At 37.9% G+C, this 57671-nt stretch carries 58 protein-coding genes, 4 tRNA genes, 1 other RNA gene, 1 pseudogene and 1 riboswitch (2 of these 65 running past the window's edge); of the genes and pseudogenes, 7 read left to right on the forward strand and 57 right to left on the reverse strand.

Annotated features, from left to right (window positions below; genetic code table 11):
* Positions 1 to 438, forward strand: partial view of a MarR family winged helix-turn-helix transcriptional regulator gene (locus UFO1_RS13210; protein ID WP_051788933.1) — the 3' portion only. 57 nt of this gene lie to the left of the window's left edge; the window shows 438 of its 495 coding nt (coding positions 58–495); its start codon lies off the left edge, out of view; the stop codon is at positions 436 to 438.
* 606 nt (positions 439 to 1044) lie between these two features.
* On the opposite strand, the gene UFO1_RS13215 is transcribed toward UFO1_RS13210, so the two are convergent.
* On the reverse strand, positions 1045 to 1338 hold the full coding sequence (locus UFO1_RS13215; protein WP_038671476.1) for a hypothetical protein: 294 nt from the start codon (positions 1336 to 1338) through the stop codon (positions 1045 to 1047).
* 859 nt (positions 1339 to 2197) lie between these two features.
* Here UFO1_RS13215 and UFO1_RS13220 point away from each other — a divergent pair.
* From UFO1_RS13220 to UFO1_RS13230, 3 genes are all read left to right on the forward strand, one after another.
* On the forward strand, positions 2198 to 2413 hold the full coding sequence (locus UFO1_RS13220; RefSeq protein ID WP_038671478.1) for a hypothetical protein: 216 nt from the start codon (positions 2198 to 2200) through the stop codon (positions 2411 to 2413).
* Between the two features lie 272 nt (positions 2414 to 2685).
* Positions 2686 to 3669 (forward strand): lipopolysaccharide assembly protein LapB, encoded by a 984-nt coding sequence (locus UFO1_RS13225; RefSeq protein ID WP_038671480.1) that lies wholly within the window; start codon positions 2686 to 2688, stop codon positions 3667 to 3669.
* Positions 3670 to 4095: 426 nt separating this feature from the next.
* Positions 4096 to 4452: a YmaF family protein gene (locus tag UFO1_RS13230; protein ID WP_038671483.1), complete on the forward strand. Its 357-nt coding sequence runs from the start codon at positions 4096 to 4098 to the stop codon at positions 4450 to 4452.
* A gap of 207 nt (positions 4453 to 4659) precedes the next feature.
* Here UFO1_RS13230 and UFO1_RS13235 read toward each other — a convergent pair whose 3' ends face one another.
* Entirely contained in the window at positions 4660 to 5631 is a 972-nt protein-coding gene (locus UFO1_RS13235; protein WP_201771021.1) for an AraC family transcriptional regulator, read from the reverse strand.
* A gap of 113 nt (positions 5632 to 5744) precedes the next feature.
* Here UFO1_RS13235 and UFO1_RS13240 point away from each other — a divergent pair, with 113 nt between their 5' ends.
* Positions 5745 to 7298, forward strand: a complete 1554-nt coding sequence (locus UFO1_RS13240; protein ID WP_038671485.1) for a recombinase family protein — start codon at positions 5745 to 5747, stop codon at positions 7296 to 7298.
* 50 nt (positions 7299 to 7348) lie between these two features.
* On the opposite strand, the pseudogene UFO1_RS13245 reads toward UFO1_RS13240, so the two are convergent.
* Positions 7349 to 7717, reverse strand: a pseudogene (locus tag UFO1_RS13245) (sigma-70 family RNA polymerase sigma factor); the annotation flags it as partial.
* A 415-nt stretch (positions 7718 to 8132) separates the two neighbouring features.
* A complete protein-coding gene (gene yyaC, locus UFO1_RS13250) occupies positions 8133 to 8702 on the reverse strand; it encodes a spore protease YyaC (RefSeq protein WP_038671487.1) in 570 nt (189 codons plus the stop codon).
* Between the two features lie 218 nt (positions 8703 to 8920).
* Here yyaC and UFO1_RS13255 point away from each other — a divergent pair, with 218 nt between their 5' ends.
* Positions 8921 to 9850, forward strand: coding sequence for a Na/Pi cotransporter family protein (locus UFO1_RS13255; protein ID WP_038671489.1), 930 nt, complete (start codon positions 8921 to 8923; stop codon positions 9848 to 9850).
* Here UFO1_RS13255 and UFO1_RS13260 read toward each other — a convergent pair.
* The 27 genes from UFO1_RS13260 to UFO1_RS13375 form a co-directional block, all read right to left on the reverse strand.
* Positions 9827 to 10678, reverse strand: a complete 852-nt coding sequence (locus tag UFO1_RS13260; protein WP_236639190.1) for a metal ABC transporter permease — start codon at positions 10676 to 10678, stop codon at positions 9827 to 9829. The genes UFO1_RS13255 and UFO1_RS13260 overlap by 24 nt on opposite strands.
* Before the next feature lie 9 nt (positions 10679 to 10687).
* A complete protein-coding gene (locus UFO1_RS13265) occupies positions 10688 to 11413 on the reverse strand; it encodes a metal ABC transporter ATP-binding protein (protein ID WP_038671493.1) in 726 nt (241 codons plus the stop codon).
* A 12-nt stretch (positions 11414 to 11425) separates the two neighbouring features.
* A complete protein-coding gene (locus tag UFO1_RS13270; protein WP_038671495.1) occupies positions 11426 to 11848 on the reverse strand; it encodes a Fur family transcriptional regulator in 423 nt (140 codons plus the stop codon).
* A 102-nt stretch (positions 11849 to 11950) separates the two neighbouring features.
* Positions 11951 to 13666, reverse strand: coding sequence for an ABC transporter ATP-binding protein (locus tag UFO1_RS13275; protein ID WP_038671497.1), 1716 nt, complete (start codon positions 13664 to 13666; stop codon positions 11951 to 11953).
* A gap of 249 nt (positions 13667 to 13915) precedes the next feature.
* Positions 13916 to 14584, reverse strand: coding sequence for an NlpC/P60 family protein (locus tag UFO1_RS13280; protein WP_038671499.1), 669 nt, complete (start codon positions 14582 to 14584; stop codon positions 13916 to 13918).
* A gap of 4 nt (positions 14585 to 14588) precedes the next feature.
* Positions 14589 to 14734, reverse strand: a riboswitch (cyclic di-AMP (ydaO/yuaA leader).
* Positions 14735 to 14864: 130 nt separating this feature from the next.
* Positions 14865 to 15803 (reverse strand): glycosyltransferase family 2 protein, encoded by a 939-nt coding sequence (locus tag UFO1_RS13285; protein WP_038671501.1) that lies wholly within the window; start codon positions 15801 to 15803, stop codon positions 14865 to 14867.
* Between the two features lie 146 nt (positions 15804 to 15949).
* The gene (gene aroH, locus UFO1_RS13290) at positions 15950 to 16312 is read right to left on the reverse strand and encodes a chorismate mutase (protein WP_201771022.1); all 363 of its coding nucleotides are present in this window, start codon (positions 16310 to 16312) and stop codon (positions 15950 to 15952) included.
* An 84-nt stretch (positions 16313 to 16396) separates the two neighbouring features.
* Complete coding sequence (locus UFO1_RS13295) at positions 16397 to 16699, reverse strand: hypothetical protein (protein WP_038671505.1); 303 nt, start codon at positions 16697 to 16699, stop codon at positions 16397 to 16399.
* 101 nt (positions 16700 to 16800) lie between these two features.
* Positions 16801 to 16956, reverse strand: coding sequence for a DUF1540 domain-containing protein (locus UFO1_RS24520; protein WP_071842018.1), 156 nt, complete (start codon positions 16954 to 16956; stop codon positions 16801 to 16803).
* A 126-nt stretch (positions 16957 to 17082) separates the two neighbouring features.
* Complete coding sequence (locus UFO1_RS13300; protein ID WP_038671507.1) at positions 17083 to 17454, reverse strand: hydrogenase expression/formation C-terminal domain-containing protein; 372 nt, start codon at positions 17452 to 17454, stop codon at positions 17083 to 17085.
* Positions 17447 to 17932, reverse strand: coding sequence for a HyaD/HybD family hydrogenase maturation endopeptidase (locus UFO1_RS13305; protein ID WP_038671509.1), 486 nt, complete (start codon positions 17930 to 17932; stop codon positions 17447 to 17449). Before UFO1_RS13305 ends, UFO1_RS13300 begins: the two co-directional genes overlap by 8 nt.
* Complete coding sequence (gene cybH / locus UFO1_RS13310) at positions 17929 to 18630, reverse strand: Ni/Fe-hydrogenase, b-type cytochrome subunit (protein WP_038671511.1); 702 nt, start codon at positions 18628 to 18630, stop codon at positions 17929 to 17931. The genes UFO1_RS13305 and cybH overlap by 4 nt, the downstream gene beginning before the upstream one ends.
* A gap of 24 nt (positions 18631 to 18654) precedes the next feature.
* A complete protein-coding gene (locus tag UFO1_RS13315) occupies positions 18655 to 20553 on the reverse strand; it encodes a nickel-dependent hydrogenase large subunit (protein WP_038671513.1) in 1899 nt (632 codons plus the stop codon).
* 21 nt (positions 20554 to 20574) lie between these two features.
* A complete protein-coding gene (locus tag UFO1_RS13320) occupies positions 20575 to 21675 on the reverse strand; it encodes a hydrogenase small subunit (RefSeq protein ID WP_038671515.1) in 1101 nt (366 codons plus the stop codon).
* A 70-nt stretch (positions 21676 to 21745) separates the two neighbouring features.
* Positions 21746 to 22744, reverse strand: a complete 999-nt coding sequence (gene nirJ2, locus UFO1_RS13325) for a putative heme d1 biosynthesis radical SAM protein NirJ2 (RefSeq protein ID WP_038671517.1) — start codon at positions 22742 to 22744, stop codon at positions 21746 to 21748.
* Between the two features lie 90 nt (positions 22745 to 22834).
* On the reverse strand, positions 22835 to 22993 hold the full coding sequence (locus tag UFO1_RS24525; RefSeq protein ID WP_071842019.1) for a twin-arginine translocase TatA/TatE family subunit: 159 nt from the start codon (positions 22991 to 22993) through the stop codon (positions 22835 to 22837).
* Positions 22994 to 23115: 122 nt separating this feature from the next.
* On the reverse strand, positions 23116 to 23439 hold the full coding sequence (gene trxA / locus UFO1_RS13330) for a thioredoxin (RefSeq protein ID WP_038671518.1): 324 nt from the start codon (positions 23437 to 23439) through the stop codon (positions 23116 to 23118).
* Between the two features lie 244 nt (positions 23440 to 23683).
* Positions 23684 to 24037, reverse strand: an RNA gene (gene rnpB / locus UFO1_RS24220) — RNase P RNA component class A.
* A gap of 83 nt (positions 24038 to 24120) precedes the next feature.
* The gene (locus UFO1_RS13335; RefSeq protein WP_038671520.1) at positions 24121 to 25239 is read right to left on the reverse strand and encodes a Nif3-like dinuclear metal center hexameric protein; all 1119 of its coding nucleotides are present in this window, start codon (positions 25237 to 25239) and stop codon (positions 24121 to 24123) included.
* On the reverse strand, positions 25230 to 25919 hold the full coding sequence (locus UFO1_RS13340) for a class I SAM-dependent methyltransferase (RefSeq protein WP_038671521.1): 690 nt from the start codon (positions 25917 to 25919) through the stop codon (positions 25230 to 25232). Before UFO1_RS13340 ends, UFO1_RS13335 begins: the two co-directional genes overlap by 10 nt.
* Positions 25920 to 26239: 320 nt before the next feature.
* Positions 26240 to 26315, reverse strand: a tRNA-Val gene (locus tag UFO1_RS13345).
* A gap of 4 nt (positions 26316 to 26319) precedes the next feature.
* Positions 26320 to 26394: transfer RNA gene (locus tag UFO1_RS13350), tRNA-Glu, on the reverse strand.
* A gap of 19 nt (positions 26395 to 26413) precedes the next feature.
* Positions 26414 to 26488: transfer RNA gene (locus tag UFO1_RS13355), tRNA-Ile, on the reverse strand.
* A 54-nt stretch (positions 26489 to 26542) separates the two neighbouring features.
* Positions 26543 to 26618: transfer RNA gene (locus UFO1_RS13360), tRNA-Asn, on the reverse strand.
* A gap of 91 nt (positions 26619 to 26709) precedes the next feature.
* Complete coding sequence (gene rpoD, locus UFO1_RS13365; RefSeq protein WP_038671523.1) at positions 26710 to 27843, reverse strand: RNA polymerase sigma factor RpoD; 1134 nt, start codon at positions 27841 to 27843, stop codon at positions 26710 to 26712.
* Between the two features lie 35 nt (positions 27844 to 27878).
* Complete coding sequence (gene dnaG / locus UFO1_RS13370) at positions 27879 to 29690, reverse strand: DNA primase (protein WP_038671525.1); 1812 nt, start codon at positions 29688 to 29690, stop codon at positions 27879 to 27881.
* Between the two features lie 521 nt (positions 29691 to 30211).
* Positions 30212 to 31207 carry a deoxyguanosinetriphosphate triphosphohydrolase gene (locus UFO1_RS13375; RefSeq protein ID WP_038671527.1) on the reverse strand — a complete coding sequence of 332 codons (996 nt, stop codon included), beginning with the start codon at positions 31205 to 31207 and terminating at the stop codon, positions 30212 to 30214.
* A gap of 206 nt (positions 31208 to 31413) precedes the next feature.
* Between UFO1_RS13375 and UFO1_RS13380 the strand changes: the two genes are divergently transcribed.
* The gene (locus UFO1_RS13380) at positions 31414 to 31890 is read left to right on the forward strand and encodes an LptA/OstA family protein (RefSeq protein WP_038671529.1); all 477 of its coding nucleotides are present in this window, start codon (positions 31414 to 31416) and stop codon (positions 31888 to 31890) included.
* Between the two features lie 44 nt (positions 31891 to 31934).
* Here UFO1_RS13380 and UFO1_RS13385 read toward each other — a convergent pair whose 3' ends face one another.
* From UFO1_RS13385 to dnaK, 26 genes are all read right to left on the reverse strand, one after another.
* A complete protein-coding gene (locus UFO1_RS13385) occupies positions 31935 to 32762 on the reverse strand; it encodes a pyruvate, water dikinase regulatory protein (RefSeq protein ID WP_071842075.1) in 828 nt (275 codons plus the stop codon).
* Positions 32763 to 33008: 246 nt separating this feature from the next.
* Positions 33009 to 35072 (reverse strand): glycine--tRNA ligase subunit beta, encoded by a 2064-nt coding sequence (glyS, locus tag UFO1_RS13390; RefSeq protein ID WP_038671533.1) that lies wholly within the window; start codon positions 35070 to 35072, stop codon positions 33009 to 33011.
* 2 nt (positions 35073 to 35074) lie between these two features.
* Positions 35075 to 35950, reverse strand: a complete 876-nt coding sequence (gene glyQ, locus UFO1_RS13395) for a glycine--tRNA ligase subunit alpha (protein WP_038671535.1) — start codon at positions 35948 to 35950, stop codon at positions 35075 to 35077.
* A 339-nt stretch (positions 35951 to 36289) separates the two neighbouring features.
* Entirely contained in the window at positions 36290 to 36748 is a 459-nt protein-coding gene (locus UFO1_RS13400) for a DUF4342 domain-containing protein (RefSeq protein WP_038671537.1), read from the reverse strand.
* A 113-nt stretch (positions 36749 to 36861) separates the two neighbouring features.
* A complete protein-coding gene (recO, locus tag UFO1_RS13405; protein WP_038671539.1) occupies positions 36862 to 37614 on the reverse strand; it encodes a DNA repair protein RecO in 753 nt (250 codons plus the stop codon).
* 106 nt (positions 37615 to 37720) lie between these two features.
* A complete protein-coding gene (locus UFO1_RS26215; protein WP_371256728.1) occupies positions 37721 to 37834 on the reverse strand; it encodes a YqzL family protein in 114 nt (37 codons plus the stop codon).
* A 107-nt stretch (positions 37835 to 37941) separates the two neighbouring features.
* Positions 37942 to 39330, reverse strand: a complete 1389-nt coding sequence (locus UFO1_RS13410; protein ID WP_236639191.1) for a hemolysin family protein — start codon at positions 39328 to 39330, stop codon at positions 37942 to 37944.
* Between the two features lie 264 nt (positions 39331 to 39594).
* Complete coding sequence (gene era, locus UFO1_RS13415) at positions 39595 to 40491, reverse strand: GTPase Era (protein ID WP_038671541.1); 897 nt, start codon at positions 40489 to 40491, stop codon at positions 39595 to 39597.
* A complete protein-coding gene (locus UFO1_RS13420; RefSeq protein WP_038671543.1) occupies positions 40491 to 40886 on the reverse strand; it encodes a cytidine deaminase in 396 nt (131 codons plus the stop codon). The genes era and UFO1_RS13420 overlap by 1 nt, the downstream gene beginning before the upstream one ends.
* Before the next feature lie 13 nt (positions 40887 to 40899).
* On the reverse strand, positions 40900 to 41256 hold the full coding sequence (locus UFO1_RS13425) for a diacylglycerol kinase family protein (protein ID WP_038671545.1): 357 nt from the start codon (positions 41254 to 41256) through the stop codon (positions 40900 to 40902).
* Positions 41257 to 41258: 2 nt separating this feature from the next.
* Complete coding sequence (ybeY, locus tag UFO1_RS13430; protein ID WP_071842078.1) at positions 41259 to 41693, reverse strand: rRNA maturation RNase YbeY; 435 nt, start codon at positions 41691 to 41693, stop codon at positions 41259 to 41261.
* Complete coding sequence (locus UFO1_RS13435) at positions 41644 to 43827, reverse strand: HD family phosphohydrolase (protein ID WP_038671550.1); 2184 nt, start codon at positions 43825 to 43827, stop codon at positions 41644 to 41646. Before UFO1_RS13435 ends, ybeY begins: the two co-directional genes overlap by 50 nt.
* A 290-nt stretch (positions 43828 to 44117) precedes the next feature.
* Entirely contained in the window at positions 44118 to 45344 is a 1227-nt protein-coding gene (gene yqfD / locus UFO1_RS13440) for a sporulation protein YqfD (RefSeq protein WP_038671551.1), read from the reverse strand.
* Entirely contained in the window at positions 45334 to 45612 is a 279-nt protein-coding gene (gene yqfC / locus UFO1_RS13445; protein WP_038671554.1) for a sporulation protein YqfC, read from the reverse strand. Before yqfC ends, yqfD begins: the two co-directional genes overlap by 11 nt.
* Before the next feature lie 198 nt (positions 45613 to 45810).
* Positions 45811 to 47334 carry an ATP-binding protein gene (locus UFO1_RS13450; RefSeq protein ID WP_038671556.1) on the reverse strand — a complete coding sequence of 508 codons (1524 nt, stop codon included), beginning with the start codon at positions 47332 to 47334 and terminating at the stop codon, positions 45811 to 45813.
* Between the two features lie 191 nt (positions 47335 to 47525).
* On the reverse strand, positions 47526 to 47870 hold the full coding sequence (locus UFO1_RS13455) for a hypothetical protein (protein ID WP_038671557.1): 345 nt from the start codon (positions 47868 to 47870) through the stop codon (positions 47526 to 47528).
* Between the two features lie 8 nt (positions 47871 to 47878).
* A complete protein-coding gene (gene floA / locus UFO1_RS13460) occupies positions 47879 to 48886 on the reverse strand; it encodes a flotillin-like protein FloA (protein ID WP_038675190.1) in 1008 nt (335 codons plus the stop codon).
* A gap of 27 nt (positions 48887 to 48913) precedes the next feature.
* Complete coding sequence (locus UFO1_RS13465) at positions 48914 to 50194, reverse strand: nodulation protein NfeD (protein ID WP_051789113.1); 1281 nt, start codon at positions 50192 to 50194, stop codon at positions 48914 to 48916.
* Positions 50195 to 50648: 454 nt separating this feature from the next.
* Positions 50649 to 51101, reverse strand: coding sequence for a GatB/YqeY domain-containing protein (locus UFO1_RS13470; RefSeq protein WP_038671561.1), 453 nt, complete (start codon positions 51099 to 51101; stop codon positions 50649 to 50651).
* A 31-nt stretch (positions 51102 to 51132) separates the two neighbouring features.
* Positions 51133 to 51306 carry a 30S ribosomal protein S21 gene (rpsU, locus tag UFO1_RS13475; RefSeq protein ID WP_007936555.1) on the reverse strand — a complete coding sequence of 58 codons (174 nt, stop codon included), beginning with the start codon at positions 51304 to 51306 and terminating at the stop codon, positions 51133 to 51135.
* Between the two features lie 94 nt (positions 51307 to 51400).
* On the reverse strand, positions 51401 to 51748 hold the full coding sequence (locus UFO1_RS13480) for a histidine triad nucleotide-binding protein (RefSeq protein WP_038671564.1): 348 nt from the start codon (positions 51746 to 51748) through the stop codon (positions 51401 to 51403).
* A gap of 152 nt (positions 51749 to 51900) precedes the next feature.
* On the reverse strand, positions 51901 to 53208 hold the full coding sequence (mtaB, locus tag UFO1_RS13485) for a tRNA (N(6)-L-threonylcarbamoyladenosine(37)-C(2))-methylthiotransferase MtaB (RefSeq protein ID WP_038671567.1): 1308 nt from the start codon (positions 53206 to 53208) through the stop codon (positions 51901 to 51903).
* 2 nt (positions 53209 to 53210) lie between these two features.
* Entirely contained in the window at positions 53211 to 53945 is a 735-nt protein-coding gene (locus tag UFO1_RS13490; protein ID WP_038671568.1) for a 16S rRNA (uracil(1498)-N(3))-methyltransferase, read from the reverse strand.
* A 1-nt stretch (position 53946) separates the two neighbouring features.
* On the reverse strand, positions 53947 to 54885 hold the full coding sequence (gene prmA / locus UFO1_RS13495; RefSeq protein WP_038671570.1) for a 50S ribosomal protein L11 methyltransferase: 939 nt from the start codon (positions 54883 to 54885) through the stop codon (positions 53947 to 53949).
* A gap of 141 nt (positions 54886 to 55026) precedes the next feature.
* Positions 55027 to 56163 carry a molecular chaperone DnaJ gene (dnaJ, locus tag UFO1_RS13500; RefSeq protein WP_038671572.1) on the reverse strand — a complete coding sequence of 379 codons (1137 nt, stop codon included), beginning with the start codon at positions 56161 to 56163 and terminating at the stop codon, positions 55027 to 55029.
* Positions 56164 to 56345: 182 nt separating this feature from the next.
* Positions 56346 to 57671, reverse strand: the 3' portion of a protein-coding gene (gene dnaK / locus UFO1_RS13505; RefSeq protein WP_038671574.1) for a molecular chaperone DnaK. It continues 501 nt past the right edge of the window; the window shows 1326 of its 1827 coding nt (coding positions 502–1827); the start codon falls outside the window, past its right edge; the stop codon is at positions 56346 to 56348.

Below are 57671 nucleotides of genomic sequence, written 5' to 3' on the forward strand. Positions count from 1 at the left end.
TTAAACGTACGTGCAGAAAAGTTATACGATTTTGTATACTACTTTAACAATTATATGCAGGAAGCTAAGGACTACGGAACCGGTAATCTCATCAGCATGCCAGAAGTTCATATCCTGACTTCAATTGAACACGAACCAGGAGTAACCATTTCTCAACTTGCAAAAAAACGTAACCGCACCCGCTCTGCCATATCCCAGACAGTAAAATCTCTAGAAAAAGCTGGATATATTTACAAAACGAAACAAGAAAACGACAATAAAAAATTGCTATTGTATCCTACTGAGCAAGGCAAGGCTTTATCAAGGGCTCATAAGCTTTATGATATTACTGATATCAGCAATACTACTGAGGCTCTGTTAAAAAAATGTACTATCGAAGATTTAGATACGTTTTATCGTGTTTTAGAGATCTACCTCGACCTTTTTCTGGAGAAATAGACGTTTTTGATACTAATTTCTGTTTCATGTTTACTAATAGACCGGTTATTTCTATCTGCCACACCTTCCGGCTTTAGGGATTACTTCTTCTATTAATAAACAGTATGCTTGCCTATCTTATTCATATACATCAAGCCCTGCAGGGATTTATATTAGAATCCTTGCAGGGCTTGTTTCGCGATTACCAATGATACGGTTCCCCCCCGATTAATCTTAAATGCCATACAATATTAAAATTCAGTAACTATTTACGGATAGATAGCTTAACCAACGACCCTTCCCCCTCCTTATAGAAAAAATATTTCTTCTAAAAAGAACAGTTTTTCCCTAAAATAAAACCGCGCCTATCCTCAAACTTTCCGAGGATAGGCGCGGTTATCATTTTTTACTACTCTACTGTTACTGACTTAGCCAAGTTTCTTGGTTTATCTACGTCACAACCACGAGTGATGGCAGCGTAGTATGCCGATAATTGAAGTGGGATGACTGCAAACATTGGAGCCAAGAATTTATCAGCTTGAGGGGATGAAGATAGTGGTACTGTATTGTTCAGGAAATTTACTACTCCTGGGACAATAAACCTGTTCCCTTTCTAGTTCCAACAGTTTACCGTCTTGATGGATCCCAGGACAATGCCTGCATAATAAATCGTATTGAGTCAGAAAACCCCTGTCGATAACTAAGAGCCATACTCGCTGCTTCCCTTTCATTATTTTTATCAGCTAACCTACTTAATGTGAGATGTAAATTCGAGGGCAGTGCTGCACGTAGTTCATCTTCATATTCTTTAGCCGCTATATTTGAATAATAATATTCGCTTGATATATTCTGCAACGGTATGTTAAGACTAACATCCTCCATAGAATCCATAGCACTTTCAAAAAGGTTTTCCCTTTTCACGATAATCCTCTCCTCACTATTAACTTATCCATGTATTCCCCTGTAATTGCATTTTGGATCAACATTACATCTCTCCCATTCGTATGGCGGGGAGGAATCTCCACCACACGCTAGTGTGCTGCTTTGGCAGCCACGGCTTCTTCTTCTCTTACCTTTTACTGATAACAATGTATCTCCCCCCATTTTCATACTGCATGAAGTTTCTTCTATCCGTATTTGCGGATAGAAGAAACCAGCAAACAGCTGTTTTGGGGGAAATTAAAAAGCGCATGCGAGGTCTATTCAACCTACACATGCGCTTTGCTTCATGATTGCATGCAGACGCAAAGCCTCTGCCAATAAACCACAATACTATTATCCCCGAACATACCTTCCCTTGTCTTCAAGGAAAGTTCACGGTATAATAAATTGTCGTCGTAGACAGCTAGCTGTTACGTGTAGGTGCTGGTTCACCTGCTCGTGCCTAGGAGTGCGTCAACACTCTCAGGACACGGCGACTTTTTAATTTCCACCTATTACTAATTATATTACAATTCTTGGGGATTGCAAGCAAAAGTAAATTGGAAAAATAATTGATATCTTAAAAAACGAATATACTAAACTGATCCGCTGTAATAGGCGGTTTTTCTTTTTAAATTAGCCGCTACTTACTCAATTGTCAACGTAAGACTCATGGGGACGGTTCCATTGAGTAGTTTTATTCAACACAAACTTCTTCCTATTCAAAAATTACCAGTTTTCCCATCTCGAAAAGCAGGGCTGTATTTAATAGGTCTGGAGAAACTAAAGAACGGAGGCAATATCTTGGTAGAATTTCTTTAGAAACTAGGGTAAGCTATACAAAAAAGGAGGAATCCTTATGTCCCAAAATCATATTAAATTCGGCGGTGTAGGGTTTAACGCAAAAGTACCAACAACAAAGATAAATCGTTTCGTAAACAACCTGCCTGAGACGAAAAAACAATCATTATTTCAAGTAGCGGAAGAACTAAAATCAGCAGGAATGATCGAAGAAACTAAAAATTTCACTCATAAGCATAATAAAGGCGTCGACTACTTTGTTGAAGAATTCTAATAGCTTCCCGTAGCCATGATATTCCTCTAAATTTCACCCCTTTAGATAGAAAAAAGCATCACTATCTAATAGGGGTGATTTCATATCACTCAGAAATAAGCCAAAAACTCCTGCCTAGCAGGAGTTTTTCTTTAGTATAAATAACAAAGATCCGCGTATCATTGCTAAAGGTGAACTATTTCAAAACTCCTAACTCTAATTTTCACTGCATTACAGTAGGACTTTTCTCCTTTTTATGGAATATTGCTATTAAATTAACTTGGAGGTGTTTTATGTTTAATTATAAATCTGCGACGTTCATCATAGCAATTGTCTTACTTCTTATATCACCAACTGCTTTCGCTACTAGTAGTCAAGACGTTACCTTATTATTAAACCTCGGTAATCAGCAACTAAATGACAAACAATACGATGATTCAATCGCCACCTTCTCCCAACTCCTAGAACTCGATTCCACTAATACAACAGCCTACAATCAACGCGGTTTTGCATATCTAAGAAAAAATAATTATTCCGTAGCCATTAACGATTTTACTAAAGCCATCGAGTACAACCCACAATCCTATCAAGCCTTTGCCCACCGCGGTACGGCTTATTCTCTCGTTGGTCAAAATGAATTGGCACTCACCGATTACGCAACCTCAATTCGGCTTAACCCTGGGTATCCTGTATCATATTTTTCACGCGGCAATTTTTATGTTTATTTAAAGAAATATGACTTAGCAATTGACGACTTTACCAAACTTATCGAAATCACACCAATTTCGATATCGTATTTATATCGGGCTAGGGTCTACTGTTTTGAAACTAAACAATATGAACTTGCTCTCGCCGATGTGAATAAAGCAATCGAACTCGACCCTCGAAACATTCGTGCCTATGAAATTCGTAGCTTAGTTAATGGCCGACTAAAGAATTATGATCAAGACATCACCGATTGTTCAACAATTCTCGAACTTGATCCCTCCAACTTTGGGGCTCTAATTAACCGTAGCAACGCTTACGGCCTATTGGGCCAATATGACAATTCCATTACCGACTCTCTAAAAGCCATTCAACTTAACGATAGGATATTAATGGCTCATTTCAATCTGGCCCAAGGATATGAACTTAGCGGACAAAAAGAGGCCGCCCTGAAAGAATACCAAATTTCTCTCAATATTCTCCAATACTATCCCTCTCTTTACACAAAAGAACGTCAAAAGGCTCAATCCCGACTAAACGGCAAGTGGGATACTTACAATGAATGGTTATAGTTATTGGGAGTTTAAACGGCAACTGGGATTAGCTATACTGAGTGGATTTAGTCTCAAATTTTCCTCACTCTCACCCCTACTCTGACATACTCCACTCTTTGTATTCCATGTCCCAATAAACACACAAAACTCCTGCCAACTTAGCAGGAGTTATTTTTCAATTATAAATGATACAGTTCTGCGTATCACCTAACTGCAAATTTTTTCATAGTAATTTAAGTCGAAGAACTGTCACCTGACACATACGGCGAAGTTTTTTAGAATATTATGATCCCCTTCTCTCTGTTATTGCTAACGATCTGTCCTGCATATGCTAAAGGCAACACGTTCTGAAAACATAGGGACACAATGATGTTTTCCTTAATGTAACAAGATGGTCTTAAATAACATAAAATGTAACATATAAAATAGTTAGGAGGCTTTTCCATGGACGAAGCTACAAGGAAATGTTGTCACTGCGAAGAAGAGCAGTTTCATGTGCATGAATTTTTAGGAAGCGTTAAAATTGCAACAGAGGATGATGAAGATCCCCATAACCACCGTTTTGCTGGGGTATCAGGTGAAGCTCTCTGTATAGGTAATAATCAGCATGTACACGAGATCCAAACAAGAACAGACTTTTTTGATGACCACTTTCACTTAATTTGTATTCGTACAGGTCCAGCAGTTCGTGTAAATGACAGACATGTGCATTTTGCAACTGGAATGACCACTGAGGTTGAGGATCATGTGCATCAATTTATGTTTGCTACTCTAATTGAAGACCCAATTGGTGATGACTAACCCTGGTTTTGGGTAAAAAGTGAATTGATATATATAGTACAGGGACACAGGTTATGTTTAGTGTTTTGAAACAACATCCTTGTCCCCATATTTTTGCATCAAGTGAAATATATTGTCGCCCTCGGAAGACTCACAGGGACGGCTCTGTTGATTCCATGTCCCATAAACACGCAAAACTCCTGCCAACTTAGCAGGAGTTTTGCGCTATTACTTCTTGATAGGAATCCAAATCTCACATCTGTAATCTGGAGAGTATATATCACCTTTAGGATAGACCTCAAGCTCTGGTGCACAATCATGTTGATATCCTGCAGCAGGCAACCACTCTGTAAATATCCTTCGAGTAAGATCCTGTATCGCTTCAGGCAGTGCTCCGACTAATTCAAATATAGCCCAGGTTGCTGCTGGTATCGTTGTCGAAATATATCCACTGGGAAGAGTTTCTTTGATGTTCTCAATTGCTATCATATAATTAAATTCATCTTTATACTTACCAAAATCCTTACATATACCTAACACGCCACGTTCACCGGCTCTTGAATTAATCCACTCGTATGATCCATCGTTCATGCAATCGTTCCAAAATTGGGGCACCTGTTTGAAATTTTCTCCGTCTACCATAGTTATCCTTCGTTGTTTACCCACTACTGTAAAGCTTTCTTTATCAACAATCTTATAATCCATATTTTTATCTCCTTTTATTGAAATGTGAAAGGAGAGCTTAGGATATGCCTTGAGATTTGCTCCCGGCTCGCGCGCAGCCGAAGGGCTTATTCCATGCATTTTCCCAAAAGCTTTTGTGAATGCTTCGGGCGTTTCATAGCCATACTTATAAGCCACATTAATGATTTTTTCGCCAGATACAATATCCTGAGCAGCAAGTGTGAGCCTTCTTCTTCGTATATATTCAGCTATTGTAATACCAGTAATCATATGATACATACGCTGAAAGTGAAACGTAGAGGATAAGGCGATTTTCGCCACCTTCTCAATATCAAGCTTTTCAGTAATGTTATCCTCCAGATATTCTACTGCCTTATTCATTGCATCGAGCCAATTCATCGAGCCACCCCTCTCTAGTTCTATATTAAATACTTTCTGCTTATCTGTCCTGTCTTTAAATGCTGTCCGATGACAGGTTTGAAAAAAACGCTTCTTACTTCTTTTCCCTAAAAACAAATAAACTCCTACCATAGATTAGAAGGATTTTTCCCGATTATGGTATAAAGTAAATACTAAATATGTTTGAAAGATATCATTTATAATGATATCGCAACAAGGAAGGTGCTAATGTGAGCAACCAGTATCATAAAGACCTAGAGCCTTCTTGTTTCTATCTCCGTAAATCAAGAGAAGATCAGGAAGCAGAATCCAGAGGTGAAGGGGAAACTCTCGCTAAGCATAAAAAGGCATTATTTAAAACAGCTAAAGTATATGGTGTGAATATTACTAAAGTCTTTGAAGAAGTTGTGTCAGGTGAGAGCATCATCCATCGGCCTGAGATGTTAAACCTACTAAAAGAAATTGAAGAAGGAAAATGGAAATCTGTTTTCTGTATGGATATTGATCGTCTTGGTCGTGGCAAGATGCAGGATCAAGGTTTAATTATAGAAACCTTTAAACAAGCAAAAACTAAGATCGTAACTCCACGTAAAATATATGATTTAAACGATGAATGGGACGAAGAATATACCGAGTTTGAATCTTTCATGGCACGCAAAGAGCTCAAGATCATCACTAGACGCTTACAAGGCGGCAGAATTAGATCCTTGGAAGATGGTAACTACCTTGGCACCGTACCTCCCTATGGATACCTAATAGAGAAAAAAGACCGCAAGAGATACTTAATTAAGAACCCAGAACAAAGTGAACCTACGACTTTAATATGGAAGTTATACAGGATGAACATGGGAACCAATAAGATAGCGAATGAACTGAATGACATGGGATATCTATCTTATACGGGTAAGAAATGGTCTGCCTCATCGATTTTAGCTATTTTAAAGAATCCTACCTACGCTGGTGTTAATGCGTGGAAAAAAGTAGCTTCGAAGAAGTCGACTACCCGTATTGGCAGGGAAACAAAATTGCGCCCCAAAGAAGAGCAAATTTGGATTTATGATTGTCATGAACCCTATGTCACTCTTGAAGAATTTGAGCAGGTGCAACAAATGCTGTCAAAAAAATATCACCCGCCCTATCAGCTTATTAACGGCATTACCAATCCCCTAGCTGGATTGATTAAATGCGATATATGCGGCGGTTCAATGATCTATCGTCCTTATCAGCATCAACAGTACCCTCACCTCATGTGCTACAATCGGTATTGTCGTAATAAAAGCTGCCGCTTTGAATATGTGGAGCAGAAAATATTAGAGGGCCTGCTGCTATGGCTTAACGAATATCGCGCTCAGTGGGATAATTTTAAGGCTAATGAACAGGATAATACCATTGACCTCAAAGAGAAGGTATATAAAAACCTCAAAAAGGAATTAAAAGAATTAGAGCTGCAAAAAGACAATTTACATGACTTATTAGAAAAAGGGATTTATAATGCTGATACCTACCTAGAAAGATCAGCAAAATTATCTGAGAAAATTGCTGATACAAAAAAAAATATCGACAAAACAGAATTTGCCTTGTCGAATGAGATTCAACATGAGAAAGCTAAAAAGGATATTATTCCTAAGGTTCAACACGTTTTAGAAGTCTATGAGAAATCCAATAACCCTACTGAGAAAAATAATATGTTAAAGTCAGTGCTAGAAAATGCCACCTATCGCAAAGAAAAATGGCAAAAAGGTGATCAATTTACACTAGTGATAAATCCCCGTTTACCCCAGTAATTACATGGCTTCAATGCCCAATACAGATAAATATATGATGTAAATTCATTTCCTTCCTTATCCACTCCAATAGGATCGTATAAGCTAACTTCAGCACGCGTGCGACGTGTACTTCTAAGATGCATTAAAATTTCATTTTCAATACATCTAGCTGCGTAGGTTGCTAAGCGAATTTTCTTCGCTACATCAAAAGTATTAATCGCTTTTATTAGCCCGATTGTGCCGATTGAAATTAAATCATCAATATCTTCACCCGTATTATCAAATTTTTTAACAATGTGTGCTACTAATCTTAGATTTCTCTCGATTAATATGCTTTTCGCATTTTCATCTCCGCTTTTTAGCCGTTCCAAGTATATTTGTTCTTCCTTTTCTGAAAGAGGTAAGGGAAAAGTATTATTGGTTACGTAAGAAACCAGTAGGGAAAGGCCATTCACAATAGAAACTGCTAATGCCGCAAAAAAAGACACCACAACATTCACCCCCGCAAATCACTTGCTTCATTGTATGGTATAATATCTCTTCATGTGCCTGTTAATTTTTGTATATCATAGATCTTTTTAAAAGTTTCCTTAGACTTCCACTTCTTACTCGTATTTTTTTCCTCTCGTTGCAATAAATGTACAACTCTACTGAATTCAGATATTAATGAAAGAGTACTGACTTTTTAAATAATAGACTTGCGTCTTTCTAGCACGTAGCATATAATCGCAAAAGGAGAGTGATATCATGGAACAATATGCTGGTGATTTCCAACTACTATTTGCCTGTATTCTTATTCTTGTCTACGTACTATGGGAAAGATTATTTCCAGAATGATAAGTTTTCCATAAGTTAAACTGCATCATAATCCGTAACGTAATTAATCACATCACTTATCACCTTACCAATGCAATTGCTAAGTTTTATAACAATCGATAATGAGGCACTCTGTAAATCTAAATATCCCATATAGCCTCCCGCGTTGACTACACCAATAATTGAAATGGTGCCGATATAAGGTAATTTATTGCCAACAGCAATACCAGCCTCTATACCTCCCTCCCATATTTCCATATTGCCAATTTCATTATTTTTACCTAAACATGCGTCAACAGCAATAATAATAGGCTGATGATGCTGTTTTTCTATACTCTGAATTACTTCTACTAAATTTCCTGCATGAACAGGATTATCCAAGCTACCATAAACAATGCTTTTTGTGTTTTCTAGCAAATAAGAGCCCACTAAGGGACCAAGAGCGTCGCCAATATATTTATCCGATCCAATACATAAAATAATGATTTTTCTATTATTCAGTTCTTTTTGTTGTTTTAATAAATACAATAAATAGGGATGCATTTTGTTATAAGCCAAAGCATCATTTATATTAGTAACTACTTTTTCAGCGACAGTCTTCTTCATTTTATGATCTCCTTTTATAATATTACCAATAATATCTATGCATCCTATCTACAAAGAATACTTGATTCTGTCGAAGTCCCTTGCTCCTAGCCAACCCATACTGTACCCAAAAAACCGCCTTGCAATATTGCAAAGGCGTTTTCCTATAAAAATTCTTTGTTTTAGAATCATAGCTAGTAACATACATTATATTGCAACTTGAAGATGGAGGTAATGCAATGTATGTTATGCTACTATTGAGTCTAATCGGTACCACACTGTTATTGGGTGGTATTTACTTCATGCGTCTTGGTCTACAAAAACTATTATGGACTAAATTACAGTCGCTCTTAAGCCAACTAACTAAAACTCCTTTGCGTGGTTTATTTGTAGGTATGTTTGCCGCTGCGATTATGCAAAGCAGTACTGCAGTTTCATTATTAACTATAGGCTTGGTCCATGCAGAGTATTTATCCTTTTATCAAGGTCTAGGGATTATTCTAGGAGCAAATATTGGCACATGTTCCACAGTACAATTGATGACTATCACGATACCGGAACAAGTTATCTTACCATTATTTCTATTCAGTTTATTACTCACAATCATATCCAAAAAACTTCGCTACCTCGGTATGGCAGCTTCAGGATTACTTAGTATGTTTATTGGCATGAGTATTTTATCAGAAGCCTTAAGCAGTCTTTCAGAATTTACAACTGTTATTAGTTATTTGCTTGCCGCCAAAGAAAATTCTATTTATGGAATCCTTGGAGGAATGATCATTACTCTTTTATTTCAATCTAGCAGCGCCGCTACAGGTGTATTAATGGTCCTAGCCAGCGATGGGATTATCGATCTAACAACAGCTACTTATGTAGTCTACGGCAACAATATTGGATCCTGTTTATCTTCCATTATTGTAGCATTAACAGCATCTTTATCAGCGAGACGTCTCGCTGCAGCCCATATCCTTCTTAATGTATTAGGTGTTTTTATTTTCTTACCATTTACAAATTTACTAGTGAAAATAGCCACCTATCTCACAGCAGATTTTGCTGGGCAGGTGGCTATAGTACATACGCTATTTAATATTATTTCTTCTGTGGCTGTATTACCAATACTACGCCAATACGCAAATCTAGTTATGTTATTGGTTCCCAAAAGAAGATGAAGTACCTACATCTTGTCTTTCCTTCCGATTGATACCCATTCTTACAACCGATATAAAAATATATTCCAAAACGGCAGTCATTACAATGGTACCACCAGGAGCAATGTCCAAATAAAAAGAAGATGTTAGGCCAATGAGTACAGATATTATAGAAAATACTACTGCCCATCCCATGGTAGCCTTGAATCCCACCCTGAGCAGATGAGCTGTTGCCACAGGTATTATCATTAACGCACTCACAAGTAAGATACCGACTATCGTCATGCCAACGACAACGACTAAAGCTGTCAATATGCTAAACAGCATATTGATCATTCCCGTATTAATCCCTGCAACTTTTGCAATGTCTTCATCTAAGGCCATTAACATAAGCTTATCAAATAAAAAATAAACAATAGCTAGTACTAGAGTTCCGGAACAAGCTATTGTTATCACATCAACAAGAGATACTGTAATAATACTCCCAAACAAAAAGCTTAATAATCCAGAACTTGGCATACGAGTCATCGTACTAAAAATAATAGCCATAGCCGCGCCCGCATAAAAGAATATTGCTAATCCCATATCAGCAAATTCCATATGGCGCCTACGAACTAATTCAATGCCCACTGCACCCGCTATAGTCATAATCAAAGCTCCAACTACTGGATATAATCCCACCATATAGCCGCCTGTTACACCAGCAAAAGCAATATGTCCCAAGCCATCACCAATTAGAGATTGACGACGCACCACTACAAAACTTCCGATAAGTGGGCAAACAATCCCCGTTATGAGACCTGCCAATAATGCCCTTTGAATAAAATCATACTGAAAAAATTCCATCATTTCACCTCATCACCCTGTATAGTACCACAAATGCCGAGCCTGGGCATGAGTAGCTTCAAACTCTTCACTACTACCATAGAAACATAGTTTTCGATTGATACATGCTACTTTATTAGCCCATGATACCGCTTTTTCAATATCATGAGAAACCATAACTACTGTAATACCTAGATTTTTATTTAAAGTACCTAAGAGCTCGTAGATTTTTGCACTTGCTTCGTAATCAATTCCGCTAGTGGGTTCATCTAATAATAGCAACTCTGGATTCGCTGCCAAAGCCATTGCCACCATAACCCTCTGTTGCTGCCCGCCTGAAAGCTCACCAATACGCCGATCGCGTAAATTCTCTGCCCCCACCAACTCTAACATATGGCTAGTAATGTGCTTGGCAGCCTGATGATTATTCCGAGTAGCTGCTGAACCTAACGTTAATCCCAGTGCTACTACTTCTTTCACAGTTGCTGGAAATCCCATTATATTCTTTCCATAATTTTGCGGTACATAACCAATTAAGCCATGTCCTTTTGCTGTAAGTAAATCTTTTCCACCAATACTTACCTCTCCACGGCTAGGTTTTAAAAGTCCGGCTGTAACTCTAAGCATCGTACTTTTACCAGCTCCGTTTGGACCAACTACAGCAACAAAATCCCCTTTTGAAACCGTTAGAGATATATTTTCTAACGCAACCGTATTATTATAAGAAAAATTAATATCCACTAGTTTTACTTCACACATTTTCTATTCTCCTCACAGACTTTTACAATCCGTACATAGACCTAATAACTCAACATTATGACGAATTAATTCATATCCATTCATCCTGAGCATTTCAATAAATTCTTGATTAATTGGACAATAGTCAATACAAACAGCCTGCCCGCATTTTACACAAACAACATGATGATGGTGATTGGCATGAGCCAATTCATATCGTGTACTCTCTTTTCCCGTTCCGGAAATTGGTATAAGAATCCCCATCTCTGTTAACATACTAATATTTCGATAAATTGTGTCTAGCCCAATGTCGTTATATTCTTGACGCACTAAATTCCAAATTTCAGCTGCCGTTAACAATCCTGCCGTATGTACAATTTTTTCTATAATAACGCGCCGCTGAGGCGTGATTCGATATCCTTTGTCTTTTAATTGTTTCATTACTTCATATATCATTTTATATTTTTCCTTTAATTAAGTAATAACATTCTTATTAGCAACATAAAAATAAGTAAAGAGTGCAAAGCCCTTGGCGAGTATCACTACCCGCCCTACTTTTTATGCCTGCATCTCTTCATTAAATACGGCCTTAGCATACACTCCGCCTCGTTCTACAAGTTCTGCGTGTGTTCCTGCTTCTGTAATTCTGCCATTCATTAAACAAATCACTTTATCTGAATCTAATAAACTAGACAATCGATGGGTAATTAGAAAAGTTGTACGATTTTTGCTAACTTTACGTATGGACTCCATAACCAATTTCTCAGCCTCTGTATCAAGGGCTGCTGTTGGTTCATCTAATAATAAAATTGGTGGTTCAACAATAATGGCACGAGCAATTGCAATACGCTGCCGCTGTCCCCCGGATACATTATTACCCAATTCACCAACAATATAATCATAACCACCAGGCAAATTCATAATAAAATCATGGGCATTCGCTAGTTTTGCTGCTTGTTTTACTTCATCGAAGGTAGCATTTGGTCGTCCATACCGAATGTTCTCTAAAATACTTATATTAAATAAAATCGGTTGTTGTTGAATAAATCCGATCTGTTTACGTAAACAACTCATCTTTATCTCTTTTATATTAAGATCATCCAATAAAATAACCCCGGAAATAGGATCATAAAAACGTAGGAGTAAATTCGCAAAAGATGATTTTCCGGCACCACTTGGTCCTACAATGGCCACCATATCACCTGGACGTATTATAAAATTAATTCCCCTTAAGGTCCCTAGCTCTGGGAGATATTCAAAATTTACATCTCTAAATTCAACCTTTCCCATAACCTTATCTATTTCTTGTTTTCCGTCAAACACTACCTTCGTTTCTCTTTCCAAACTACTAACCCTTTGCCAAGCAACAATGCCTAACTTCATACTAGAAACAGCTTCGCTAATCTTTCTGATAGGCGTTGGAATATTAATAATATATATCAAAAAAGCAAACATGCCGCCTATGGTTAACTTATCATTAATTACTTCTCGACCACCATACCATATAATTCCCGTCAGGCCGATGGACGCTAGGAATTCTACTAAAGCAATTAAAATAGCCTTTAATCGCTGTACTTTAATAAAATCACCAGCCGCATGGCGCATGCGCAAGCAAAATTTTTGTGATTCATACTCTTCTCGCACATAGCTTTGTACCACTTTTACCGATAATAAGGCCTGATGCAATATGCTAGTCACTTCGCCCAAAGTTTCTTCCACCAATTTGCCTAATCCACTAATTTTTTCATTAAAAAAGCTAGTAGCAAGAATAATAAAGGGCAAAGTAGCAAAGGTCACTAATGCCAGTTGCCAATCAAAGTAAATCATAATCATTAGGATAGCAATTAAATTAAGTGACTCGACTAACAAATCAGGTACCGCCACTGAAACAGCTTGCTGAATCAACCCTAAGTCATTTGTAAATAAAGAAATAATTTCACCTGTTGAGGTATTAATAAAATATGCATAATCTAGTTGTTGTAACCGTTCAAACATCCTCTGTCGCAGTTTTGCCAACATCAGATTACCCGCTTTTGCTATCTTTTGTCCATAAATATATGAAAATATACCCCGTAATAAATATAAACCGATGACACCTGCTATAATCAGATGTAAAAAATCCTCATCCCCAGCAATTAATGCATCATCAATTAAAAACTTTATAACTAAGGGAGCCAACAAACCCGCAATACTGGCAATGATAAAACATATCAATGCCAATAATACCATCTCCCAATGCGGTACTATAAATTTTTGCCAATATAATTTAAACATACAAGCCTCCGTACTTAGTAGAGGCAACTCATTAGTGCCCAAATTACAAAATACTCATTTGCTATTAAAATAAGAAAATACCTTTAGTATAGTATAACTTATTTAACGATAAATATATATAACATAAACATATAAAAACTAGGCCTCCCACCAAAGCATTGCACTGGCAGAGCCTAGTTTGGTTATATTGTGTTCCTGTAATACTAAAAATAAAAGCAAGGAGGCGTACTAGCCTCCCCTTACACTGCATTATAGCACCCGACGCGCTCCAAGGTAACGTGCTCCCCAATAACCACTATCCAATCGATCAATTACTACTCCACGACTTGAAGTAGCGCTAATAAACTGCCCATTGCCCACATAAATACCAGAGTGGGAAGCACCAGCTTCATAGGTAGTAAAAAACACAGTGTCTCCTGGTTGTAGGCGACTGTAGGATACAGGTTGCCCAACTTCATACTGTTCATCAGCAGCTCTTGGCAAATAAACACCAGCTTGCGCAAATACATAGCGAGTAAAACCCGAACAATCAAAACCATTCGGTGTAGTCCCACCAAAAACATAAGGTACACCTTGATAACGCAATGCTGTCTGTATTACCCGCCTAGTTGCAGCACTGGAACTATCACGACTAACTGACATCTCTCTGCCCATGATCGCACGGTATGTTTGCATACCAATCACTCCATCAGCGTCTAGACCTCTGTCTCTTTGAAAGTTTTTTACTGCCTTAACTGTTACTTCACCAAAATCCCCATCAGAGCTACCAGCATTATACCCAAGTGCATTTAATTGTGCTTGAATACTAGCTATGTCATCACCCTGATCGCCTTGATGGTAAGCAGCTGCCGCGCAGGTTATGGTTCCTGCACTAACTAAAAATAGCAATAACACCACGACTCGAAAAATTTTAGTCAATATACATACCCCTCTCACTAGCCTCCGAGGTTAGCTGACGGGTTAGGGTTGAGATCCCCCTACCTCTAGGCAAATAAAAATCAGCCAAAAGGTTTCACCCCAAAACTTTGGTTCCCCCGGTCCTGTGCATTGATTAGGCTTTTATAAAACTGCACATTTTTTATTATTCGCTTTTTAAGTGAATATTCCTGCCATACATCTCATTATTTTACAATTAATATTTTCTTTTACAAGTTTTGTATGAATTATCCACTTTTAGCAAAATAAATCATAATTGCATTTATTCTTTTTGCTGTTGCTTTAATTCTACACGCAACAAATACAAGGGACGTTGCTTTACTTCTTCAAATATGCGCCCTACATATTCTCCAATAATACCTAGCCCTAACAATTGTAATCCACCTAAAAATAAGATACTTGCAGAAATCGTCGCCCACCCTGGTACTGCCTCTAGAGTAAACAACTTAATATATACAACATGCATTGTCACAGCAAAGCTAATCAACGCAAATAACAATCCCATAAAAAAGGCAAAGCGTAAAGGTAATTTAGAATAAGCAGTAATTCCATCAAGAGCAAAATGCATCATTTTCCGTAAAGAAAACTTAGATGTACCAGCAAAACGTTTCGGAGCAACGAACTCTACCAATGCTTGCCGATAACCGATTGCCCCGATCATACCTCGAATAAAGCGTGCCCTTTCTTTGTAACGACGAAAACTTTGTACAACAGCTTTATCCAATAAACGAAAATCCGAACCACCTTCTTGAATATGCACTTTAGACATAGCATTAATTAGCTTATAAAATAGACCAGAAGTAACAGACTTAAACCAGGAAACTCCTTCGGTACTAATTCTTATCGTTTGAACTACCTCAAATCCCTCTTCCCATTTTGCCAAAAGAACTGGCAACATTTCAGGTGGATGTTGCATATCTCCATCCATTGTAATAACACCATCGCCATCAGCATGATCAAGACCACAAGTCAAAGCTAATTGATGTCCATAATTTCGCGCCATAATCAATCCTCTAACCCTGCTGTCTTGCTGCGATATTTTCTCTAATAGCAGGGGTGTCGCATCACTTGAACCATCATCGACAAAAAGTAATTCAAACTTATAAGGTAATGGCTCCATATGTTTACAAACTTCCTGGTAAAAAAATTCAATATTCTCTTCTTCATTATATACAGGTACAACAATCGAGATGAATTTCATTATTTTCTCCTCTATTCCTAACTTGTCCTAACTTTATTATGATCATTCATAAAAGTAAGCCTTTGCCTCCCATAGCAAAGGCTTACTTTTAATGATTATTATAAGCCTATAGATTAAACTTATAATAATATAATTAAAAGACAAGTCTATTTTTCTTTATTAATATCTTGCCGCAATACTACTGCGCCTCTTAAATATAAATGCCTAATCGCTTTTTGTGGCAAATCAGTATTTAACAATATAAGTACACGAATACAGTGCGCTACCCCATTTGGGCTGTCAATTTCCTGCGTACCGAATAATGGTACCTCTGTCCATCCTAAATTCCTTGCTGCAATAGCCGGAAACGCCGAATTAACATCTGGAGTCGAGCTGAAAATTACAGCCCCAATATCTTCTATGTCGATTTTATTTGCCTCAACCAGAGCTGATAGAAGCTCTATTACGTTGCTAATAATCTCAGTTGACTCATTTTTCTCCACCGTAGTGGCACCTCGGATACCACGCACCAACCTTATCATCCTCTCTTACTACTATTCTAGTAAATAATTCGTTATTCACCACGTGATATCCTCTATCCTTTTAGAAAATCATCAGGATTTATTACAATAACAAGCTCCGCAATGATGGCATATCCACCATCCGCACCGAGGACAAATTGAATTAGATTCATTTAGTACGATATATTTTCCTTCATTATAATCCTTCCAACAAAAAACACTGCCTAAATCTTTATACAGTAACACATCATAAGCATCGACCCACGCTTTTTGATTATCTAATGTAAATAGTACTTCATTATGCCCTGTACTGTTATTCTTACGATATTCCTCTATTTTGATTTTTTCCTGTTTATCATCCCGTACCACAACAACATATAAATTCTTAATATCCATACTCCCACCCCCATAAATATATATGGCTGCCTAGAAGTATGTATACCAAAAGGAATATAAAATCAGCATAGCTGAATTTTATATTCCCTCTAAAACTTTCTTTACTTTTGATAAAAAGTTTTACAGTTTGTTTGTTCACTTTGATTAGCGGCTTTACCACCACCATCTACATTGACCTCAATTGCAGAAGCATCACAGTGTTCACCATTTCTCCAATATTTACAATTCGATACAGTACATTTTACGCCTGATAGCATGTGCATTCACCTCCCTTTTTTCAAATTTAGTATGTAGACTTTTCTTTCTCTTTATCCATTAAAACTAGGAATATAAAACAAAAATACTGAATGAGAAGGTTACCAACCACCTTCTCATTCAGTATTTTACGCTAATTTTTGTGTTAATTTTTGCAACCCCATATTTATATCTTCAATTTGTGCAGAAGCTACTTGAGGATAATTGCCGATTTCGATCGTCTCAAGTATAGGGTTTTTTGTCTGATCATAAAATACACCGTACCATATTCCTGCTATACCACTTTCCATCCACTCCGCTGGTTCAGCAGTATCAGACAAGTGGATGGTAATACTCCCGAGACCGAGAAAATCTCGAATTTCTTGACGCTCATCATCAGTAAGAGACATCTTATTAATAAAGACACTCCATGTTTCACCAGTCAAGGTAAAGCGTTTTAATGCCCCGTTTATCTCAAACAAGACTGCTTTACTCTTTTGCGATAATACTGCTTCATTCATGAATTTTCCCAACCTCTACCTGCCAATCTTTCAATACTTGTAATATCTCTTTTACTACATTATCCATTGTTTCTGCTACTATAGGTGTTAATTCCAAACCAATATCAATCGCGAATGGTTGTACTCCCATTATCATGATTTCCTTAGCAGGTTTTTCTAATACTTCCATTATCGCGAGTACATCTTGAATGCCAAGTTCATGCATCGATACTTTTTCTTTAAAGTATGCCTTAACTTCGTCATTTTGAAACCGATAAAAAGATCCGGGTGGTAATTGCCCTGACACAGCATCAATTAAAATTAAATTATCTGTTCCAACTAAAAAACGTAACAACTCCATGCCTAGCGTACCGCCATCTAATACCTGTACATTGGGAGGAAAGGAGTAGTGGCTAAGCAAATGTTCCACTACTCTTACACCAAATCCTTCATCCTGCATCAAAATGTTTCCTACCCCTAAAACCGTGATTTGCTTCATTCTTTTAGATCTCCTATATCATCCGGTTCTTTATCATAAAACTTAACTCCTGAAAACATTGCAGAAATCTCACCATATTTTTCACTCATGTCAGCCCTTGTCGCCATATATACATGGATAATGACAAATAAAACAATCATCCACGCTACGTAATGATGAATTAGATGCACAGTATATTCATCAATTAATAAATGGTTGATAGGTCCAAACAACTTAGCAAGTCCGCTATTGGGATTAACTTGTGCATACATAGCAAATCCTGTAAAGGCTTCTAAAAAAATCATACCATACACGCCACCATATCCTGACCTGGCCATTGAATTTCTTAGGTATGGTCTATGAGCAGAACGCATAAAGCCATAATGCAGGCCCATATCAAGCATTCCTGTCCAAAATAGTTTCGTCCAGGGTTTCGGGAGCATACGATCACCTTTATGTATGATAAATCCATAAATCCGTAAAATAAAGGATGCCATTAATATGTACGCCGCAGAAAAATGAATGAACCTAATTGTAGACATCGATGCCCAGTTACTAATAGCAAACGTTGGTTCTACACCTTGGCTACCAATATAAAAAGGATTACCAATATATAGACCCGTAACAAACAGAACTAAAATAGCCCCCGCCATTATCCAATGAAAAATTCTCGTCCATATTGTAAATACATAATAAACAGTTACTACACGAGTCTTCATTATACTCCTCCTTACCTACCATTCCTAGGCCTTCAAATAAGGATCACTATGTACAACTGCCAATTGACGACCTGAAGTATCATACAAATGAGTAGCACAAGCTAAACAAGGATCAAAAGCATGTATTGCTTTTAAAATTTCAAGAGGCTTATCAGCAATCTTTACTTTAGTATCCATCATAGTAGCTTCATAAGGTCCATAACCAGACTTACTATCCCGTGGACAAGCATTCCACGTAGATGGTACAACTGCCTGATAATTAGCGATTTTACCATCTTTAATAACTACCCAATGGCTAAGACCACCACGAGGTGCTTCATGAAGACCTACACCCTTTGCTTCCTTAGGCCACATCGTAGGTTCCCATTTTTCCATATTTGCAACAGAAGTATCGCCAGCTTTAATATTATTTACTAGTTTATCAAAGTAATACTTGCTGAGATATGCCATGACTTGCGCTTCTAGCCCTCGTACTGCCGTACGACCAACAGTTGATAACATCCACTTTTCTGGTGCTATGTTTAACACTTTTGAGACTCCATCTATTTGATCAACCATCATTTTTTCAACCCAAGTCGGCTCTTTAATGATTCCCTGCTTTACTTTCGTGTATACTATAATATAACGCGAAAGAGGTCCTACTTCGGCCATCTTGCCTTTCCATTTTGGGGTCTTAATCCACGAATATTTGCCATTCTCATCAAGGTATTTCCAATCAGTTTTCGTTCCCTCTTTTGGTGCAGTGTACTCGGGTTTAGTCACACCACTCCACGGGTGCAAATCCATATCCTTTTCAGGATAATTGTACCAGGAGTGTTCAACACCTTCCGTTAATACTTCTGGATCCACTAAGTCTTTAGCTTCAAAAGTATGAAATACGGCTTTATCAACACCTTGAGAAAACTGTTCTACAACGCCATCAGAGCGCAGCAATAAATTCTTATGAAAATCACCATTTGAAGTTCCAGAATAGGTCTCCTCTGGATAGTCTCCAAAACCAAGTACCCTCTCTTTAGCTAAGCCACCGCCGTCAACATAACCCTTTTTAACGTATAACTCTCCAATTGCTAGTACATCGGGCACGTAAAAGGAACTAGCAAGACTGATTGCCAGATTGATTGACGTATCCACAGCTGCCAAACGTTCTGTATTAATCGGTGCATTCATGTCATTCATCGAAATAGAGCAAGGCATACCACCAACCACATAATGAGGATGAGGATTTTTTCCACCAAAGACGACATGGGAAATAACAATTTCACGTTGTTTATCAAGCATATTTAAATAATGGGATACTGCCATTAAATGTACCTCTGGTGGTACTACATCATAATCAGGGTGATCCCACCACTGAGCAGAGAAGATCCCTAATTGACCACTATCCACAATTTTTTTCACTTTATCTTGTATACTCTTAAAATAAGCAGTGGTAGCTTTAGGGAATTCTTTAGGATATGCACTAGTGTCAAATTCAACTGGACCTTTTAGGCCTAAATCATATTTTTCTAACACTGTATTTTGTAAAGCTGCGGTAGCTGCTGGATCTGCTTTAAGAGCAGCAACAGGACTAATCCAATCCAAGGCATGTAAATGATAAAAATGTACAATATGATCATGTACCATTTGTGTCGTTGCAATAATGTTTCGGATATAGTTCGCATTTTTAGGAATTTGGATCCCTAATGCATCTTCTACTGCCCGCAAGCAACCTAATGCGTGAACAGTAGTGCAAACGCCACAAATTCTTTGCGCAAAAAGCCATGCATCTCGAGGATCACGACCTTTTAAAATTAGTTCAATACCACGCCATGCTGTGCCACTAGATAATGCATCTTGTACCTTACCAGTAGTTTCATCAACCGTAACTTCTAATCGTAAATGCCCTTCAATACGATTTACAGGATCAACAACAACACGTTTCACAAAACATCCTCCTCATTTCTTCTATTCATTATCATTATCTCGTTCATTATTGTCATCTTTATGATGTCTTCTATGTTGAATAGCAGAAAGAGCACCATGAGCAATTACACCAGCTGTAAGGGCGCCTGCCGCAACCAAGCCAACTTTATCCGCATTCGCAATGACATTAGGAACAGGAATGTTAGGCATACGTTCATAAAACGGATCATTATCCCAAAAATTATTAGAAGCACAAGCTACGCAGGGTGCTCCAGATTGAATCGGGTAGGAAAGCCCATTCCACCATCGCATGTTACCACAAGAATTATAAGCTTCCGGTCCGCGACACCCGACCTTGTATAAACACCAACCAGCCTTACTGCCTGCGTCATCAAACTTCTCGACAAACATACCCGAATCAAAAAAGGGACGACGATAACAAGTATCATGAATCCGATTGCCAAAAAATTGTTTCGGGCGGCCTTTGCTGTCCAAAGGAGGAATTTGTCCAAATAGGGTATAATGCATGATCACACCTGTGATAACTTCTGGGATCGGCGGACAGCCCGGTACCTTTATAATTGTCTTGCCACTAATTACATCACTGACGGAAACAGATTTAGTAGGGTTTGGTTTAGCAGCTTGAATTCCTCCCCAAGCCGCACAAGAGCCAACTTCAATGATTGCAGCAGCACCTTTTGCTACTTCTTTAAGATTATGTACAAAGGGTTTACCACCTACCATACAAGAAGTACCATCATCATTCAATGGAACTGCACCTTCAATTGCAAGTAAATATTTTCCATTATACTTTTTCATAACTTCTTGTAAATGTTGTTCTAACGGTTCACCTGCAGCAGCAGCTAATACATCCATATATTCCATGGAAATCATGTTTAATAGGACATCAGAGGCCAAAGGTGTCTGTGAGCGAATAAAAGCCTCATCACACCCTGTACACTCATGTCCATGTAGCCAAATGACAGGCACTAGGGGCTGCTTTTCAGCTGCAGATACCACTTCTGAAATCATCATCGGTGATAATCCTAAAATTCCTGTAACTGTGACACAGGTTTTCAAAAAACTACGCCGGCTTACATTTTTCTTTTGGAATAAATCCCACATTGACTCCAAATTATCCATAATTAACCTCCCATCTTATTACAAAAGGACTTAGCTTATGCCAAGTCCATAAGAACACAGAAAGTGAGCCTTATTTTTTTACTTCTCTAACTCCGCGATCACACCATGGCTCTTCTGCCATATAATCTCCATCATAATAGTAATAAGCGCGAGCCCGACAGCCACCACAAATACCATCATAGCCACAAGTTCCACAGCCGCCTTTTAATGTTTCGTGTCGTAATTTATTAAACATCTCACTATCTCGCCAAAGGATATCAAAATCAGTTTCACGAACATTGCCGATCTTAATCGGCAAATAAGGACAAGCTTGTACGTCACCATTTGGCAGAATTACACAATAACCAGTACCCGCTAAACAGCCACGCGTAAATCGCATTGGTATATTACGTTCCTTAGCTATACGCATAAATTGAGGAGCACAGGTAGGTTTAAGTTCAATTGGTACTTCTTTTTGTTTCTCTAATATGCGTGTTAGCACTGCTTCATATTGCTCTGTTTTTAGCGTGGTATCTTCAATATCTTTCCCCCTGCCTGTGGGCACTAAGAAAAAGATATGATGAGCCATAGCTCCTATTTTGACCGCTAAATCAGTAATATCAGTAACTTCCTTTTCATTCCACGTAGTTATTGTTGTATGAATTTGAAAAGGAAGCCCCACCTTCTTACAGGCTTGCATAGCAGCAATTGTTTTATCCCAAGCACCTTCCGACTGCCGAAACTTGTCATGAATGTTTTTATCAGTGCTATCTAGACTAATGCCCGCTGCTCCAAGTCCAGCCTCTTTTAGTTTAATAGCTACTTCCTCAGTAATTAGAATTCCATTCGTACCAAGTACAGGCCTTAGACCAATACTTTTAGCGTAGCGAATTAATTCGTAAATATCAGATCGCATCAATGGTTCGCCACCACTTAAAATAATAATTTTAAAGCCAGCGCGAGCCATTTCATCTAATAATTTCTTACCTTCTTCCGTACTTAATTCATCTGTTCTTTTCGTTCCTGCATCACGATAACAATGAACACAGCTAATATTACAGGCCTGAGTAGTATTCCATGAAATGATCATATAGAACTCCTTCCGGGTTTGCTAATCTAAGTTGCTACATTATTTGCTATAAAAAACAGGCTTCCAGTCTCTAGTTAATAATGACCTATCTTAGGATTTGCGATTATCGTCCTCATTGGTAACAGCCGTTTTGAAATTACTAATTCCCTTACCTATTGCCTTACCTATCTCCGGTAGTTTAGCTGGTCCAAATACAACTAAGGCAATTGCCAAAATAACCACTAATTCAGACATACTAAAATTAAACATGACCAACCCCCTTTATACTCATATTATCGCAAATTAATAGCCGTTAGACAATATAAATTTCTAAAATATAGAATAACATTAAAGGAAAGGCTTAGCCACGGCTAAGCCTTTCCTTATTAACTTTATATAACCTTATCGATAGCATCCATTAAATCTTTACGTGGACGATATCCTACAATACGTTCGACCTCTACACCATCTTTAAATAATAATAAGGTTGGAATTCCCATCACATTATAGTTACTGGCAAGTTGTTGCTGCTCATCAACATTTACTTTCATAACTACTGCTTTTCCTTCATATTCTTGTCCTACAGCTTCTAATTCAGGGGCAACCATTTTACATGGTCCACACCATGAAGCCCAAAAATCCACTAGTACAGGTTTATCCTTCTGCGATATTTTTTCTTTAAATTCATTTTCATCGGCAATATTCAATACGCTCATTATAAAACCTCCTACTTTTTATGATTCTTATTATTAACTATTGTTTAGATTTTAAATCATGCTTATTTGCTAGCTTATTTACATTTTAGAAAACATTTAATTAAAAGTCAATAGTTACTAGATATTTAAACTTGTTTTACTATTCATAGTATGTAATAGGAATTATTATTTCCAGAAATGCCTTTCCTGAAATAAGACAAAAACCCTCTACATTCTAAGAATATAGAGGGTTTATTTACATAAGGCTGTGAGTGATCAATAAGCCGAGTTCTGTTCCGCTCACGCGGTGATGATCATCTATCTAGTCTGGCAGTTACCTGACAGCTCTAGCGACGCAACCCGGAAGGTTCAGCGGGCAGCTTCATCCCTTCCCTATTCGGTCTTGCTCCAGGTGGGGTTTACCTAGCCAGCCAGTCACCTGACTGCTGGTGCGCTCTTACCGCACCGTTCCATCCTTACCAGCATAAGCTGGCGGTTTACATTTCTATGGCACTTTCCCTAAGGTCGCCCTCGCTGGACGTTATCCAGCACCCTGCCCTATGGAGCTCGGACTTTCCTCGTATGCTTTATGGGCATCCGCGATCATCTTTCCTACTCACAACAATAATTTCAATATCGACTGAGATAATATCATATCATAAATCATTTGCTAAGTCAATAAATTTCTGCGGCTAATTATTTTTAATATCGATGTAGAATATTTTTGTTGATTTCATCAACCTCGACAATAACCGACCACTTACCTTGATCGGCACAGGAAGTTAGAAATTCTTTTACACGAGACAATATAGGTTGCTCCGTGGCAAAATGGCCCGCGTCAATAATACCAATACCACTTACTATAGCATTTTGGGCTTCATGGTATTTTACATCTCCGGTTACTAATACATCGGCTCCAGCAAATACCGCTTTATGCAATACCCCAGCACCAGCGCCCCCACATACTGCTACCTTCTTTATCAACTTATCACATGAACCTGCTATATTTACAGAATCTACTCCTAATAGATTTTTCACCTGATCCGCAAAATCTGAAAACAACATAGGTATTTCGAGCTTACCTATACGACCTAATCCAAATTCTTTACCTGAATTCATTAGTTGATATAAATCATACGCAACTTCCTCATAGGGATGGGCTTTAATCATCGCTTTAATTACCCTACGACTAATTCTGTCGGGCATAACTGTTTCAATGCGGCTTTCTTCAACAGATTCTAACTTACCATTATTACCAATGAATGGTTTTGCATCTTCTAAAGGTAAAAAAGTACCTATACCATTTGCCGAAAATGTGCAGTTACTATATTTTCCAATATGCCCAGCCCCAGCCGCTGCTAACGCTTCTCGCACCACTTCTACATGAGTTTGCGGCACAAACACTACTAATTTGCATAACTTTTCAGTGGAGTTTACTGCTAAGGGTTGAATATCCTGCAACCCTAAACAGGCAGCTAAAGCATCATTAACGCCACCCTCCGCTGAATCAAGATTAGTATGAGCTGCGTAGACCCCTATATTTGCCTTAAGCAGGCTGGATAAAACTTGCCCTTGCGGCAAATCTGTTCGTATTGATGTAATGCTTTTGAATATAAGAGGGTGATGAGCAATGATGAGATCTACATTATCGAGTATCGCTTGCTCTACAACCTCCTTCGTAACATCTAAGGTAATTCGTATCTTATGGATTGTTTGGGATGGGCTCCCAACTAATAAACCTACATTATCCCAACTTTCAGCTAAATGCCTTGGCGCTAACTTATCCATTGCATCCATAATTACTTGACATTTTACAGACATCGCTGTTTAGCCTCCAATTGTTGTAATCTTTCGGTATATTCATGATACTTTTGGCTCTTTTTTGCATTATCACTGAGTGACATCTCCTGTAAGACGCGTTTAGTCTGCGCAATGAGTTGCTCAATGTGTACAGATAGAAGTTCCGATTTATCTCTCCACAGTTTTTCCCCAATGTCGTACATAATAGGTTCACAACTAGTTGCCCCCCCTGGTTCGGCCACAACTATTTCGTACAATCGCCCTTCCTCTTGGACCAATCTTTCGTCAACAACATCCCATTCATTTTCATTTAACCAACGTCTCACAGTATTCGCGGCCACCATAGGTTGCAAAATTAAACGCTTAAGCGACTTAGTAACTTCAGGCTTTCCTGTTAGTATCTCAATAATTGTCTGACCACCCATACCAGCAATAATAACAACATCCACTTCTCCAGGAGAAAGCACTGTTATTCCATCACCTAAACGCACAGAAATTCGGTGCGTAAGCCCGAGGGCATCTACATGTTCTTTTGCTGCCTTCCAAGGCCCCAGATTAACGTCACCAGCTATTGCTGAAGTAACAATATGCCCTTGCACTAATTCAATAGGTAAATAAGCATGATCAGTACCAATATCTGCCACACGCGATCCCTCCGGCACCAATTCCGCCAACGCAGCTAATCTTCCAACAAGCTTCAATGCATTACACCTCATCCTTTATTTTCTTTCTGTTATTATACAAAAATAACTTACAATTAATCAATAAACAAACATTTCAACGACTAAAATAAAAAAGCACACAAAGGATCATAAACGGCAGTCAATCCCTTTGTGCAGCAATACAATGTTGTTCCTTAGTAGTTGAGCACATACTTATAAAAAAAGACTTGGCTTGTACCAAGTCATAAAGCCGCAGGCAAAAGCCTTAGTTACTTTACTTAGAATCGAAAAAATTGTAACAAGTTCTCTAATCCGTAAAAAAATGCAAAGCATATACTGCTTTGCATTTCATTTTTAAATGGTGGGCGATGACAGGATCGAACTGCCGACATCCTGCTTGTAAGGCAGGCGCTCTCCCAGCTGAGCTAATCGCCCATTATGGTGACCCGTGGGGGAATCGAACCCCCGTTATCGCCGTGAAAGGGCGGTGTCTTGACCGCTTGACCAACGGGCCTTTATTGCGTAATATAAAATGGTGGGCCCACCTGGGATCGAACCAGGGACCAGCCGGTTATGAGCCGGCTGCTCTACCGCTGAGCTATAGGCCCTAGAGATATTAAAACAGGTTTTCCAAGGAAAGCCTGTTTGTAATCCATATAAGATGGCTCCTTGAGTAGGACTCGAACCTACGACCGATCGGTTAACAGCCGATTGCTCTACCAACTGAGCTATCAAGGAATGTCGTCAACATTGACAATTATAATACAATTTCAACATTACGTCAACAACTTTTTTTCATATTATAAGATTTTTATATTTTTTTAGTTTTTTACTCTAAAAAGTCTTTTAATTTTTTGCTACGGCTAGGATGACGTAGTTTTCTAAGGGCTTTCGCCTCAATTTGTCGAATACGTTCACGGGTAACACCAAAGTGTTGTCCTACTTCTTCTAATGTGCGAGCCCGTCCATCATCTAAACCAAATCGCAGTCTAAGAACCTTTTCTTCCCGTGGAGTAAGAGTTTCTAATACCTCTTCTAACTGTTCCTTTAAGAGCATAAAAGAAGCTGCCTCAGCTGGTGCTGGTGCGTCCTGATCCTCAATAAAATCTCCTAAATGAGAGTCTTCTTCTTCACCAATCGGCGTTTCTAAAGATACTGGTTCTTGAGCAATTTTCATAATCTCTCTTACACGCTCAACACTAATATCCATCTCTTTTGCAATCTCTTCAGGTTGAGGCTCACGCCCTAATTCCTGTAGTAATTGTCTAGATACACGAATCAATTTATTAATAGTCTCTACCATATGCACAGGAATACGAATCGTCCGCGCCTGATCAGCTATTGCACGAGTAATTGCTTGACGAATCCACCAGGTAGCATACGTACTAAATTTGTAACCTTTATTATAATCAAATTTTTCAACAGCTTTGATTAGTCCAAGGTTGCCTTCTTGAATTAAATCCAAAAATAACATACCACGTCCAACATAACGTTTAGCAATACTAACTACAAGCCGCAAATTGGCTTCTGCCAAACGTCTTTTGGCTTCTTCATCACCTTGCTCCATGCGCTGTGCCAGTTTAATTTCTTCGTCAGCCGTCAGTAAGGGTACTCTTCCAATTTCCTTAAGATACATGCGAACAGGGTCGTCAATACTAATCCCCTCTGGGATAGTTAAATCAATATCAACTTCCTCAGGAGTTACTTCTTCTACCTCGACAACATCAGGCTCATCTGCTCTTTCAGTATCATCCGGAAGTTCATCAACTATTTCAATTCCTTTACTAGAAAAGACCTCATATATCTCTTCAATTTCATCAGGAGATAAATCTTCACTTTGGAGAGTATCCATGATTTCACTATAAGTTAGCACGCCACCCTGTTTTTTCCCTTTGTTCACTAATTTAGTTACATATTCACTCGAAATTGTCTTTTTTTCTGTCATTTTACTCCCCTCCTCCATTGGCCATTCCAATCAAGGCGTAGTTTTTTTTTTGATTAAACACAATGTAATTTATTAATTTCATCTTTTATTCGTTGACTTTCTGCTAATGCCTGCAGAAAACCACTATCCCCCAGACGTTCTAATTCATCAGCCCTTAATCGGGACTGTTCATACAATAACTTTAAGTTTGTTAGGCGCATATTTTTTATACAATCATCAACCATTTTTATACTATCACTATCATTGTATTGTATATCAATTAACATAATATGGGATAATTCCGCATTTGCTGTCTCACTTAGCATCATCGTCCAAGCAGTATCCGTAATATCTTTTCCCATATTATACTCTTTAAATATTAATTCGATTATTTCACGCCTGTGCTCTCCCTGTATTTCTGTAACAGAAAGTTCTTTTTCAATATATGGTATAAGGGAGCTATCCCCACACATCAAGCGAATAAGATGTTTTTCGGCCTGCTCTATCGCAATCGATGGTTTTCTCGTAACCAATATATTAGATATATTCTTTCCTACATTTACATTTTTATCCTTTTTATTTTGAAACAAATATTTACGAACTTCACTACGTATTGCACTTTCGTCAATTGCTAACATCTGAGATATACGCGCAATATGCGTATTCACTTCTACAGCATTGTCTGCCGAAGCTAACACTGGAACTATTTTTGATACTACGGCAACTTTACCTTCTAAACTACTATAATCTGTATTATCAAAAGCCTGCTTGATTTGATACTCCAAAACATCATTAGCTTCCTTAATTAATGTCTTAAAAGCTTCAGCGCCATGCTTACGGATAAATTCATCAGGATCTTTTCCATCAGGGATTAATACCACTCTCACATTTGCCCCCATACTGCGCAGAATTGTTAAAGCTCTGACCGTAGCATTTTGACCAGCTGTATCACTATCATAAGCAAAACATATTTCGTTCGCATTGCGAAGTAATAACTTTGCCTGTTCTGGCGAAAAGGCTGTTCCTAATGACGCTACTACATTTTTTATGCCATAAGCATGAGCAGTAATAGCATCCATATAGCCTTCTACTACGATGGCTTGCCCAGATTCTTTTATAAACTTATGAGCAGCATGAAAACCAAACAAAATATATCTTTTGTTAAAAACAGGGGTCTCTGGTGAATTAAGATATTTAGGTTGGCTATCATCAATCACTCTTCCACCAAAACCAACTACCCGGCCACGTACATCAGAAATAGGAAACATAATGCGATTACGAAACCGATCATAAACACCATCACCAGAATTTCGTTCCACAATTAAACCAGCTTTTAGCATAATATCCTGCTCTAACCCCCGTTCTAAGAAGGCATGCAATAATTTATCCCAAGCTGGGGGAGCAAAACCAATTTTAAAACTTTCAATAACTTCATTTGTAACCCCACGGGATTCTAGGTACTCTTTTGCTTGCTTCCCATAGACTGTCTTTGTCAAACAAGCATAAAAAAACTCCCTAGCCAATTCATTAGCACGGTATAATTTAGTATGTTCCCGCTCCCTTGCCAACTCTTGTGGTGTTTTGTTCTTTTCTGGCAAAGGAATATTCATTTTTTGAGCCAACATTTTCACCGCATCAAAGAAACTAACGTTTTCAATTTTCATCAAAAAATTGAATACATTACCACCACTTTGACAACCAAAACAATAAAAGAATCCTTTGTCAGGTGTTACAGAAAATGACGGAGTGTTCTCATGATGAAATGGACAGCAGCCCCAATAATTTTTCCCCTTTTTTTTCAAAGGAACATAATCTGATAGAATACTTACTATGTCACTTTCAGAACGTAATCTATCAATAAACTCATCATAAACCGCATCTTTCATAAATTCACCCTTAACCTACCCTATAGCAATTATGGCTTTTTACTTCCGACTAGATATCATTACAGCAAATCTATACTATTATCCTATTTTTCATATTTTCGCTATTTTTTCTTAATTTCCTGCTAATAATAGCATATCCAATCTAATTAAAAGAAAATCTAATTTTGATTTTGTGATTTATTTCTACATAAATTCCCATAATCCTTCTAGAATATAAATATACAGTTATACTTACTATCTTATACTAGAGACAATCGGATTCTACTTAGCTTTTAATCCCATCAAATTATTTATTGAATTCTTTCATAAACAATAGTATTCAATATAACTTATAAATATCCTCTTTTCCCTATTGACAACACTTATATTATTTGATAATAAATTTAAAGTATGCGATTTCCTCTTAATTATGCTTATACACACATTACATTCTAAAAATTTATGTATTTTTTTTGAAATAAAAGGTAATCGAACTATCCGTCGATTACCTTTCTATTACTAGATTCATCTTATTATGGGATTTACCGAGCAATCCATTTTGAAGGTATAAATAATTCTTCAAATAAATGAACAGCATATATATCCGTCAAACCAGCTATATAATCAACAATGGTTGCTTCTAACCCCCAATTTTCTTCTCGTTCTAAGAATTCCTGAGGTAAACTTTCTGGGTGAAGAGTAAAGTACTCGTACAGTTTATGAATGATATATTTTGCTTTCTTACGATCTGATTCTAACTCCGCAGAATGGTAGACTTTTTGAAACATGAACTCACGAAATTCTTCCATCGCATTTTTAACTTTTGCAGACAATTTTATTTCATTATAGCCATCTGAATTCTTAATCATATCAGATACCATAACAGTAATCATATTCGAAGGATTTGTACCTAATATGTGAGCAACTTTTTCCGGTAAATCAACAGCTTTAATCATACCTGCACGAATACCATCGTCATAATCATGGCATAGATAAGCAATACGATCGCCAATACGGACAATATTACCTTCTAAGGTAAATGGTTTATTTGCACCCGTATGATTTAAAATTCCATCCTTTACCTCTAGTGTTAAATTTAGCCCCTTTCCATTACGTTCAAGATGCTCTACAACTCTTAAACTTTGTTCATTATGATTATAATGTCCAATTAAATCACGTAGAGCGTACTCACCAACATGTCCAAATGGGGTATGTCCTACATCATGCCCTAAAGCAATTGCTTCTGTTAAATCTTCATTCAGCATTAGTCCTCTGGCAATTGTCCGAGATATTTGTGATACTTCTAAACTATGAGTCATGCGCATGCGATAATGATCGCCAGGAGAAATATATACTTGTGTTTTATGTTTTAAACGTCTAAAAGCCTTACTATGAATAATTCGATCACGATCACGTTGAAAAGCGGTGCGAAACTCACACGCATCTTCTTCTTTTTCCCGCATTGCATCCCTACTCTTACTTGCAAAAGCCGATAGCATCTTATGTTCTTGCTCCTCAATACGTTCACGTATGTTCATAATATCGCCTCCATTTTACAAATAATCCATCATATGGAATACTATCTTCTCTCATTGTGACCTAACTTCTATTATCCATTTTATTCTTATAATCATTTCATCATATCATCCATTTATCCCTCCATTTTTCTCTACATTTCTGTTATAATAAAAAAAGATCTATTTTTTCAGTTTGCTGGCTATTCTAAATATGAAAGGAAGTTACTATGAAAACTAAAGTTTTCCTACTCACATTGCTCCTTATGTTACTTTTTGCAGGCACTACTTTAGCTGCCAAACCAATCATCACAGCGGATCAACAATATTTTGATATTAATACAGGTTTATATGTATTAAACGGAAATGTTTACATAGAAGTAAAAAACCGTATTATTACTGCTGGTCAAGCTAAAGTAAATATGGGTTCCTTAGAAGTTTGGGGAACTGGTGGCATAACAGTTAGCCAAGACGATATCTCCTTTACCGCTGATAAAGTATATGTATATGGCAGTCAAGATCATGCTGTCGTCGAAGGGAATGTAATGTTCTCCCGTGCAAATCTTAAGGTTACTGCCAATCAAGTGGACTATAACTGGCGAGATAAAAATGCCGTGTTTAGCGGCAATGTACAAATTAGACAAAATGACAACCTAGTGACTACGGATACTGCAAAATATAATATAGCTACAGATACCTTTCTATAGGTGAATAAAAACCTCCAGCAAAAGAGCTGGAGGTTTTTATTCACCTATGAACAGAACTCGTTCCCATAGATAGCTGACTGCTTCTTTTTGCAAACAAGTTCCATAATTTTATTTGCAGTTTCCTCAATCGCTTTGTTTGATACATCAATAATCGGACATTTCAGCTTATACATAATACTTTTAGCGTATTCGACTTCCTCTGTAATTCGCTCGGAATCAGCATAACAGGAAGCAGGATCGAGTCCCATGGATCGTAGTCTTTCTGCACGAATGTTGTTAAGCTTAATAGGATCAATAATTAGCCCTACAATACGTTCTGCAGGAATTTCAAATAATTCTTTAGGTGGTGCCACCTCGGGAACCATTGGTACATTGGCCACTTTTAGTTCCTTATGAGCTAAGTACATACTAAGGGGAGTCTTAGATGTACGTGACACTCCAACCAATACAACATCTGCCTTTAAGATGCCACAAGGATTTTTACCATCATCATATTTTACTGCAAATTCAATCGCTGCAACACGCTTAAAATAAGCTTGATCTAGTGTGTGAATTAGCCCAGGCTTTAATTGAGGATGCAGCCCAGACACATGCTGCACCGCATTAATCATAGGTCCCATAATATCTATGGTTGGAATGCCATGGCGCTTCGCTTGAGACAGCAATGCCTTCCTAAGCTCAGGGCCTACGATTGTATGGCAAATAACACTTGTATTATTTGCTGCTTCCTCAAGGATTCGTTCAATTTGATCAGTACTTTTAATATAAGGAATACGAATAATTTCAAAAGATCCAACTTGAAACTGACTAGCCGTTGCTCTAGCTATCATTTCCGCTGTTTCTCCAATAGAATCAGATAAAGCATAAATTATAGATGATTTAGCTATGATACTTACCTCCTTGTATACAACAACTATATATTGCAACCTTCACTACATTTAATATCAATATATATATATATATCTAACTATAATGGCTCGACAAGTACTATATTGTGTATTATACGCTAAAATCATACAAATTCCTCTTTCTAGAACCTTAGAGAACACCTAGAGTAATCATTATTACAGCAAAATAAGCCCGTACAAATGTACAGGCTTATTTTCATTACGTTTTATTTATAAAGCAACGATTTTACTCAAATCTGCCATCTTTGTACTAAGCCCCATAATGGCTTTTAGTAATGCTAAACGATTATTTCGGACATCTATCTCTTCAACCATAACCATTACCACACTAAAAAAGGCATCAATTGGCTGAGTCATGTTAATCATAATCCTTATAACACCAGCATAATCTTTCGCTTCTGTCATTTTGCAAACCTCTTGACAAGCCAATTTGTATGCATGGTATAAAGCACGTTCTTCGTCAACCATAAATAGATTTTCCTCAATTGTTTCAACTGGTGCATTTTTAGCTAAATTACCAACACGAGTAAAAGCCTGTACAGCTTTTTGCATCTCACTGCTGCAACCATCAGTTGCCATCGCTTTAGCCCTTAGCCAAGTATCATAAATATTATCCACACCAACTGCCATGACTGCATCAATCAGATCATAACGAATATTTTCATCCGATAAAACATTTTTAATCCGCAAACGGAAAAACTCCTGTATTTCAGCTAGTAAATCCGCTTGTCGTTTATCATCATTAATACTTAGTAAATCCATTGCCTTAACTAGCATAGTATGTAAAGATACATGATATTTGCCGTCAATTAAGATGTTAACAATTCCAAGTGCCTGACGTCGTAAGGCATATGGATCTTGAGATCCTGTTGGTATTAAGCCACGACTAAAGGTTGCTACAATATTATCAAGCTTATCGGCAATACTAATAACTCGTCCCGCAACACTCTCTGGTAATACATCGCCAGCAAAACGTGGTAAATAATGTTCAAATATAGCCTGAGCCACTTCTGGTTGCTCTTTATTTAATAACGCATATTCTCGTCCCATGGTACCTTGTAATTCAGTAAACTCACAAACCATACCCGTAACAAGATCCGTCTTTGCTAAGGTAGCACCTCTTTCAATTATAGGATGCAAATCATCAGTAGCCCCAACTGATTCGGCAATGTTAATTGAAAGCTCCTTAACACGTATTGTTTTATCATAGATTGTGCCCAAGCCTTCTTGAAAAACAATCGTCTTTAGTTTGTCTAAGCGATCAATTAATTTAACTTTCTTGTCTTCTTCAAAAAAGAACTGAGCATCAGACAACCTCGCTTTAAGCACCCTCTCATTACCATGACGAACAATATCAATATGTTCAGATCCACCATTACGAACAGTAATAAATACAGGTAGAAGTTTCCCTTCTTTAGAAATTACAGGGAAATAACGTTGATGCTCACGCATAGGAGTAATTACAGCCTCTGGAGGCAGCGATAAATACTTATCTTCAAATTGTCCGTACAGGGCTGTAGGATATTCTACAAGATATACTACTTCTTCTAACAAATCTTCATCTATCGCAGCAGTACCGCCTTGATTAAGAGCAATTTTTTCAACTTGTTCACGAATCACCTTACGACGTACATCTTGATCAACCATAACATAGTTTTTATGTAATGCATCAAAATAATCATCAACAGAATTAATGACTATTTCACCAATACTTAAGAATCGATGCCCACGAGTAACATTACTTGTGGATACTTCTGCAACGGTAAAAGGAATAACCTCATTACCAAAAAGTGCCACCATCCACCGAATAGGACGAACAAATTTCTTATCTAGATTAGCCCAACGCATATTTTTAGGGAAATTAAGACTATCAATAATACTAGTTAACATAGCCGGCAGTAACTCTTTTACCGGTTTGCCTACTTCATGCACCATAGCATAAACATATCCATCTTTTACAACTAATTGAGCTGCATCTACCCCTTGCCCACGTGCAAACCCTTGAGCTGCTTTTGTAGGAGCACCATTATTATCAAAGGCGATTTTTAGAGAAGGACCTTTGTTTTCACTATTTTTATCAGCCTGTTCCTCCACCATATTACGTATAATTAAGGCCATGCGGCGAGGTGTACCGACAACTTTAATTTCACCATACCCAATTCTGAGTTCATCTAATTTACTTTTAGTAACACTTTCTAATTGACGTAAAGCCCCTGGCATAAACCTGGCAGGAATTTCTTCTGTACCAATTTCGAATAATAAATCTTTTGTCATAATTATTTAACCTCCTTGAGCAACGGAAAACCTAATTTTTCACGCTGTTCTAGATAACCTTGTGCACAGAGCCTCGCCATATTACGTACCCGTCCAATAAAACCTGTACGTTCGCTAACACTAATAGCACCACGCGCATCCAATAAATTAAAAGTATGAGAGCATTTTAATACATAATCATAAGCTGGCAGTACAAACCCAGATTCAATAATACGAATGGCTTCTTTTTCATACATATCAAAAAGCTGGAATAATAAGTTAACATCGGCTATTTCAAAGTTATAGTGTGATTGCTCTACTTCATTACGGTGAAATACATCACCATAAGTAACACCATTTACCCATTCTAATTCATACACGTTTTCTTTCCCTTGTATATACATAGCCAAGCGCTCCAAGCCATAGGTAATTTCTACGGATACAGGTTTAACATCGATACTACCGACTTGTTGAAAATAAGTGAACTGAGTGATTTCCATACCATCAAGCCATACTTCCCAGCCAAGTCCCCATGCTCCAAGAGTTGGTGATTCCCAGTTATCTTCTACAAAACGAATATCATGTTGGCTAGGATCAATACCCAAACGAACTAAACTCTCTAAATACAATTCTTGAATGTTAGCTGGCGAGGGTTTCATAATAACCTGATATTGATGATGTTGCAGTAAACGATTAGGATTTTCCCCATAGCGGCCATCAGCAGGGCGACGTGATGGCTCCACATACGCTACATTCCAAGGCTCAGGTCCTAAAGCCCTAAGGAAAGTAGCTGGGTTCATGGTGCCTGCCCCCTTCTCCACGTCATAAGGTTGCATTAAAATGCAATTTTGTTCAGCCCAGAAGTTCTGAAGTGTTAGAATCATCTCTTGAAAAGTCAATTATAATAGCCTCCCTCAATATTAAATAAAATAAAAACCCCTTCATCCACAGTAACATATCGTTACAGGGACGAGAGGTTTAATCCCGCGGTTCCACCCTGATTGACCATATAATATATGATCCACCTTATACTATAGCAAGCTTTACTCTCCTAAAAAGGATCTATTAATCCAATTTTAGAATTTCCTCTTGCAGCTTGGGAATGCCCTTCACCTTTTAAATCGCTAGGCTTGCACCCTCCCTAGCTCGCTATAATTATAGGCTACTGTTTTCCCGCATTGCCGTAATTTAGTTAAAATCATAACAAACCTGACTTTATTTGTCAATGCTTATAGCAGCTAAATTCCACTATCATTGTGATGATTTTGCTTTTGCTCATTCACACGTTTATCATCATCTGAGACTTCTGTCTCAGTTGTACTGCCGTCATTACGAACTACTTCAATACTGCAACGCTTAAACATTGCTACTAATACACCAAGTGCAGCAATCTGTGGCAATACTACAGCTCCAATCGCCCCCAATGCTACGGGAATCTCCACAACAGTACGCCCCTCACTCTTGATACTGATCTTATTCACATTGCCTTCATGAAGCAATTCTTTTACCTTATCAATCACATCGCTAGAACGCACAGAAAAGTTGTCTGTCCACTTTGTATCTTTCTTATCATCAAGTTCAATTAAGGCCTCAAGTAAATTCCCTTGATTTCTTTCCAAAGCCTCTTTCGCCTCTTTGTAAGATATGCCAGTGCGCTCCCGTAGGATGTCAATGTTCTCCAATGTTATTTCTTCCATTATTATACCCTCCTATCCACATTTTTCTTATTATCTCCCATTACAATCTTAGTTATTCGGTAAACAATACCGATTGTATCTTACCATCCACATAATTTTTAACGATGCTTTACTTATGTTCCGCTTTGCATTACTCCGGACACTTGTTTTATAAAGTTCATAGACTTTAAAGGCTTGTCCAAGCAATGAGTTAAATATTCCATAAGTATTTTTTCAGTTTGCATTAAAACGGTACCACTTACAGTAAACTCAACAGGGTTTTTCCAATCAATATGTAATAAACAAGTGATAAAATTATAAATTTTATCACTCACTTCTAGAAGGTCGTTGTGATCACAAGTTGTACAAACGCAGCCCCCACTGGTTAAGCTAAAATAACCAGGCAAGGTTAATACTTGGCCACAACTAACACATTCTTTAAATTGAGGATAGTAACCCATAATAAACAATAATTGCCAAGCCCAAGCCAGTGCCACCATACGAGGATTACGTAAGCTAAGTACGATAAGCACTTCTACTAGTAAATCAAAAACTTGAGGTTCTGGTTGCCTCTCAGGACAAAGTTCTGCAACTAATTCCGCTATAAAAGTACCATATGCCATACAATTAAAATCTTCTTGCACATGTCGAAAAGAATGCTTTATTTCACACTGCTTAACAGAATCATAATTTTTCCCTGCCGCCAATCTTACATCGAGATGTGTAAATAGCTGCATTCCCCCAGCCAAAGGACTCTTGGGGCGTCTAGCCCCATTAGCAAACGCCGTAATTTTTCCATACTCACGAGAAAATAAAGTTACCATTTTATCAGCCTCGCCCCAGTCACGCGTGGCCACTAAAATGGCTTCTGTTTGATATTGTGCCATATTTCCCTCAATTACCCTACTAAGAATTAAAAATTATGTAAGGGGCGGCACATAGTAGCTCGCCCCTATCGCGATTTCAGAACTATCATATTCAATACAAGGACAATTAAAGTCCTACATTGCTATCTGGCGGTGTTTCAAGTTGATCTTTAGATTCAGTGCATGAACGATACATCAAATATGCCCCAATATGTCCGGTACTTTGGAAAACTTCCCACATTAAATCCCGTAACAACACTTGACATCATCCCTTCGCACATATTTTTATACGACCATCAAAGATTCTCGCCTAATAACCTCCCTCCTAGAATATCTAGTTCTATATATCTAAGCCTCGCTTTCTTCCTCTGGTGGAAGAGGTAAAGCTTTAACCCTAACAACACGAAAGCCAGTTACCTGCAGTACACTGAAGCTATATTCGCCAATATTTACTTCATCACCAATCTCTGGGCGGCGCCCTAATAAACCAAATATATAACCGCCAATTGTGTCTTCTTCATGATCATCTAAATGTATATCTAATAATTCAGCCACGTCGTCAAACAGAACCCGGCCATCAAACTCATACGTATTATCAGGCAAACGTTGAATTTCTGGTTGAATAATGTCATCATGTTCATCCTGAATGTCACCAACAATCTCTTCGATGACATCTTCTAATGCAACTAATCCAGCTGTACCACCATATTCATCTACTACTACCGCTAGGTGGATTCGTTTGCGACGCATCATTTGTAGTAACTTAGCAACGGACATTCCCTCAGGAATAACTAGTATTTCCCTCATAATCGTCTTTAAATCTTTTTCTTCCGCATTACACAAATCAAAGTCCATTAAATCCCGCAGATGAATCATACCTACAATATGGTCTTTATCCTCAAAACATAAAGGAAAACGAGTATGGTGTGCTTCGCGTACCACCTTTAGATTTTCCTCATAAGAATCGTCTGCAAACAAACAAACCATATCCTGACGTGGTACCATAACCTCACGGGCTAAGCGATCCGCAAAATCAAACACATTATCAATGAGTTCACTTTCCATTTGATTTAGTATTCCACCCCGATGACTTGCACTAACAATCATTCTTAACTCTTCTTCTGAATGAGCTAATTCAGTTTCATTGGGGGCTTGCATTCCCATAACGGCTAACAAAGCTTTTGCCGCGCGGTTAAACAGTATAATAATGGGATAGCCCATTTTATGAAAAACATATAAAGGCCATACACAAAACAATGCCATGTTTTCGGCTCTTTGAATTGCCATCGATTTTGGAACCAGTTCACCTACAACAATATGCAAGAAGGTAATAATGATAAATCCAATTCCAATACTAATGGTACTTAATAACCAAGTAGATCCTGGAAAATAATCATACAATATAGGTTCTAATAACGAAGAAATTGCTGGCTCTCCGAGCCAACCTAAGGCTAGTGATGCTAAGGTAATACCTAACTGAGTCGCCCCAAGATAAGTATCAAAAGAAGATACCACTTTAAGAGCCAACTCTGCTCGACTATTTCCTTGCTGAACTAGCTCTTCTAAACGTGTCTTACGAATCTTCACCAGAGAAAATTCTGCGAGTACAAAAAATCCATTTAATAAAACTAGTAATAAGGCTCCAAATAATTTAAATAAGTCATATAAAGGCGAATCGAAAATAGCGCATCTCTCCCCAAAATCTGTTACCGTATCAAATTCATTACTATATAACAAACAATGCCCTTAAACATGGGCCTCAAATTTCTTTAAAATTTTCTCCTATTGAGCAATAGACATTATTGTCCTTTTTATCTACCATGACTTCACTGCAAATTTATTATGTCCCAGTTTGGCATAATAAATGAAAACAACCATCCTAAAAATTTATTTTTACCCCTCTTTACAAATGATACCACCCGAAGACGCTTCGGTCAACAAAGAATGGCTATCGCTAAGCGATAGCCATTCAAAAAATTGGAATTATGTTAAGCTTTCAGGTTATTCATAACCAAAGGTACGTAAACTACCCTCTTTATTACGCCAATCTTTTTTCACTTTGACCCAAAGATCTAGGTATATTTTAGAACCTAACAAGTTTTCAATATCAGCCCTTGCCAATCGTCCCACGTCTTTTAACAGCTGCCCTTTGGCACCAATCACAATACCTTTCTGGGATTCCCTTTCCACGTAAACAACAGCCCGAATATACAAATCTTCATTGGCTCTAGTTGTTATTTCTTCTATATCTACAGCAATGGAATGGGGAATTTCGTCTCGTGTAGCATGAAGAACCTTTTCACGAATGAGCTCTGCGATGACCAAACGTTCCGGTTGATCAGTAATCATATCTTCAGGATAATATTGAGGCCCTGGCTCTAAATATTTCTTAACCTCAGTAACCAAACCATCTAAATTAGTATGCTCCATAGCGGATATTGGCACTACACCAGCAAATTTATAACAAGCAGAATATTTTTGTATGATTGGCAGTAATTTGGCCTTATCAATTTTATCAATTTTATTTACTACCAGTATAACAGGGGTCTGAATGGCATCTAGTAAATCTAATATATACTTTTCACCACCACCAATATCTTCTGTAGCATCTACAACAAAAAAGATAACATCCACTTCACGCAGTGTATTTTCTGCTGCTTTTTGCATATATTCTCCTAACTTATGTTTAGGCTTATGTATACCAGGTGTATCAATGAACAAAATCTGTGCATCATCTAATGTAAGCACACACATAATCTTATTCCGAGTGGTCTGGGGTTTATCAGACATAATAACTACTTTTTGCCCAATCAAACTATTAATTAAGGTTGATTTGCCTACATTTGGTCTACCAATAACTGAAACGAATCCTGATTTATGATCTTTCTTAACTTCCATTATTCTTGTTCTCCTGACAAATGTTTTTTTTCGAATGAATAGGGTAATAAGTCTTTTAATGTTGCAACATATTCTTCACCCTGTAAATTGCACATAATTACTTTTTCAATGCCAAATTCGGCCATTACTTGTCTACATGCACCACAAGGTGCTACAGGCTTGATCGTATCGGCAACAACGGCAATAGTCACTAATTCCGTTTCGCCTTCGGAAATAGCTTTAAATATGGCCGTCCGCTCCGCACAATTACATAATCCATAAGAAGCATTTTCAACATTACAGCCCGTATAAATTTTACCTTCTTTTGTTATTACCGCAGCACCTACCTTAAATTTGGAATAAGGCACGTAAGCATGTTCACGGCTATCTCTTGCGGCTTTTATTAGTTTTTCCATAAGCCCCCTCCTCCTAAGTCCATATTCTATAAAAGAAGAGCATATAACCAACTAGTAATGAAACGATTGCCGTAATCAGAACTGCACCAGCAGCTACATCTTTAGCAATTTTTGCCATTGGGTGAAATTCTGGGGATATCATATCTACTATTGTTTCTACCGCTGTGTTCACCATTTCAGCGACCAATACACTTGCTACCGTTATTACTAGTATAAGCAGTTCATATTTTGTTATTTTCGACCACCAAGCTAAAAAGGCTACTAAGACCATTGCTCCAAGATGAATTTTCATATTGCGCTCATGTCGAGCGCAATAGATTATACCTCTAAAAGCATTTCTAAAGGCGCATAACACATTTCCCTTTCTCATCACTACACACGAGTAATACCTAAGAAAGATAAAACATATTCCTCTTCTTGACGCATCTCTTTTTTATCATCTTCCGTCATATGATCATATCCTAGCAAATGTAGGATGCCGTGTACTGTTAAATAGGCTAGCTCACGCTCTAGGCTATGACCATATTCTTCAGCCTGGCGAGTAGCAGTTTCTAAAGAAATTATAATATCGCCCAACAAGACCTCTTCTGGTCCATCTATCATCAGAGGCTCCTCCCCCTCATTTAGGGCAAAAGATAATACATCTGTAGAACAATCCTTATCTCTATACTGGCGATTTAAAACCCGTATATATTCATCATCAGCTAACACAAGACTAACTTCAGTATGGGGCTCGATGCCATAGGCCTCAGCAGCTTTATTTAGTACTGCAATCACTATCTGCTCCATTTGAGGTGTTACTATCATCTTTTCCTGAACATTGCTTATTGCTACTTCCATTTTTTGTTTTTCTCCTTTCCAATTCCTTCAATGTTTCTGGATATTCAATTCGGGTATGAAACATACTGGAAAGAACCCTAATAAATACGTCACCTATTACGTTTAAATCCTTTAATGTTACATTGCATTCATCTAGTTGCCCATCATGTAAACGCTCACGAATAATCTTACGAACTGTGGCCTCAATCCGATTTACATTTGGTTTACCAATGGATCGCACGGCCGCCTCGCAAGCATCAGCTAACATAATAAGAGCCGCCTCTTTACTTTGGGGACGAGGTCCCTCATAGCGAAAATCAGCCTCAATAATACATTCACTATGTTCATTTTCAGTAGCCCGTTTATAAAAATAAGAGACTAACATCGTACCATGATGCTGTTGAACAATATCAACAATTACCTGAGGTAATTTATAATCGCGACATAAATCAACACCATCTTTAATATGGGAAGTCACAATTAACGTACTTAAGGAAGGTGCTATTTTGTCATGAGGATTTTCATTTACCACTTGATTTTCCACAAAGAAGTAAGGTCTTTTTATCTTTCCAATATCATGGTAATAAGCTCCAACTCTGACGGTAACAGGATCCGCATCTATCGATCCTGCGGCTGTCTCCGCTAAATTTCCTACCAGAACGCTATGATGATACGTTCCAGGAGCATCTAAAAGCAACCTTTGTAATAGAGGATGGTTTGGTTGAGCTAAATCTAATAATTTAAGAGGCGTAGTAATATTAAAAGCATTTTCTAAATAAGGAAGTAACCCTGTCGTAATAACAGAGGCTCCAATCCCACTCAGAACACCCTGTACACCTTGCATTAAAATTTGAGAATTATTTAGTTGCTCGATAAAACCAGTAGAAGCAATCACTAAAAAATTTACACCAGCAATCCAAATTCCCGTTCTTGTTAAGCTATATCCATGAGCCATTTTCGAAACACTATAAACACCAATTAAACTACCAATTAACACTGTCGATACCGCTCTTAAATCATGTTCCACAATAATGCCAAAAAGCAAGGACAAGGCTATGCTAATGACTAGTCCGAGACGAGTATCGATCAAAATAGCAACAAGAAGCGCTCCTGCAGCAATAGGTGCTGAAAAATCAGAATAGTAATGTGCCGCTTTACCTAATAACAATGTTACTAACATAATCAAACCTAGTAACACTAAATACAAATCGTTTTCATAAATTGGATAGGCAAACTTATACATATATCCTAGAATAATAAGCATAGTCGTTAAAACAAAAATAGCCAGTCCAAAAATACGCATTTCATTTACATGCCCTTTAGACAATCCTAATTCTTCCATAGCATGAATTTGTTCTGCAGTAACAAAATCTCCACGCCTGACCATAACCTGTCCCTTTTTTACCGTTTCACGAACAGGCTCAATGCTTGCCATAGCAGACTGCTTGCGTTTATCTGTTTCACGCACGTTTAATATAAGAGTCGGTCGTAATAACGCTTGCCCAATGCCAGCAACGACAGTTTCAGTAGTCTTCCCTAATCCCAGTTCTTCCGTTTCGATAACAATATGTTTCCTTGCTATATCCAAATCGTCATCCCGAATTCCGCGCTGAAAGAATTTACGTAGAATCGCTTTCGACTGTTCTTCCGCATTTGTCATAGCTTTTTCATCAAGAGCGATTAATCCTTGAATTACACTATTAGGTAGGGGAACTGGTAAAACTTTCTGCAATTTTTCTATTTTTTGTTCTGTTGATTCTAATGTTTTGTTAGAAGTAGCCATTCGCGCTTCACTAAAGATCATACTAATACTTTCTTCAGCTTTAGTAATAACAGCAATATCCAAATCATATACGTTGGCTACGCTAGCTAACACTTCATCTTCAAATTTTTTCGTTTTAATTAGGTCTACATAGGCAACAGTTCTTGGCGCAATGACATCACGGTCACTAACTTGTCCTACTTCAAAAGATACTTTTTCTGAAATAAAATCAGATGATAAGATAATCATAAATAAGAGAAAAAATGCTAGGCCTAATACAATCCTTCGTGCAATTGGCCTTGCATATACACTTGTCGGCTGGGCAAAAATCTCTCGTAACTTATTATTTAAAGATATCACTTATTTCAACTCCATCATTTAGAAGCATGAATTCACATGCAACCAGAATGTTAACTCATTTTTTGTGGTAATAAATAACAATATCAGTTTTCCCCATTCCCCAGCGTCCTATTCTTGGCGGTATATCTACGAATCTAACGATATCAACGTCCTTACTATTTATGCCTTTCTACGTTAAGCGGCAATTCATTAATAAAAGAAGAAAGGGCTAGTAAGATACGTTTTGCTATATACTGCAAAACGTGAGCCCTTCCAACATCTTAGCAATGAATCAACAACAATGCACTCATTCACTGTATATTACTATCATACTTTGTGGTTATATTGACAAGTTCTCCAATATCTTCCACGGTTTCAACACTTACTTTAACACGTACCAGATTTTTCTCAGGCATTTGCAATACTTCAATGTTCCTTGATAGCACATGCGCTGTTTCGGGGATCAAAGATTGTAATGCTGTCAAAGCTTTAATTTTTCCTTGCTCTTTTGCTTCTTCTATACCTATCTCAACTTTCTTGGACTTCAATTCATGATATGTACTTATAATAGATTCGACAGCAAGGTCATGATTCCTCCACCAAGATAGCTTTTTATTGAAAACCTCAACTTCAACTAATTTTTCTGGTTTATCTTCCACTGTTTTTAATAAGAATTCCTGTTGTCCTATTCGTAAGGCTACACCAATCTCTTGTTGTCCTGTTCGCTCATAGATAGTTGTAACCAACTCCGACTCTCCATAACTCTCGTACCACACACGAGCTTTTATAATTCCATTTGCCCTAACCAATTGAGGAGGTACTTTGGCAGTTTCCGGCACATCCACTGGACCTTCGTAACTAATTCCTTTTATTAATAAATCCCCTTTTTTAACGGTCTCCCCCTTTTTAACAATACTTTGACCCGTTAATGGAATAATTTCCGTAATGACACCGTCTTTTTGTGCAATAATATTGGCTGGCGCCTTGTCTTGGGTTTTCTGCATTGTTTTTTCCACTACTTCTACTACTGCATGAATACCTGTAAAACTAATTCCTACCCAAGCAACTTCCGGTATTGTCACTGCTATTTGATTTTCAATCTGCTTTATTGGGATGGTATCTTTAAGCGCGCCTGGCTTTAATCCACTTTCGTATACAATTTCCCTAATTCGCTGAATAGGGATAGATTTAGCACCTGTAATGTCAATAAACCAAATATATGAAACTAGAGTATTTAAAACAAGCAAAGATACTGCAGCACCAATAACCATCATTTTTCTTCTCTTAACCTTTCTAGTCAAAAAAGGTAAACCTGAATAACCAACCACTTTTATATGATTTCTGCTTTGACGTACTAACGGTCTAATTGAAAAAAAATGTTCTAAGCTCATACAAACGAAAAGACCCTTACTATTTTTAGTCAATCCCCATAATGGAATATTTTGTATCACACATAAATTAATAAATTTCTCTGGCATAGTCCCGCTAACTTTAACCTTAACAGTACCACTTATAAAATGGAACATATTACGTATCATACTTGACTTCCCCCACCGTGCCCTCAACTAAAATTTGCTCAACTTGTAAATTACTTAGTACTAAACCTTTACCATGAATAATAAGCTCACCTTGTTCTAAATTTATACGTACTAACGAGGGAGTGTATTCAATAATCCCTTTATGATTTTCTACAAGTAGCTGTTTATTACCCAACATTGTAATACGGGGTAAATCCAGCACAATATCTTGGGGAATCTCTAAAATGCCAGCTAATCGTTGTAAATGCCTATTTTTATTATATTGCACAGTACCCCCTCCTCCATATAAAATATATGCCAAACATTGACCTTTAGTACGAAAATTCCCAAAGAGCAGATAAGAAAAGACTTGGCTTGTACCAAGTCCTCGGACGCAGGCAGAAGCCTTAGTCGTTCTTACTTGGAATCAAGAAAGTGTTATACTTTCTGATTCCGCAAAAAAGACGTGGAGAAAATTCCACGTCTTTTAGACAACTGAAATAGGTGATGTATAATCAATCTCTCTCTGTTGTAAGAAATCTTCAAATTTGTGAACCTTTACAGGAGCTGCAAAACGCATGTAATTTGTTGCAACTATCATTTCACCACAATCTAAGTTCTTTATTTCATTGCGTTGTTGCAAAATATCTTTCCGACACATAGCTTCTAACTTGCTTCGATCCGCCTTAGATGCTAAGCCAAGGATAAATAAGGTATTTAGTTGAGACAACACCTTATCAGCCAACAACCGAGGTTGCTGATCCACTATACACATTCCTAAATTAAACTTTCGTGCTTCGCTAACCAAACGCGAAAATACATTGTTACTACTATTCTCTTTCTTACCTAGGAATCTATGAGCTTCTTCTAAAACAATTAGTACTGGTTTTATCAAACTACGTTCCAAGTCTGTCTTGCTTGCGTAATTTGTTAATAACTTTTTAGATAGCAAGGTAGATAAGGCTTGTTCGCCTACGGCTGAGACATTTTTTAACTCAACAAGAACAACCTTCCCTTGCTCTAATTGGGAGATGATGTCAGCTACTACAGTAGCTTCTTGCTCATTTACATGAAGCTCCTGCTCTAAATTCCAGCAAATACTTTTAATTTTTCCAATGGTTCTAGGATGAAATTTTTGTCCCGTACAACCAGCTACCTCATCAATAATATCCTTCGCGTCGTACTTAAGCACATAACGCATCCAATCATCTTGCCAAACCGATGAAAGTTTATAGATCGCATCAAGTTGTGGTTCGGTAAAAGTCGCACACGCAGTAATATCTTCTGGACCAACTTCTGAAAAATTAACTGTAATTGTTTTACCATACTCTTTTACATCTGTATGGTAAACGCATAAACGGTCCTTCGAAGCCGGATGGGAAGATAAATCTTTGTAATACTCATTATGCACATCAAAAATCAAAAGACCATAATTACCACTATCAATTACCGAACTGGCTAATACTTTAACAACATTACTTTTACCTGATCCAGTGGTACCAAATATTCCAATATGCTCTGTAATGGCTTTTGATCCATAAATACCTACGGGCATATTTAATACCCCTCGGCCACTCTTTAAGTATCCTATTTCCAAGTCGCCTTTTATTTCAGATAAGAGACTTGTATCTTCTGAATTCAATGTGCGTATCTGACAAAAGAAGTCTGGGCATGTTTTTGGATTTAATAATTGTCCTTTATCATTCACATAGCATAGCTGCTCAGCTAGGCCTATTTTGACTGTATGATTGCCTCCCATATAGAAATCTAGTTCTTCTTGATTTTCAACTTGTCCATTTTCATCCAATTTGCTCATTAAATAACCAACGCCATTTAAGCCTGACCAACGAGACTTGACTTTAAAGTCATAGGCCCGAATATAGAATTTATCCTTATTTGTACCTTCTACTACTAAAATATCACCAAAATCAACATCTTGATTTGGCGCAACAACGAATTCTATTGATGTCCCCTTTGCGTAGGTTAATCTTCCTTTATACTCTGTTTCCATAGATTACGCCTCCCTTTATTTTATTAAGTTGGCAATTCCAGTACTTTTTTAATAATCCCTCATTCCATGTATAGATAATTTATTTATTATTACTTATGTTGTGCTAAAAAACAAAAAAAATAACAGGGTTATTTACCCTGTTATTTTCGTTCTATTTCAAATCACTAATTTTTTATCTTTATTGTTCAGACTTATTTAAATTTTCCTTTAAATGGCCGATACGCCCGTGGAGGTTGTAATATTTCGGCAAAAATCACACCATTTTGGATCACACTCTCACTTAACTTTCCTTCCCAAGGGGATAATTCTTTCTCTATATTTACAAGCTCATTTTTATCAGTTACATTAGAGGATATTTGAGAACTATGTGCATGAGTTGTATCTATCAGCAAACTTTCTTCATAATCATTCTCCATAGGAGGTAAAACTTGTTCCACAGATACCTTGCTTACTTTTTTTGACTTTATGTAATGCCGCCATAGGGGAGGAATTAAGTACATAGCCGCAATTAATGCTAAAGGTAATATATTATCCATAGTATCACCTATTTCCTAGGTTCTTCAATTTTATTTGAAGAAGGAGGTATTGCAGGTCCAGACTTACTAATTGTTTCACGCATTTGAGTATCTGCCATAATATTGTTCATATTATAATAATCCATAACCCCAATACGGCCTTCTGTTAATGCTACAGAAAGTGCGTGAGGAATTTGAGCTTGCGCTTCTACCACCTTGGCCTGCATTTCCTGAGTATATGCTTTCATTTCTTGTTCATTGGCAACAGCCATAGCCCTACGTTCTTCCGCTTTCGCTTGTGCAATTCGCTTTTCCGCCTCTGCTTGGTCGGTCAATAATTCAGCGCCAATATTACGTCCTACGTCCACATCAGCAATATCAATGGATAATATTTCAAAAGCGGTACCTGCATCAAGCCCTTTTGCTAATACAGTGCGTGAAATATGATCTGGGTTAGCTAATACGTCTTTATGATCTTGTGATGAGCCAACAGTCGTAATGATCCCCTCACCTACTCTAGCTAAAACAGTGGCCTCCCCAGCACCGCCAACTAAGCGATCAATATTGGCTCGCACTGTCACTCGTGCCTTAACCTTTAGCTCAATACCATTTTTTGCTACAGCCGCAACTACTGGTGTCTCAATGACTTTAGGATTAACACTCATTTGCACGGCTTCCAAAACATTTCTTCCTGCCAAATCAATAGCGGCAGCTCGTGCAAAAGGTAAGGGAATTTCAGCCCGATGGGCAGCAATTAAAGCATCAACTACACGGTCTACATTACCACCAGCTAAATAATGAGCTTCTAATTGATTAACATTCACGTCGAGTCCCGCTTTGTTCGCCTTAATTAGCGGCAAAACGATATTTGCTGGAGGTACACGCCTAAGCCGCATACCAACCAAAGTGATAATACCAACTCTCACCCCTGCAGCAATGGCTGAAATCCATAATCCAAGGGGGACAAAATGTAAAAATATACTAATACCAATAACAACCAATAGCACTAGAAATAAGGGACCAATCATACTAATCATGTTTAACATATTAATTTCCTCCTTTATTTAGACACGTCTCACAAGAATTCTGCTACCGTTACTACTCACCACCTTTACCCGAACTCCTGGTTCAATATACTGGCCTTCCGAAATAACATCTAGGTGAACACCTTCGATATCAACCATACCAGCAGGCCTTAGTAACGTTATAACTACACCTTCTTTCCCGATATAGCTAGTATAATCCGCACTGCTGCTAAAACCATGCTCCTTTGTCTCTACATCCGCAAGCGTCAATTTGGTCCATAATTTACTTGTTGGCAAATATTTAAGTACTACAAGAAATATAATGATCGCTACAATTAAACTCATTGATAATGTGGCTAGAGCCGCTCCATTCCCTCCTAGAGTAAGAAAAAGACTAACTAAAATACAGCTCGCACCGCTAATACCCCAAAAACCAAAACCAGGCACAAATAATTCTATTAAAATAAGTAAGATTCCACTGATGAACAAAATAAGTTCAAGCCATCCAGCAAGGCCCGTCAACCACTGGCTGCCAAAGAATAGTAGTGCGGCTACTAGACCAGTAAAGGCTGCTACCCCCAATCCTGCTGTTTTAATTTCCGTAAATACAGCCAAAAATATTACAGATAGCAAGAGTGACTTTACTGTAGGATCCGATAACCAACCTGCAAATCTTTCGGACCAGCCAATCTGATATTCCCTTCTTTCATTCTCTGCTAACCCATAATATGACAAAATCTCCTCCCTATCGGCGGCTATAAAATCAGCATAACCAACTTCTTTCGCCTGGTAATCTGTCAGAGCTAAAATCTGTCCTGGCTCCGCATAACCAGGAAAACCAACAGTTTTATCAACCATAGCTTCTGCTACCTTAACATTACGACCACTTTTATTGGCAGTAGCAGCAAACTCGGCTTTTAGAGCAGCAACCGTTTTTTCGGTTGTCGGTATTGGCTCTGCGGCACCAATACTCCCCCCGGGCGCGATCGCAATATGTTTATGAGAAATAGCAATCAGTGCCCCCGCTGACCAGGCCCTATTTTTTATATAACAAATAGTCTCAATCGGTGTCTGGCTTATCATATCACGAATCTTAACAGCAGAATCAACTAAACCACCAAAAGTATCAATTTCAATCATGATCGCCTTGGCGTCGAGACTTTCAGCTTCAGCCATTGCACGGTGTACTAGAGCAACTTGACTACTATCAATCTCCCCTTTTATCTGTATAACAACGACTGGCTGCGCCCCAGCCACTAGTGGATAACAGCCATAAAATAAAATTCCCAAAAACATACTTAACATAATTTTTATTAGCATACGTTTCACTCAAACCACCTCCAAATTTATTACTTATTTTTTCGACAAACCTCTTGACTTGTCGAAGCTTGTATGTTAATGTCTAATTGTAAGTATTAAGTGACATAAATTATACTTTAATTATACTCTACATTTGTATTATATGTTGTAACATTCATACTATATATTTAAACTATCTTACTAAGATTTATTATAATTTTTCTAGTTAAACTTTGCAAAACATATAGCTTCTCTTTAGTAATAATTATAACAAATAGCAAACAGCAATCATTCTACTATCTGCATTAGCTTCTTTTCAAACATAGATATTTTCACACTCGATAAAATTACTAAATTATGCTTCACTTAACTACATCAAAATAAGACAAGCTTTAAGCTTGTCTTATTTTTTTTAATTTTATAGATCTTATAAAATTAAAATCCGGTACTTATTTAAAATAAGTACCGGATTAACTCATTGATTTAGCAACTCACGTACAATGGTATTGACTAACTTTCCATCAGCACGTCCCTTAACTTTCGGCATAAGTACAGCCATCACTTTACCCATATCTTTAGGGCTAACGGCTTTGGCTTCCACTACAGCCTGCTCCACTAAAGTGCGAACTTCAGCTTCACTTAGTTGTTCCGGCAAGTAATTCATCAAGATAGCAACCTCTTGTTCAAGGTTTTCAACCAAATCTGGGCGATTACCTTTTTTGAACTCTTCAATTGAATCTCGACGCATTTTTACTTCCTTGGCTACAACATCTAAAACCCCATCATCAGAAAGCTCTTGTTTACTGTCAATCTCGACATTCTTTATGTTAGCACGTACCATACGTATAACAGAAAGGTGCAACTTACCTGCCTCTTTGCTCTTCATGGCCTGCTTCATATCTTCTGTCAATCTTTCTTTCAAAGACATATAAAAACCTCCGAAACTTGGAAAATCCTAACTAAAACTTACGTTTACGCGCTGCTTCGGATTTTTTCTTGCGCTTTACGCTAGGTTTTTCATAATGTTCGCGCTTCCTTATTTCAGCAAGAGTGCCGGCTTTTTGACAAGTACGTTTAAATCTGCGGAGTGCACTATCAATTGTTTCATTTTTTCCAACTTTAACTTCTGACATCTGATATCCCTCCCTCCACTGGACCGATATGGGAAGTGTATTTCTTCTACATACACCTAGAAATTATACACGATAAAGGTAAGCATTGTCAATATCAACCTGGTGGCCAAGTCATTGCTCTACCACCTAACAAGTGCCAGTGCAAATGATGAACCGTTTGTCCACCATTCTCCTTCGTATTTACGACCAAACGGAATCCATCTTCATCTATTCCTAATTTAGACGCAATCTTTGGTATGGTTGATAAGATATGACCCATTAGTGAAACATCTTCAGACGCCAGTTCTAGAAGATTAGCAATATGCTTTTTGGGAATTACTAACACATGGACAGGAGCAACGGGATTAATATCAGGAAAAACAATCATATGTTCATCCTCGTATATTGCCGTTACAGGTATCTCATTGGCCGCAATTTTGCAAAAAATACATTCCTGTGGCATACTACAACACCTCCCTTCTTCTGTTCACTCTGAAGTAGCACGTCTGAAACACTAATAGGATAGTATACTTTGTTTATATGTATCTAATCCTATAAAATGATTCTGCCTTTTTTGCAGATATCCTGCTATAAAATAAATAAATTTCAAAAAAGTTACTGTACTATTTCACCCCACAGGCCATCCTGATACGTTTTTAGCAATAAAACTTTGTAGATTTTGCCTTGCATATTTTTATTTCCATTAACATATACCCTAATATAATTACCAGTTAATCCGTCAATTATTGCAGAATCTTTTTGATTTTCTATCTCGAATAAAACATCCAATTGTTTATTTAAGAATTGCTCCTGAAATTCTACAGCTTTTCGGTCTGCTAATTCCTGCATTTTGTTTACTCGATATTTTTTTTCGTCTTCACTTATCTGTTCACTAAATTCAGCTGCTGGCGTACCACTGCGACGAGAATAAGGGAAAATATGCATTCGTGAGAAATTCATTTTCTCTACAAACTGTAAAGCATTCTCAAACATTTCTCTTGTTTCTCCTGGAAAACCAACAATAATGTCTGTTGATATCCCAATACTCGGAATTGACATCTTAATATTATTAATAAGTTGTCGATATTCAGCCAGGGTATAATGCCGGTTCATAGCCTTAAGAATTGTATCATCGCCAGCTTGCAAAGGCAAATGTAAGTGATCACATAATCTATCGTCTTGCTGCATAATGGTAATCAGCTCATCGGATATTTCAATAGACTCTAAAGATCCTAGGCGAAGCCGAGTAAGGCCATCCCTACTAAGCACTGCCTTTACTGCATCCACTAATGTAATATTACCCTCCATACCACGGCCATAGGCGCCTAGATGAATACCAGTTAAGACAATTTCCTTAAAACCTGCCCCAATTAATTTTTCACTCTCGGTAATAATACTCTCTAATGGACGGGACCTTAACGGTCCACGAGCATAGGGAATAATACAATACGTACAAAAATTAGTACAACCTTCTTGAATTTTCAAAAAAGCCCTTGTACGACCTGGTGTATCAAATAATGGGATATCTTCAAAATGCTCTGCATTCATAATATTTTTCACTACATTAACTGGAGAAATGGAACTAGCAGCTTTCTCCACCAAATCTACAATGCGATGCCGATCTTGGGTACCGACAATTACTTTCACACCTTCGATGGCTTCAATCTCTTCTGGAGATACTTGAGCATAACAACCAGCCACAGCCACTACAGCCTTGTCATTAAGGCGTATCGCTCTGCGGATAATTTGTCTAGATTTTTTCTCACCCAAATGGGTAACGGAACAAGTATTAATCACATAAACGTCAGCAACTTGATCAAAAGGAAGAATTTCATAACCTCGTTGTTTAAAAAGCCCTTCCATTACCTCTGTTTCAAATTGATTTACTTTACATCCTAAGGTAGTAAATGCAACTCGTGGCACAATTAACCCCCCAAATCACCATACTCATACATAATCATTGCCACTCCCGCTAATGATGCTGTCTCAGTGCGCAAAATACGTGGTCCTAACGTAACAATCGAAGCACCTTGTTCTTGACACTGAGCAACCTCTTTAGCACTAAAACCACCTTCGGGTCCAACCAACAAAAGGTAGGAAGCAGCGGGTTTCTCCATCAATGCTTGCTTTAAGCCTTGCAATGTTCTTCCTTCATATAACATAATGATAGCAACATCGGAAGGAAGGCTGGCAAAAAGATCCGCTAAACCCTGAATAGGCTCCACAGTCGGCACGATGGTACGACCACATTGCTTTGCTGCTTCTACGGAAAGCTTTTGCCACCTTTCTCGGCGAGAAAGTTTCTTAGCAGGATCATACTGGACAACAGAGTGTTCCATCTGTATTGGATATACCGCTTTTACTCCAAGCTCTACGGCCTTTTGCACAATGTAATCCATCTTATCACTCTTTGGCAATCCCTGAGCTAAGTAAACATTTACAGGTGCTTCCTTTTGTTCTACGATTCCTTCTTGGAGCAGTAGTTTTACTTGTTCAGAAGCAAGTTCTTGTATTACGGCAGTACCAGACAATCCATCAGGAGCTACCACTATGATCTTGTCACCAACTTGTAGGCGAAGCACTCGACAAATATGATGAGCATCCTGACCATGTATGAACATTTCTGCAGCTAATGGCGTAGCAAGAAAAAAGCGACGCACCTTAACAGCCTCCCTTACGGGCTATGACCGCCACCCAGCCACCTTCTTCAATCACTTTATCAACGAGTAAATTATGCTCTAACATGACAGCAGCAACATCACTTAATCGCTCACTAATAATACCGCTGGCAATAAAAATACCATTTTCTTTTAAACGTGCTGGAATATCAGCAATTAATTTGATAACTACATCTGCAATAATATTGGCAATTACAATATCAGCTTTACCGGTGACGCCTGTCAACAAGTCTCCTTGGGCTACTTTTACAACATGTTCGACTTGATTAATTGCAACATTTTCTGCAGCTACTCTAACGGCAACACTGTCTAAATCCACGGCTTGCACACTAGCAGCACCTAACTTAGCCGCGGCTATGGATAAAATACCTGAACCTGTCCCCACATCAAAAACAAGACACCCAGGTTTAACAACTTCTTCTAAGGCACGACAGCACATTGCAGTCGTCTGATGAGTACCTGTACCAAAAGCCATACCTGGGTCCAATTCGATCACTAGATCATCAGAGGCGGCTTTATACTCTTCCCAAGATGGTTTTATTACAATATATTGACCCACTTTTATAGGATGAAAGAACTCTTTCCATGAGGATGCCCAGTCTTCTTCCTGTACTTCACGGCACTGCATGTCCCCTATTCCTTTATCCATACCACGAGAGGAAATCTGCTGAAATTCCTCTTCAAAATTACGCAACTTTTCATCTAATTGGTCATCAACAGGCAAATACGCTTTAACGGTTACAACTTCTGTATTACTTTCTTGCTCAATATCAGAATAATCCCATACACCTGATGTTAGGTATGAATTCACAAGTTCAGGATCTTCAATGACCACACCACTTGAACCTAATTCATGAAAAATATTGGCCACCGTTTCGGCAGCCTCGTGTGTAGTCTGAATACTTATTTCAGCCCATTTCATACCAATCGCCCCTTTTCCTCTTCTATCAAGGAAATATCCTACCCGAAAAAACGTTTAATTTCCGGACATGGCAATATCTCCATAGCCTATTATAAACTACCAATATACAAAAATTATGTATATTGGTAGTTTATTTATTTCTTATACCCCAAATACATCCTTCACTTTTTTGAAAAAATTCTTTTGCTCAGGATTAATATTCTCACCACTAGCTTTCCCAAATTCTTGTAAAAGTTCTCGTTGTTTTTCATTTAATTTTTGTGGTGTGACTACTTTGACCCTGACATGCTGATCACCACGACCATTTCCTCTTAAATGAGGAATCCCTTTTTCTCGTAAGCGGAAAATAGTGCCTGATTGAGTTCCTTCGGTAATTTTCAGTTTCACTTTGCCATCCAGTGTTGGAACTTCAATTTCATCCCCTAATGTAGCCTGAACGAAGCTGATCGGAACTTCGCAGATCACTTCACTACCTTCCCGTGTAAACAGTTTGTGAGATTTTACAAAAATATAAACATACAAGTCACCAGGAGGCCCTCCACGTAGTCCAGCTTCCCCTTCATGACTAACTCTAAGTCTTGAACCATTATCTACACCAGCTGGAATTTTGACTTTAATTTTGCGTTTTACACGAGTTTTACCTTGTCCATGACACTCTTTACATGGCGTTTGAACAATTTTACCTTCTCCATGACAACGGTCACACACCCTAGTATTTATCATACGGCCAAAAGGTGTGTTTTGGGCCACTTGAATTTGACCGGTGCCTTTACACTGACCACAAGTTTCAGCATGAGTTCCAGGTGCAGCACCTGACCCGCTACAATTTTTACAATCTTCTGTTCTTGGAATCTGTATTTCTGTTTCTACCCCAAAAGCAGCTTGTTCAAAAGTAATTTCCATGTCATACCTAAGGTCAGATCCTTTTTCAGGCCCTGGTTGACGTCCACCAAAACCAGACTGTCCACCAAAAAACATGTCAAAAATATCGTTAAATCCACCGCCGCCGCCAAAGCCACCAAAGCCGCCACCACCACCACCGGCACCGCCTTCAAAAGCAGCGTGACCAAATTGATCATATTGCGCCCGACGCTCACTATTTGATAAAACTTCATATGCTTCATTTACTTCTTTAAATTGTTCTTCCGCTTCTTTAGTATTATCACGATTTACGTCAGGATGGTACTTACGGGCCATCTTACGAAAACCCTTTTTTATTTCATCATCAGACGCACCTTTACTTACGCCTAATACTTCATAGTAGTCGCGTTTACTCACATTACACCATCCTAAAAACTTTTTAGTTATAACTATAAAAAACAATTGAACCACAAAAACACGATGTCACAATCGTGTCAGTGTGTTTTATAGTTATTACCGCTATCAATTATATAGTATTTGGCAGGGAAAGCAACCTATCCCTGCCAAATATCAGTGATTTTTCTTATGCCAGCTAGTACCTATTTCTTGTCTTCATCAACAACTTTGTACTCAGCGTCCACTACTTTTTCATCCTTGCCGGTCTCAGGTGCTTGTTGCCCTGCAGCTTCTTGTTCCTTATTATAAACGGCAGAGGTCATTTCATATAATGGTTTTGTTAATTCTTCTGTATCTGCTTTAATTTTTTCTGTATCCGTACCTTTAAGGCTTTCTTTCAATGTATCCGCTGCCTTTTGTACTTTTGCTAGCAATTCTTTATCTTCTACTTTATCGCCCATATCTTTAATGGTTTTTTCAGCCTGATAAACTAAAGAATCAGCATTATTGCGAACTTCTACTTCTTCCTTACGAGTTTTATCTTCTGCTGCGTGCGCCTCTGCTTCTTTTACCATGCGTTCAATATCATCTTTGCTCATACCACCTGAAGAGGTAATGGTAATTTTTTGTTCTTTGCCAGTCCCCAAATCCTTGGCAGATACATGTACAATACCATTGGCATCAATATCAAAAGAAACTTCGATGCGTGGTACACCACGTTGTGCTGGTGGAATTTCTTTTAGTTCAAAACGACCTAACGTTTTATTATAGGACGCCATTTCTCTTTCCCCTTGTAGAACATGAATATCTACAGATGGTTGGTTATCAGCGGCAGTAGAGAATACTTGGCTCTTTGATGTAGGAATCGTAGTGTTACGCTCAATTATTTTAGTGAATACGCCACCTAGCGTTTCAATCCCTAAGGACAATGGAGTAACGTCAAGTAATAATACATCTTTTACTTCACCTACTAATACACCTGCTTGAATTGCAGCACCTACAGCTACACACTCATCAGGATTTACACCACGATGAGGCTCTTTACCTAAGAAGCTTTTAATTGCTTCTTGTACTGCAGGAATACGAGTAGAACCACCCACCAAAATTACTTTTTCAATATCTTTAGGAGACAATCCAGCATCACTCATAGCTTGACGAGTTGGCCCCATAGTTGATTCTACTAGATCAGCAGTTAACTCATCAAATTTAGCTCTTGTTAAGTTTACTTCTAAATGTTTAGGGCCAGTTTGGTCTGCTGTAATAAATGGTAAATTAATATTCGTTGTTAACACACCAGAAAGTTCAATTTTGGCTTTTTCAGCAGCTTCACGCAGACGTTGTTCTGCCATACGGTCTTTTGATAAATCAATACCATTTTCCTTTTTGAACTCAGCAACTAACCATTTCATAACGCGTTCATCAAAGTCATCCCCACCTAAACGGTTATTACCATTTGTAGCTTTTACTTCGAATACACCTTCACCAAGTTCTAAGATAGATACGTCAAACGTACCACCACCCAAGTCAAA

The organism is Pelosinus sp. UFO1 (assembly GCF_000725345.1).
GTDB lineage: Bacteria > Bacillota > Negativicutes > DSM-13327 > DSM-13327 > Pelosinus.

Bases quoted from the DNA above. Each gene is read 5' to 3' on its own strand.
- UFO1_RS13220 (WP_038671478.1), top strand. From the start codon at position 2,198: ATGTCCCAAAATCATATTAAATTCGGCGGTGTAGGGTTTAACGCAAAA.
- UFO1_RS13225 (WP_038671480.1), top strand. From the start codon at position 2,686: ATGTTTAATTATAAATCTGCGACGTTCATCATAGCAATTGTCTTACTT.
- UFO1_RS13230 (WP_038671483.1), top strand. From the start codon at position 4,096: ATGGACGAAGCTACAAGGAAATGTTGTCACTGCGAAGAAGAGCAGTTT.
- yyaC (WP_038671487.1), bottom strand. From the start codon at position 8,702: ATGAAGAAGACTGTCGCTGAAAAAGTAGTTACTAATATAAATGATGCT.
- UFO1_RS13255 (WP_038671489.1), top strand. From the start codon at position 8,921: ATGTATGTTATGCTACTATTGAGTCTAATCGGTACCACACTGTTATTG.
- UFO1_RS13260 (WP_236639190.1), bottom strand. From the start codon at position 10,678: ATGATGGAATTTTTTCAGTATGATTTTATTCAAAGGGCATTATTGGCA.
- UFO1_RS13265 (WP_038671493.1), bottom strand. From the start codon at position 11,413: ATGTGTGAAGTAAAACTAGTGGATATTAATTTTTCTTATAATAATACG.
- UFO1_RS13270 (WP_038671495.1), bottom strand. From the start codon at position 11,848: ATGATATATGAAGTAATGAAACAATTAAAAGACAAAGGATATCGAATC.
- UFO1_RS13275 (WP_038671497.1), bottom strand. From the start codon at position 13,666: ATGTTTAAATTATATTGGCAAAAATTTATAGTACCGCATTGGGAGATG.
- UFO1_RS13285 (WP_038671501.1), bottom strand. From the start codon at position 15,803: ATGAAATTCATCTCGATTGTTGTACCTGTATATAATGAAGAAGAGAAT.
- UFO1_RS13295 (WP_038671505.1), bottom strand. From the start codon at position 16,699: ATGGATATTAAGAATTTATATGTTGTTGTGGTACGGGATGATAAACAG.
- UFO1_RS24520 (WP_071842018.1), bottom strand. From the start codon at position 16,956: ATGCTATCAGGCGTAAAATGTACTGTATCGAATTGTAAATATTGGAGA.
- UFO1_RS13300 (WP_038671507.1), bottom strand. From the start codon at position 17,454: ATGAATGAAGCAGTATTATCGCAAAAGAGTAAAGCAGTCTTGTTTGAG.
- UFO1_RS13305 (WP_038671509.1), bottom strand. From the start codon at position 17,932: ATGAAGCAAATCACGGTTTTAGGGGTAGGAAACATTTTGATGCAGGAT.
- cybH (WP_038671511.1), bottom strand. From the start codon at position 18,630: ATGAAGACTCGTGTAGTAACTGTTTATTATGTATTTACAATATGGACG.
- UFO1_RS13320 (WP_038671515.1), bottom strand. From the start codon at position 21,675: ATGGATAATTTGGAGTCAATGTGGGATTTATTCCAAAAGAAAAATGTA.
- nirJ2 (WP_038671517.1), bottom strand. From the start codon at position 22,744: ATGATCATTTCATGGAATACTACTCAGGCCTGTAATATTAGCTGTGTT.
- UFO1_RS24525 (WP_071842019.1), bottom strand. From the start codon at position 22,993: ATGTTTAATTTTAGTATGTCTGAATTAGTGGTTATTTTGGCAATTGCC.
- trxA (WP_038671518.1), bottom strand. From the start codon at position 23,439: ATGAGCGTATTGAATATTGCCGATGAAAATGAATTTAAAGAAAAAATA.
- UFO1_RS13335 (WP_038671520.1), bottom strand. From the start codon at position 25,239: ATGTCTGTAAAATGTCAAGTAATTATGGATGCAATGGATAAGTTAGCG.
- rpoD (WP_038671523.1), bottom strand. From the start codon at position 27,843: ATGGAGGAGGGGAGTAAAATGACAGAAAAAAAGACAATTTCGAGTGAA.
- dnaG (WP_038671525.1), bottom strand. From the start codon at position 29,690: ATGAAAGATGCGGTTTATGATGAGTTTATTGATAGATTACGTTCTGAA.
- UFO1_RS13375 (WP_038671527.1), bottom strand. From the start codon at position 31,207: ATGAACATACGTGAACGTATTGAGGAGCAAGAACATAAGATGCTATCG.
- UFO1_RS13380 (WP_038671529.1), top strand. From the start codon at position 31,414: ATGAAAACTAAAGTTTTCCTACTCACATTGCTCCTTATGTTACTTTTT.
- glyS (WP_038671533.1), bottom strand. From the start codon at position 35,072: ATGACAAAAGATTTATTATTCGAAATTGGTACAGAAGAAATTCCTGCC.
- UFO1_RS13400 (WP_038671537.1), bottom strand. From the start codon at position 36,748: ATGGAAGAAATAACATTGGAGAACATTGACATCCTACGGGAGCGCACT.
- recO (WP_038671539.1), bottom strand. From the start codon at position 37,614: ATGGCACAATATCAAACAGAAGCCATTTTAGTGGCCACGCGTGACTGG.
- UFO1_RS26215 (WP_371256728.1), bottom strand. From the start codon at position 37,834: ATGTGGGAAGTTTTCCAAAGTACCGGACATATTGGGGCATATTTGATG.
- era (WP_038671541.1), bottom strand. From the start codon at position 40,491: ATGGAAGTTAAGAAAGATCATAAATCAGGATTCGTTTCAGTTATTGGT.
- UFO1_RS13420 (WP_038671543.1), bottom strand. From the start codon at position 40,886: ATGGAAAAACTAATAAAAGCCGCAAGAGATAGCCGTGAACATGCTTAC.
- UFO1_RS13425 (WP_038671545.1), bottom strand. From the start codon at position 41,256: ATGAGAAAGGGAAATGTGTTATGCGCCTTTAGAAATGCTTTTAGAGGT.
- ybeY (WP_071842078.1), bottom strand. From the start codon at position 41,693: ATGATAGTAACACCTCAAATGGAGCAGATAGTGATTGCAGTACTAAAT.
- yqfD (WP_038671551.1), bottom strand. From the start codon at position 45,344: ATGATACGTAATATGTTCCATTTTATAAGTGGTACTGTTAAGGTTAAA.
- UFO1_RS13450 (WP_038671556.1), bottom strand. From the start codon at position 47,334: ATGGAAACAGAGTATAAAGGAAGATTAACCTACGCAAAGGGGACATCA.
- UFO1_RS13455 (WP_038671557.1), bottom strand. From the start codon at position 47,870: ATGGATAATATATTACCTTTAGCATTAATTGCGGCTATGTACTTAATT.
- floA (WP_038675190.1), bottom strand. From the start codon at position 48,886: ATGATTAGTATGATTGGTCCCTTATTTCTAGTGCTATTGGTTGTTATT.
- UFO1_RS13465 (WP_051789113.1), bottom strand. From the start codon at position 50,194: ATGCTAATAAAAATTATGTTAAGTATGTTTTTGGGAATTTTATTTTAT.
- UFO1_RS13470 (WP_038671561.1), bottom strand. From the start codon at position 51,101: ATGTCTTTGAAAGAAAGATTGACAGAAGATATGAAGCAGGCCATGAAG.
- rpsU (WP_007936555.1), bottom strand. From the start codon at position 51,306: ATGTCAGAAGTTAAAGTTGGAAAAAATGAAACAATTGATAGTGCACTC.
- UFO1_RS13480 (WP_038671564.1), bottom strand. From the start codon at position 51,748: ATGCCACAGGAATGTATTTTTTGCAAAATTGCGGCCAATGAGATACCT.
- prmA (WP_038671570.1), bottom strand. From the start codon at position 54,885: ATGAAATGGGCTGAAATAAGTATTCAGACTACACACGAGGCTGCCGAA.